At 37.4% G+C, this 57671-nt stretch carries 54 protein-coding genes, 1 tRNA gene, 1 pseudogene and 1 riboswitch (2 of these 57 cut by a window edge); of the genes and pseudogenes, 16 read left to right on the top strand and 40 right to left on the bottom strand.

All coding sequences use genetic code 11. The features are described from left to right. From NML69_RS00575 to NML69_RS00480, 20 genes are all read right to left on the bottom strand, one after another. A protein-coding gene (locus NML69_RS00575) for a flippase (RefSeq protein WP_254724999.1) crosses the window boundary here: on the bottom strand, positions 1–236 show its 5' portion. The gene continues 1180 nt to the left of window position 1, outside the view; the window shows 236 of its 1416 coding nt (coding positions 1–236); its start codon is at positions 234–236; the stop codon falls past the left edge of the window. A gap of 154 nt (positions 237–390) precedes the next feature. Further along, complete coding sequence (locus tag NML69_RS00570; RefSeq protein ID WP_084860284.1) at positions 391–1344, bottom strand: glycosyltransferase family 2 protein; 954 nt, start codon at positions 1342–1344, stop codon at positions 391–393. 322 nt (positions 1345–1666) lie between these two features. Then, positions 1667–2761: a glycosyltransferase family 4 protein gene (locus NML69_RS00565; protein ID WP_254724998.1), complete on the bottom strand. Its 1095-nt coding sequence runs from the start codon at positions 2759–2761 to the stop codon at positions 1667–1669. A 7-nt stretch (positions 2762–2768) separates the two neighbouring features. Beyond that, positions 2769–3605 (bottom strand): phosphorylcholine transferase LicD, encoded by an 837-nt coding sequence (locus tag NML69_RS00560; RefSeq protein WP_254724997.1) that lies wholly within the window; start codon positions 3603–3605, stop codon positions 2769–2771. Between the two features lie 85 nt (positions 3606–3690). Next, positions 3691–4908 carry a polymerase gene (locus NML69_RS00555; protein WP_254724996.1) on the bottom strand — a complete coding sequence of 406 codons (1218 nt, stop codon included), beginning with the start codon at positions 4906–4908 and terminating at the stop codon, positions 3691–3693. Between the two features lie 19 nt (positions 4909–4927). Further along, positions 4928–5722 (bottom strand): DUF4422 domain-containing protein, encoded by a 795-nt coding sequence (locus tag NML69_RS00550; protein WP_254724995.1) that lies wholly within the window; start codon positions 5720–5722, stop codon positions 4928–4930. Between the two features lie 214 nt (positions 5723–5936). Further along, positions 5937–6572: a sugar transferase gene (locus NML69_RS00545; RefSeq protein WP_254724994.1), complete on the bottom strand. Its 636-nt coding sequence runs from the start codon at positions 6570–6572 to the stop codon at positions 5937–5939. A gap of 55 nt (positions 6573–6627) precedes the next feature. After that, on the bottom strand, positions 6628–7311 hold the full coding sequence (locus NML69_RS00540; protein ID WP_254724993.1) for a tyrosine-protein kinase: 684 nt from the start codon (positions 7309–7311) through the stop codon (positions 6628–6630). Positions 7312–7320: 9 nt separating this feature from the next. Continuing rightward, positions 7321–8013 (bottom strand): capsular polysaccharide biosynthesis protein CpsC, encoded by a 693-nt coding sequence (cpsC, locus tag NML69_RS00535; protein WP_254724992.1) that lies wholly within the window; start codon positions 8011–8013, stop codon positions 7321–7323. A gap of 8 nt (positions 8014–8021) precedes the next feature. Beyond that, positions 8022–8753, bottom strand: coding sequence for a capsular polysaccharide biosynthesis protein Cps4B (cps4B, locus tag NML69_RS00530; RefSeq protein ID WP_254724991.1), 732 nt, complete (start codon positions 8751–8753; stop codon positions 8022–8024). A gap of 1 nt (position 8754) precedes the next feature. Further along, on the bottom strand, positions 8755–10200 hold the full coding sequence (locus NML69_RS00525; RefSeq protein ID WP_254724990.1) for an LCP family protein: 1446 nt from the start codon (positions 10198–10200) through the stop codon (positions 8755–8757). 191 nt (positions 10201–10391) lie between these two features. Next, positions 10392–12353, bottom strand: a complete 1962-nt coding sequence (locus tag NML69_RS00520; RefSeq protein WP_000594269.1) for a peptide ABC transporter substrate-binding protein — start codon at positions 12351–12353, stop codon at positions 10392–10394. A 147-nt stretch (positions 12354–12500) separates the two neighbouring features. Beyond that, on the bottom strand, positions 12501–14468 hold the full coding sequence (locus NML69_RS00515) for a peptide ABC transporter substrate-binding protein (protein ID WP_254724989.1): 1968 nt from the start codon (positions 14466–14468) through the stop codon (positions 12501–12503). A gap of 286 nt (positions 14469–14754) precedes the next feature. Then, positions 14755–15267, bottom strand: a complete 513-nt coding sequence (locus NML69_RS00510) for a GNAT family N-acetyltransferase (RefSeq protein WP_198460136.1) — start codon at positions 15265–15267, stop codon at positions 14755–14757. A gap of 51 nt (positions 15268–15318) precedes the next feature. Continuing rightward, the gene (locus tag NML69_RS00505; protein ID WP_193750114.1) at positions 15319–15483 is read right to left on the bottom strand and encodes a hypothetical protein; all 165 of its coding nucleotides are present in this window, start codon (positions 15481–15483) and stop codon (positions 15319–15321) included. A 48-nt stretch (positions 15484–15531) separates the two neighbouring features. Continuing rightward, positions 15532–16497 carry a hypothetical protein gene (locus NML69_RS00500; protein WP_254724988.1) on the bottom strand — a complete coding sequence of 322 codons (966 nt, stop codon included), beginning with the start codon at positions 16495–16497 and terminating at the stop codon, positions 15532–15534. Positions 16498–17304: 807 nt separating this feature from the next. Then, positions 17305–17835, bottom strand: a complete 531-nt coding sequence (locus NML69_RS00495) for a hypothetical protein (protein ID WP_254724987.1) — start codon at positions 17833–17835, stop codon at positions 17305–17307. Then, the gene (locus NML69_RS00490; protein ID WP_254724986.1) at positions 17819–18943 is read right to left on the bottom strand and encodes an AAA family ATPase; all 1125 of its coding nucleotides are present in this window, start codon (positions 18941–18943) and stop codon (positions 17819–17821) included. The genes NML69_RS00495 and NML69_RS00490 overlap by 17 nt, the downstream gene beginning before the upstream one ends. Then, positions 18943–19701, bottom strand: a complete 759-nt coding sequence (locus tag NML69_RS00485) for a DUF6414 family protein (RefSeq protein WP_254724985.1) — start codon at positions 19699–19701, stop codon at positions 18943–18945. The genes NML69_RS00490 and NML69_RS00485 overlap by 1 nt, the downstream gene beginning before the upstream one ends. 566 nt (positions 19702–20267) lie before the next feature. Beyond that, complete coding sequence (locus NML69_RS00480; protein WP_083936654.1) at positions 20268–20441, bottom strand: FanG protein; 174 nt, start codon at positions 20439–20441, stop codon at positions 20268–20270. Positions 20442–20469: 28 nt separating this feature from the next. On the opposite strand from NML69_RS00480, the gene NML69_RS00475 reads away from it, so the two are divergent. From NML69_RS00475 to NML69_RS00465, 3 genes are all read left to right on the top strand, one after another. Then, on the top strand, positions 20470–21084 hold the full coding sequence (locus NML69_RS00475; protein ID WP_302851670.1) for a CadD family cadmium resistance transporter: 615 nt from the start codon (positions 20470–20472) through the stop codon (positions 21082–21084). 11 nt (positions 21085–21095) lie between these two features. Beyond that, positions 21096–21434, top strand: coding sequence for a Cd(II)/Zn(II)-sensing metalloregulatory transcriptional regulator CadX (gene cadX / locus NML69_RS00470; protein ID WP_000711085.1), 339 nt, complete (start codon positions 21096–21098; stop codon positions 21432–21434). Positions 21435–21884: 450 nt separating this feature from the next. Continuing rightward, on the top strand, positions 21885–22703 hold the full coding sequence (locus NML69_RS00465) for a DUF3825 domain-containing protein (protein WP_254724983.1): 819 nt from the start codon (positions 21885–21887) through the stop codon (positions 22701–22703). A gap of 270 nt (positions 22704–22973) precedes the next feature. On the opposite strand, the gene NML69_RS00460 is transcribed toward NML69_RS00465, so the two are convergent. The 3 genes and pseudogenes from NML69_RS00460 to NML69_RS00450 form a co-directional block, all read right to left on the bottom strand. Then, positions 22974–25193: a DEAD/DEAH box helicase gene (locus NML69_RS00460; RefSeq protein WP_254724982.1), complete on the bottom strand. Its 2220-nt coding sequence runs from the start codon at positions 25191–25193 to the stop codon at positions 22974–22976. Continuing rightward, positions 25190–26796, bottom strand: a pseudogene (locus NML69_RS00455) (site-specific DNA-methyltransferase). Before NML69_RS00455 ends, NML69_RS00460 begins: the two are co-directional and overlap by 4 nt. Further along, entirely contained in the window at positions 26796–27992 is a 1197-nt protein-coding gene (locus NML69_RS00450) for a helix-turn-helix transcriptional regulator (RefSeq protein WP_254724981.1), read from the bottom strand. Before NML69_RS00450 ends, NML69_RS00455 begins: the two are co-directional and overlap by 1 nt. A gap of 379 nt (positions 27993–28371) precedes the next feature. On the opposite strand from NML69_RS00450, the gene NML69_RS00445 reads away from it, so the two are divergent. The 7 genes from NML69_RS00445 (at position 28372) to NML69_RS00415 (ending at position 33219) form a co-directional block, all read left to right on the top strand. Beyond that, complete coding sequence (locus NML69_RS00445; protein WP_368406877.1) at positions 28372–28848, top strand: hypothetical protein; 477 nt, start codon at positions 28372–28374, stop codon at positions 28846–28848. 99 nt (positions 28849–28947) lie between these two features. Beyond that, a complete protein-coding gene (locus NML69_RS00440) occupies positions 28948–29262 on the top strand; it encodes a hypothetical protein (protein WP_254724979.1) in 315 nt (104 codons plus the stop codon). After that, positions 29262–30350: an AAA family ATPase gene (locus NML69_RS00435; protein WP_254724978.1), complete on the top strand. Its 1089-nt coding sequence runs from the start codon at positions 29262–29264 to the stop codon at positions 30348–30350. The genes NML69_RS00440 and NML69_RS00435 overlap by 1 nt, the downstream gene beginning before the upstream one ends. Further along, entirely contained in the window at positions 30350–30991 is a 642-nt protein-coding gene (locus NML69_RS00430; protein ID WP_254724977.1) for a hypothetical protein, read from the top strand. Before NML69_RS00435 ends, NML69_RS00430 begins: the two co-directional genes overlap by 1 nt. A 91-nt stretch (positions 30992–31082) precedes the next feature. Further along, the gene (locus tag NML69_RS00425) at positions 31083–31682 is read left to right on the top strand and encodes a replication protein (RefSeq protein ID WP_254724976.1); all 600 of its coding nucleotides are present in this window, start codon (positions 31083–31085) and stop codon (positions 31680–31682) included. Next, on the top strand, positions 31673–31936 hold the full coding sequence (locus NML69_RS00420; protein ID WP_254724975.1) for a helix-turn-helix domain-containing protein: 264 nt from the start codon (positions 31673–31675) through the stop codon (positions 31934–31936). Before NML69_RS00425 ends, NML69_RS00420 begins: the two co-directional genes overlap by 10 nt. A 65-nt stretch (positions 31937–32001) precedes the next feature. Next, entirely contained in the window at positions 32002–33219 is a 1218-nt protein-coding gene (locus tag NML69_RS00415) for a tyrosine recombinase XerC (protein ID WP_254724974.1), read from the top strand. Positions 33220–33325: 106 nt separating this feature from the next. Here the strand turns inward: NML69_RS00415 and rpsI are convergent, their stop codons facing one another. Together rpsI and rplM are read right to left on the bottom strand one after the other, a co-directional pair. Next, the gene (gene rpsI / locus NML69_RS00410; RefSeq protein WP_000075973.1) at positions 33326–33718 is read right to left on the bottom strand and encodes a 30S ribosomal protein S9; all 393 of its coding nucleotides are present in this window, start codon (positions 33716–33718) and stop codon (positions 33326–33328) included. An 18-nt stretch (positions 33719–33736) separates the two neighbouring features. Then, on the bottom strand, positions 33737–34183 hold the full coding sequence (rplM, locus tag NML69_RS00405) for a 50S ribosomal protein L13 (RefSeq protein ID WP_001044624.1): 447 nt from the start codon (positions 34181–34183) through the stop codon (positions 33737–33739). Positions 34184–34578: 395 nt separating this feature from the next. On the opposite strand from rplM, the gene NML69_RS00400 reads away from it, so the two are divergent. Genes NML69_RS00400 through NML69_RS00390 form a run of 3 tightly spaced genes read left to right on the top strand, consistent with a single transcriptional unit; the run spans position 34579 to position 36527 of the window. Beyond that, entirely contained in the window at positions 34579–34905 is a 327-nt protein-coding gene (locus tag NML69_RS00400) for a PadR family transcriptional regulator (RefSeq protein ID WP_000273868.1), read from the top strand. Continuing rightward, on the top strand, positions 34892–35491 hold the full coding sequence (locus tag NML69_RS00395; RefSeq protein ID WP_254724973.1) for a DUF1700 domain-containing protein: 600 nt from the start codon (positions 34892–34894) through the stop codon (positions 35489–35491). The genes NML69_RS00400 and NML69_RS00395 overlap by 14 nt, the downstream gene beginning before the upstream one ends. After that, positions 35484–36527 carry a DUF4097 family beta strand repeat-containing protein gene (locus NML69_RS00390; protein ID WP_254724972.1) on the top strand — a complete coding sequence of 348 codons (1044 nt, stop codon included), beginning with the start codon at positions 35484–35486 and terminating at the stop codon, positions 36525–36527. The genes NML69_RS00395 and NML69_RS00390 overlap by 8 nt, the downstream gene beginning before the upstream one ends. Positions 36528–36698: 171 nt before the next feature. Here NML69_RS00390 and NML69_RS00385 read toward each other — a convergent pair whose 3' ends face one another. The 7 genes from NML69_RS00385 to NML69_RS00355 all read right to left on the bottom strand — a co-directional run bounded on the left by NML69_RS00385 (position 36699) and on the right by NML69_RS00355 (position 45021). Continuing rightward, positions 36699–37898, bottom strand: a complete 1200-nt coding sequence (locus tag NML69_RS00385; protein WP_254724971.1) for an ABC transporter permease — start codon at positions 37896–37898, stop codon at positions 36699–36701. Then, entirely contained in the window at positions 37895–38788 is an 894-nt protein-coding gene (locus tag NML69_RS00380) for an ABC transporter ATP-binding protein (protein WP_235097110.1), read from the bottom strand. Before NML69_RS00380 ends, NML69_RS00385 begins: the two co-directional genes overlap by 4 nt. Before the next feature lie 251 nt (positions 38789–39039). Then, positions 39040–41445 carry a phenylalanine--tRNA ligase subunit beta gene (gene pheT, locus NML69_RS00375; protein WP_254724970.1) on the bottom strand — a complete coding sequence of 802 codons (2406 nt, stop codon included), beginning with the start codon at positions 41443–41445 and terminating at the stop codon, positions 39040–39042. A gap of 119 nt (positions 41446–41564) precedes the next feature. Further along, complete coding sequence (gene pheS, locus NML69_RS00370) at positions 41565–42611, bottom strand: phenylalanine--tRNA ligase subunit alpha (RefSeq protein WP_000103743.1); 1047 nt, start codon at positions 42609–42611, stop codon at positions 41565–41567. A gap of 274 nt (positions 42612–42885) precedes the next feature. Then, a complete protein-coding gene (locus NML69_RS00365) occupies positions 42886–43536 on the bottom strand; it encodes a phosphatase PAP2 family protein (protein ID WP_254724969.1) in 651 nt (216 codons plus the stop codon). Next, positions 43526–44089 (bottom strand): ECF transporter S component, encoded by a 564-nt coding sequence (locus tag NML69_RS00360; protein WP_254724968.1) that lies wholly within the window; start codon positions 44087–44089, stop codon positions 43526–43528. The genes NML69_RS00365 and NML69_RS00360 overlap by 11 nt, the downstream gene beginning before the upstream one ends. Before the next feature lie 153 nt (positions 44090–44242). Further along, a riboswitch (FMN riboswitch) is annotated at positions 44243–44477 on the bottom strand. A 40-nt stretch (positions 44478–44517) separates the two neighbouring features. Further along, a complete protein-coding gene (locus tag NML69_RS00355) occupies positions 44518–45021 on the bottom strand; it encodes a tRNA (cytidine(34)-2'-O)-methyltransferase (protein ID WP_033629317.1) in 504 nt (167 codons plus the stop codon). Between the two features lie 400 nt (positions 45022–45421). On the opposite strand from NML69_RS00355, the gene trkA reads away from it, so the two are divergent. Together trkA and NML69_RS00345 are read left to right on the top strand one after the other, a co-directional pair. Next, positions 45422–46771 carry a Trk system potassium transporter TrkA gene (trkA, locus tag NML69_RS00350; RefSeq protein ID WP_254724967.1) on the top strand — a complete coding sequence of 450 codons (1350 nt, stop codon included), beginning with the start codon at positions 45422–45424 and terminating at the stop codon, positions 46769–46771. A gap of 3 nt (positions 46772–46774) precedes the next feature. Further along, entirely contained in the window at positions 46775–48214 is a 1440-nt protein-coding gene (locus NML69_RS00345; protein ID WP_254724966.1) for a TrkH family potassium uptake protein, read from the top strand. Positions 48215–48302: 88 nt separating this feature from the next. On the opposite strand, the gene NML69_RS00340 is transcribed toward NML69_RS00345, so the two are convergent. The 5 genes from NML69_RS00340 to NML69_RS00320 form a co-directional block, all read right to left on the bottom strand. Beyond that, positions 48303–49232 carry an ATP-binding cassette domain-containing protein gene (locus tag NML69_RS00340; RefSeq protein ID WP_001291308.1) on the bottom strand — a complete coding sequence of 310 codons (930 nt, stop codon included), beginning with the start codon at positions 49230–49232 and terminating at the stop codon, positions 48303–48305. A gap of 10 nt (positions 49233–49242) precedes the next feature. Beyond that, positions 49243–50310: an ABC transporter ATP-binding protein gene (locus NML69_RS00335; RefSeq protein ID WP_084881321.1), complete on the bottom strand. Its 1068-nt coding sequence runs from the start codon at positions 50308–50310 to the stop codon at positions 49243–49245. An 8-nt stretch (positions 50311–50318) separates the two neighbouring features. Further along, complete coding sequence (oppC, locus tag NML69_RS00330) at positions 50319–51245, bottom strand: oligopeptide ABC transporter permease OppC (RefSeq protein ID WP_000103692.1); 927 nt, start codon at positions 51243–51245, stop codon at positions 50319–50321. Further along, positions 51245–52741 carry an ABC transporter permease gene (locus tag NML69_RS00325; RefSeq protein ID WP_049520606.1) on the bottom strand — a complete coding sequence of 499 codons (1497 nt, stop codon included), beginning with the start codon at positions 52739–52741 and terminating at the stop codon, positions 51245–51247. Before NML69_RS00325 ends, oppC begins: the two co-directional genes overlap by 1 nt. A gap of 66 nt (positions 52742–52807) precedes the next feature. After that, on the bottom strand, positions 52808–54787 hold the full coding sequence (locus tag NML69_RS00320) for a peptide ABC transporter substrate-binding protein (protein ID WP_044020208.1): 1980 nt from the start codon (positions 54785–54787) through the stop codon (positions 52808–52810). 298 nt (positions 54788–55085) lie between these two features. Here NML69_RS00320 and NML69_RS00315 point away from each other — a divergent pair. Continuing rightward, a tRNA-Cys gene (locus tag NML69_RS00315) sits at positions 55086–55156 on the top strand. Between the two features lie 147 nt (positions 55157–55303). Here the strand turns inward: NML69_RS00315 and NML69_RS00310 are convergent. The 3 genes from NML69_RS00310 to NML69_RS00300 form a co-directional block, all read right to left on the bottom strand. Then, positions 55304–56635: a hemolysin family protein gene (locus tag NML69_RS00310; protein ID WP_254724965.1), complete on the bottom strand. Its 1332-nt coding sequence runs from the start codon at positions 56633–56635 to the stop codon at positions 55304–55306. A gap of 135 nt (positions 56636–56770) precedes the next feature. Then, entirely contained in the window at positions 56771–57595 is an 825-nt protein-coding gene (locus NML69_RS00305; RefSeq protein ID WP_254724964.1) for a DNA/RNA non-specific endonuclease, read from the bottom strand. Between the two features lie 40 nt (positions 57596–57635). Beyond that, positions 57636–57671, bottom strand: the end of a protein-coding gene (locus tag NML69_RS00300) for a DNA-directed RNA polymerase subunit beta (RefSeq protein ID WP_254724963.1). 159 nt of this gene lie beyond the right edge of the window; the window shows 36 of its 195 coding nt (coding positions 160–195); the start codon falls outside the window, past its right edge; its stop codon occupies positions 57636–57638.

Raw genomic sequence — 57671 nt, 5'->3', positions numbered from 1 at the left:
CCCCAAAAGTTTTTATTAATCTCATTACGATGTCCTGAAATAACCTTGGTCCCATAGTTAGCAACTCCCAGCGTCGCTAAGAGGATGAAGTAGGTGACAATGGAATTAAAGTATCCATATGTCCCTAAATCATCCGAAGAAAAGACCCGTGTTACATAGGGAGTCGTAATAATTGGGAGTATAATGACCAACAATTGATAAGAAAGATTGTAGGCGTAGTTTTTTAATACTTTCATTTCAAGTCATCCAATTTAGAATTAATCAGTGAAAACAAAAAGTTTGACTGGTCATACTTATAATGGTCAATTATTCTAAAAACTTCTTTCATATTTCCTCTTTCCTACATTTTTTTGACACTTGTTGTAAATTAAATTGGATCTATGCACGATACTATCGTAGCAACAAATACAATCTAGGGTTTAACATAAAAATAAGGTATTTTAGTTTTAGTTTCCATGATAACTTATTATTTTTTAACAAGTCACTCATTTCGACTCTCAACAACTCTCTATCTTTTGAAAAATCTTTTAAGCCTGAGTCAGCTTTTGCACCAATTATTACAAAACCACCTAATAATTTTTTAGCTTGTAAAGCTTGCTTTAATTCTGGACTCTGAATGTACTCTCTTTTAATAACTTCCTCATTTTTTGCAACAGCTTCAAAGAAATCATATCTTTTTTCAGTAAATGTTGAACGAACTATACTCCCTTCCCTACGATAGTAATTGTAGGTTTCAAGCGGGCTTATCACGATTCTTTCAGCCAAGGCAAGGTGTTCTCCTACAACATAAAAATCCTCATAGATTTTCCCAACTGGAAAAGGGACTCGTTCCAATATGCTTTTTTTATAAAGCTTAGCACAGGCAGAAACCGTTGCAACTTTGTCATCCAACATTAGTTCCAGAGCCTTTTCTTTTGTAATCGGAGCCAAATCTTTATAGTCTGAGTCTTGTAATCGATAAGAAGTATAAGCATTATATTTTGAAGTAGCTTTTACCTTTGTTGAAATCAAGTCTGCTTGATGTGTTTCCTGAATTTTCACGATTAACTCTAGAGTATATTCTTCAAGATAATCATCCGGATCTAAAAAGAAAATCCAATCTGAGTTGGCTTTTGCCACTCCAAAGTTACGTGCATCAGATAATCCACCATTTTCTTTGTGGAACACATGGATATTTTCATATTGCTTTGCATAATCTTCGCATAATATGGGAGAATTATCTGTGGAACCATCATTTACAAGGATTATCTCAAAGTTTTGATAGGTCTGTTTAATTAAGCTTTCTATCGCAAAATGCAGATAGTCTGCAACATTATAAACAGGAACAACGATGCTGATAAACATCTTAAACGCCCCTCTCTTTTTCTTTCTTTTCAGAGTATTTCTTCAAAATCGGATTAAAAATTATTCCAAAAGCAAAGTTAGTCCTATAATTTAAGTAAGACCATCTGTCAAATTTTTTCGTAGGAACGTATTTATATGAGCTTTGCTCAATTTTACTATATAGCTCCTTTAACGACCTTTCCGAATTACTGACCATCCATGACAACCAGTACTTCAAATTTATTTTTATAATTCGGAAACACTTGTTGAAAAGACTCCAGCCCTTTTGAAATATACTCCTGAATATTATAACTAGGCATTACAATTGTTGATAAACAATCCTTCATCTTATCTCATAAATCGTCTCAATTAGTTCAATCCACTGCTTGAGAATTTTTTCCTTATCGAATTTATCCATATTATCCATGGCATGATTGGAGAAGGAACTTCGCAAGTTCGAATCTTCCATCAATTCAAGTATTCTATCACTCATTTTATCGGTATTATAACAATCAATCAGATAACCATTGACCCCATCTTCAACAATCTCATTTGGTCCTGTTGGACATCTGAAACTAACAATTGGGAGGTTGTATTGTTGAGCTTCCAGTAGAACTAGAGGTAAACCTTCATAACGAGAAGTCATGACATAAATCCCTTTATCTCCATAAATCAAATCCTGATTTTTTTCGAGTCCTTTTATGACTAACTTGTCCTGTAAATCATATTCGTTGATTAAATTTCTGATTTTATCCACTTCATCTTGATTGCCGGAACCGTAGATTTCCCAAGTCCAGTCAGACCTTTTCACTAACACTTTTTTCGCGACTTGAACAAGATAATCATATCCTTTTTGATAATCAAAACGGCCAACAGTCACAATTTTAGTTGATTTTTTATTATAGGACACATCTGAAAGAGAAGCCTCTTTCCAATTATAGATGTAGCAAATCCTTTCTTCAGGAACACTGTATTTTTTTATATAATTTTCACGGTCTTCTTGAGTAAGGGTCACGAGTTTATCAGCAAATTTCGCTCCAATATACCTTTGTATCTTCTTAACTTTAGTATCAATATCTACTATAGAATTTGTATGGTCGCAGGAAACAAATTTTGTTTTCAAACCAATTGTGCTTGCTACACCAACTGTATTCATACTCATTCCGATTCCAAAAACAATATCAATGTTCTCTTCTTTCAGATAGTTTCTCAACAACTTGATCGCTTCGAGAAAATTTTTACTCATAGATATTTTCTTTGATGATAAATTTTGATATTGAACTGATTGTTTCAGCGAGAAGAAATTGTTTTCTGTAGAAATCATCGAGAGAAGATGAACTTCATACATAGTTGATAACTCATTTGCAAGGCTGGTTGCTACTTTCAAGCCTCCATCTGTTCTATCGATACTCCATTTCACTAAAGCGATTTTTTTCATCTTTAAACTACACTTCCCCTTCATTTTCACCCAGTGATATAATCTCGTAGTGGTGAAGAGTTCTTTTGTCTTCTGGTGGCAATTGCATATAATCCGCTCCGTAAATGGCTGTTAGATATTCTTTGTATTTGCAAGGACAACAAAGTTTAAGATCTTCAAACTGTAATAGGACTGGTTCTCCAAAGTAATCACTCGGTACTATCTCTTTTAATTTGTAAGCTCCCGTATAATTTCCTGCATAAGCTTCATCAAACGAATATTTTTTTATCGTTTGTAAATACTTTTTCTGTGCCCAGGTAAAGGAAATAATCTTCTCAATATTAACAGCATTCGCAAAAGCAATAATTATCTTTTCAATGAATGGTCGATTTTCTTTTTTCTGATTCACCAAACTATTGAATTGCGAGAGTTGAACCATCATCCTTGCGTACAAGTATCTCAAAGAATGAATTTTTTTCTTTAAAGCGTTAGAGGGCATACCATCTAGCGGGAAAATGTCTATCCACAAACTTTCTACCAATTCTTTTTTACTATAATTCATGATGATTTTTGTAGAATCATCTCGGATCACAGAGAAAGCTTTTTTATAGTTTAATGTATCTTCGCTTAAAAACTTGTAGTTTTCTGGCAAGACATTTGAAGCTATTTTTTTAAACTTTTCATAATCTTCCCTAGGCATACCAATATCAATGTCATCATCCCAAGGAATAAAACCTTGATGACGTACCGCTCCTAGCAAGGTCCCACCTAGAGCATAGTAGGTTAGGTTATTTTCTTCGCAAATATTAATAAACTCTTTCAAAATAGATAAAATCTTATCTTGAATGATTTTGATATCCGACATACTTTCCTCCTATATAAATCGAAATAAAACCGTCTTTCCAGTCTATGCTCTTTTAAGTTCTTGTTAAATACTTTTTACCATTTCACTATACAATTTTTTCAGACGAACGTCCCCCTAGATCTTCATCGCTTTCATCAGAAAACTGATAATCCGAGTTTATTAAAACACCTACTAATATCCAAAAAATATTGTTATGAAGATAGAAATTCAAATCATCAATCATAGAGTGAAAACTCATTAATATCAAAATCAGAGCAAGAATCCACTGGCGTTTCTTAATGACTTTAAGTAGTGTCAAAGATAGAACTGAGACCATTAATCCCAGGATGAGTAGGCCAAATCTCTGTAAAATTTGGACATACAAATTGTCCACATACAGATAGGTCTGATAGTTTCTAACACCTTCAACAGTCAGACCATTCCCATTCCAGTAAACTGGTCGTCCAAAAAATCCAAAACCATAGAGATTTAAAGATTTATTAGCCAAGTATATCCGACCACCTAACATATGATTCACTTTAAAAAGAAGATCATTGATAAAAGAATGACTTGAATTGAGATAGGTAACGGAGACCCAAAAACTAATAACTGCATTTACGATAAAGGTCAGTTTAAAAGCTTTAAACACATATCCTAACTTTGAAAATAGTTTCGGAAACCATTTTATTAACAAACTGCATGCCAGCAATACACAGGAACTATAAAATGTTAAACGAGAATCCGTTTGATCATATACCCAATAAACTGATAGAGCTAACAGTAGCCATTGCCAGTATTGGATTTTGTTTTGCTTTAAATAAAACACAATAGCAACTATATTCATCAGTAAAACCGAAGGAAATAGAGCATATCTAAAGCCTAGGTAAGCCCGTACTCGAGGACCAGAAATTTCTATATAGTTCGTTATTATTCCTAATCTTGCGCTTATGATAACAAAAAACAACAAGCACATACTAACGACTAATGAAGTTTTCGCCACCTTCTTAAAGGGAATATCTCGTAAAGTATAAATAAATAATATACTTACAGGAAGTTCTGAACTGAGAGATGTCATTTTCCCCACTATAAAATAAATTAAAATCGTTGCAAACAAACCAATGAGAGTTCTATAATCATATTTTCTCTTAAACAACTCTTTTATAACCAAAAGAAAGAGGGAAAAAGCTATCGCTAATTTATAAACTGTTCCAGGCAGATACCGAGCATAAAAAGTTACATTTAATATCGAAACCGTTAAAAATATCCCTAAAGCAACAAGAGCCAAAAGTTCTGGTACAGATTTTATTTTTAGTACTAATTTCATTCTTATTATTCATCCCTATCTAAAAACTCTGTCCATATTTTTTTCCAAAGAATTTTGCTTGTAAAAAGGACTTCCCTTTTTGAATCAAATCAATTTTTTCCATATAAATGAACGGAATCTCTTTTACCCGCAAATCTTGTTTTGCCAACCAAACATTGAACAAACGTTCACTGATACGACCAAATAATCTAGCGTCAAAAGCAGAATAGTCTGTAATGTCCAATCTTCTATAGAGTTCATCGATAATTGGGAACAACCATTCACAATAGGCTGCTACATTTTCTTTGGACATGATAAACATATTGAACATATAGCCTCTGCGTTGTTTCATGACCTGATCAAAAGCTTCGATATAATCCGGTCTCAACTCGCTAACAATCTGGCGTGTCACGTCTAAATGATTGGCATCGTGAGTATGTGCATAGTGAGAGTATAACGTTTCAATATAATATTTCCGTTTTTTAGGAACGACAACATCGTATTTTGACAGAAAGTTTTTTACTTCTGATTTGGAAAGAATAATGTCATCCATACTAATTGCTTCTCTATATGAGTGTCGTTTTGATGTGAAATATCTACGGTAATGTACCAATCCAAGATAATCACATTCTAAATTTTTCCAAGCCCAATATAATCCTGTTAATTCACAATAATAAGGATTAAGGTAAGAAATATGAACTCCTTGATTATCTGGTTGATAACCTAAATCTTCCTTACCCTCACTACCAACTTGGATAGGGATATACAAGTCCTTATCCTCTGGCATTTGAAATCGTTTATGTGTTGCAACTATGATTCTATACGTTTTAGACATTTCTATATCCTAATTCAATTCCCTTCATCCATAACTAGCTCAACTACCTTTTAATCAAAATTGTAATCATTCTCTATTAAAAAATATCCAACCAAAATAGATTATCACTAAAACTATCTTGACCCAAAAAGATAAAATTGAATACCAAAGATATCCTTTTTGTATTCAATTTTATCTTTATATATTTCACTTTATGCCGACTCAGTTTGAATTCTCAATGAGCTCCTTCACGGGATAAAACTCTTCTAATGGTCAAAAAGAAGATTTTGATATCTAACCGTAAAGACTGATTTCTAGGATAATATAATTCCATCTCACATCGTTCAGGATAATATACTCCACTCCTACCAGAAACTTGCCATATCCCTGTAATCCCAGGACGAACAGACAATAAAATTTCCTGTTCATCCTCGGTATATTCGTCTAGTTCATTTTCAAGAATTGGTTTTGGACCAATAAGACTCATATCACCTAGTAGTACATTTATAAACTGTGGAACCTCATCAATACTTGTTTTTCTTATAAAATCTCCAATATTTGTAAGTCGTGGATCCTCATTTGGTGGCAATTTATAGCTATTCTTTTTATATTTTTCATAAAGTTCCTTATTCGAAATCAGAATTTCTTCTGCATTCTCGACCATCGACCTAAACTTAATAATTTTAAATTTTTTCCCTCTGAGACCTGCTCTGCACTGTGTAAAAAATATACTTCCTTTGTAACCTTTCATTTTATAGATTACAAAGATGACCAGAGAACAGGGTAAAACTATAAATACCGTTCCAAACAAGCCGATAAATACATCCATAGACCTTTTGAAGGCAATATAGATGATTTTGTTTTGTTTCACCTAAAACTCCCCCTTGTAATAATCCCCTTAGATAATTTTCCAACTACAAGATTCCCTACTTTTTCCCATAGTTCCCATATGCTCCATAGGAGCCATACTTCTCAACTGAAGTATTGAGTTTATTAAGCACAATTCCTAAGAATGGTTTGCTTGTTTGTTCGAGTTGTTCTTTAGCTTTTTGGACATCACGACGATTTGTTTCACCAGCCGCAGTTACTAAAACAGAAGCGTCACACTGCTGCGTGATAATCGCCGCATCGATAACAACTCCAATCGGAGCAGTATCTACAACGATGTAGTCAAAGTACTTGCGTAAGGTGTCAATCATGGTCGCAAAATTTTCACTTTGTAACAAAGCTGTTGGGTTTGGTGATACAGAACCCGCTTGAATGACAAACAAATTTTCAACATTGGTTTCACATAAACCTTGCGATAGGTCTGTTGTGCCTGACAAGAACTCTGTTAGACCTGTAATCTTTTCCCGTGATTTAAAGACACCTGACATGACTGAATTACGGATATCCGCATCGATCAACAGTGTCTTATAGCCTGCACGCGCGAAAGCCCAAGCAATATTGGTAGATGTTGTTGATTTTCCTTCTCCTGGTTTGACAGACGTAATAGAAATCACTTTCAAGTTATTCCCACTCAGTTGTATGTTGGTTCGAAGTGCATTGTAATACTCTTCAGCTTTTCTTGCCAAATCTAATTTTTTTTGTGCAATCTCTAACGTTGGCATTTTTCTCTCCTATTTCAATTTATCCAAATTTGGAACTACTCCCAATAGTGCAATTTGCATCACGTCCTCAATATCTTCTGGACGTTTCACTCGTGTATCCAAGAGCTCAACTAGGAGAACTGTGACAATCATTACAACCGCCCCCGCAAGGAATCCAACCATGGTATTGCGACGAATATTTGGTGAAGATGGCGATGTTGCAGGACGTGCTTCTTCAAGCGTTGTCACATCCGAAACGCGAGTGACGCTGATAATCTTTTGAGCCGCAACCTCTCTCAAAGAGTTGGCGATACGGCTAGCTTCCTCAGGTGCACGGTCTGTAACAGAAATCGATACAATACGCGTATCCACAGGAACTGTTACCTTGATTTTACTAGCTAAACCTTTTGGAGGGAGTTCTAATTTCAAATCAGTCGCAACCTTCTCTAAAACGTCTTGCGAGAGGATGATTTCACGATAGTCTTTTACCAAGTAAGATCCTGCTTGCAAGTCTTGGTTAGTCAAGCCAGGCTTATCTCCCTGATTACGATTGACCACATAAATTCGGGTCGTACTCGTAAACTCCGGCTTCACAATAAAACTACTATAGGCAAATGCTACTGTCCCTGTCACGAATGCTACCAAAGCAATTAACAATTTTCGCTTCCAAAGGATTTTAAGCAAGTGAAATACATCGATTTCCATCATATTTTGTTCTTTCATTTTTTCTCCTAAATTAATTGATCCATTATTATTTTTCGGGGATTATCCTTAAAAAGTTCCTTAGCCTTATCTTCACTGTATTTTTTAGCAATGATATCATAGGCTTCCTCCATATGAGGAGGTCTGTGATCCAAGTTGTGCATATCACTTGCTATCACGTGAACCAGATCTCGTTCCAAGAAATACTGGGCTCTCTTTTTCATAAATTTATAGGTTTCTACGAAGAGTTTTGGTTTCAAAACATGAGAACTATTAACCTGAGTATAACATCCCATATCAATCAGCTCTCGCACGCGCTTTTCATTGTTTTCTAAAGCATCGTACCGTTCAATGTGGGCAATGATGGGTGTAAGGCCTAGCATTAGAATATTACTCAGCCCCTTATGCATGTCCCGATAGGGTGTATTCATACTAAACTCAATCAAAGCATAGCGGCTATCGTTGAGGGTTGGGATTAATTTCTTTTCTAACTTCTCAACAACATCCGGAGTATAGTAGATTTCCGCTCCATAGGCAATGATTAAGTCATCCGCAACTTCCTTAGCCATTTCTCGCACCTTTAGGAAGTTGGTTGCGATTTTTTCCTCAGGAGTTTCAAACATCCCTTTTCGTCTATGCGAAGTTGAAACGATTGTTCGCACTCCTTGACTATAGGCCTCTCTTAGAAGGTTTTTACTTTCCTCTATCGACTTTGGACCATCGTCCACATCAAAAACGATGTGCGAATGGATATCTATCATGCTACTTGCCCTCCATCACATCATTGATAGCAGCTTTCGCAGCGGCCAAGCTACTTTCATCAATTTCCATCATGTAGAGGTTACTATCTGGCATAGCGTATGAAGGAAGATCCGTGCGTCCAGTTCCCTTCAAGTCTTGAGAGTTGACTTTGTAGTTCCCGCCACTCTCCAATTGAGTATTAACCAGATCCATCATAGTTTCCAAAGGCATATTGGTCTGAAGAGAATCTTGCAATCCCTTGATGATGTTATCGTAGTTTTTTAAAGCCTCAGTTGACGTCAACTTCTGAATAATAGCTACAATAACCTTTTGTTGGTTTCGACCACGGTCACGATCTCCATCTGCTAGAGAGTAGCGCTCACGGACAAAACCAAGAGCCTGCTCAGAGTCTAAATGAACATTCCCAACAGGATAATACTTCCCGTTAGTATGTGCTGTAAACTCCTGATCATTATAGACATCAATTCCACCTAAAAGGTCAATTAACTTCAAGAAAGAGGTAAAGTTTAAGCGCACATAGTAGTTAATATCCACTCCATAGAGATTTTCCAAAGTATGAATCGACGAGTCCACTCCATAAATCCCCGCATGAGTCAATTTATCCTTTTGATTATTTCCCCCATCCGCAATCGGAACATAGGAATCTCGAGGCGTTGTAGTCAGAAGGATTTTCTTGGTATCTCGGTTCACAGTCATCAAAATGTTCACATCTGAACGCGAAACGGAACTAATTGGTCCATAGGTATCAATACCACTCACATAAATATTGAAAGCTTCATTCTTCGATACCTTTGGAGCCGCAACATCCTTAGTTAATTGTTTTGTATAGATTTTTTTGATTTTTGAAGCATAATCTGGATACTCTGCTTCAATGATATTTTCAAAGACACTATTTAAGATAATTGCTTTTGTTTCGCCAGAAAGCAGACTCTTATAAGCTGCTAGATAAGAAGCACTCTGTTCAACTGTCAAGTCTTTACTCTGTGTCGTCTTAATATCCGCCACCAACTTTTGGATATTATCATTATCTGTTTCAGTTGGACCTGTTACACTCTCTAACTGAGTCACATTATTGATTTCACTGTCTTTCAAAACGACCACACTCATCGAATACTCTGAGTAGTTTGAGGTCGCATTGATATGATTGGTAAAACCGACAAACTGTTGCAAAGCATAGAGAGAAACCGAGCTAACTACGATAGCAAGTGTCAAAAAGAAAACCGTAAACTTCTCGGCTTTTTTATACACTATCAGGAGGATTGCAATTACAGCAGAAACGAGAATAAGAACCGCCGTAAGGATATTGAGGTATCGAAAAGCTAGGATATTATGTTTGAAAATCAAGAACAACAAAAAACCACTCAATAACAAATAAATGGTTGCTAAAACTATATTAATATTTCGTTTTACATTCCCTAAACGAGCTCTCTTTGAACGTCTACTCATGATAATCCCCTATACACGTTAATAGTTATAAATATTATATCACAATCATGATGGAAATTCCATCCATCCTTGCTATTTTCAGCGTTTTCATTCGCTTTTGTTCTCTTAAATTGCTCTAAAATATGGGCAAAGTTCCGAATGCCATTCTACACAAAAAGACAAGGCGCTCAGGGGCAACCTTGTCCGCAATCTTATTTTACGTGGTTTTCAAACTCTTTTTGGCTCTTTTCAATAGCCTTTTTACTCTCTTCTTCCCACTTAGCCTTGGCCTCGTCAAATTGTTTCTTGGTAACAGGGTCTTTTTGCAATCTCATGTACTTATAATTATTTCCGTCACCCTTGATCCCTACTAGGGAGTAGGCACGTGTAAAGGGAGTTACTTTGGTTACAGAGGCTGTACCACCATTTGACATAGCAGACATGACTAGAGAATTGTCAATCATCCAAGCTTGAGCTTCAGCGTATTTTTCATAACGCTTAGCGACATCTTTGTTCTCAGCATCTGCTTCTTTCAGGAGTTGCGTATAGGTATCGAGCCCCAAACTCTTAATGAGCTCTTGGTCTTCCTTGGCATCAAGACCAAAAATCTTGAGATAGAAGCCAGTTTCAGCATTGAAGGGATCTAGATAAGTTGATGGATCCTGGTAATCACCAACCCAACCATCAAAGTTTAGGTCGTAGTCACGAGCTGCTGGATTTGGTGCTAGGAAGGCAACATTTCCAAAGTCATCTGTAGAAAGCTGTTGAACATCAATGACGATATTGTCAGAACCTAGTACTGTTTCAAGGGTTTGTTTGACCGAGTTCATACCAGAGACCGCATTTTTATTCGTCTGATCAACAGGGACATCCAAATGGATTGGGAAAGTCACGCCTTGGGCTTCCAATTCCTTTTTAGCTTCCGCAAATTTTGCTTGGGCCTTTTCCTTGTTAAAGTAGGCATCTTGAGCGTCTGCCAAATTAATGCCTGACCACTCAGTCCCGTAGTTCACAAGCTTAGAAGCTGTTACTTCTCCAAAGGTCTTATCTCCCACCTGGACAAATGTTGGGGGAACCAGAGTATTACGAAGGGTTTTGCTCGCTGCTTCTTCACCGTTAGATTGAGCAGAGTAGGCTGTTCGATCAATACCAAAGTTGATAGCCTGACGGAAATTTTTATTTAAGATAGCTGTTTGAGCTGATTTCTTTTGTTCGTCCGTTGTTTTAGCGGTATGATTATAGGTTTTGCGGTTGACGTTAAAGTTAAAGTACCAAGATGTCTTGTCTTGTAAGCTATAGACGATATTGTCTTGGTATTTTTCTTTTGTCTTAGCATAGTTCGAACTATTTGGATAGACTCCTGCAATCGAGTAAGCACCACTTTCAAAGTTTCGAATGGTCATCTCCTGATCTGAACCATCAAAGTAGGCCAACTTAACTTTTTCAATGGTTACTTTATCATGGTCATAATAGTGTGGATTCTTCACATATTCGATCGAAGATTTTGATGTAAAATCTTTTAACAGATAGGGACCGTTATAAAGGATACTGTCTGGTGTCAATGTACCAAAATCTTTATCCTTTGATTTCAAGAACTCTTCGTTGACTGGGAAAAGGATACTATTGGTTGTCTTTGAATTCCAGTACGGTTCTGGTCGTGTCAAAGTGTACTCGACTGTGTAATCATCCAAGGCTTTGACACCGACAGTTGAAAAGTCATTGGTCACACCCGTCACATAGTCATTCAATCCCTTGATTGAATTTTGGATCAGATCCATGGCTTGCCCCTTGTTGTCCGCGGCATATTTGATTCCAGTGACAAAATCCTGAGCTTTGACTGAAGCATATTCCTCACCATCAGCCGTATACCACTTGGCATCTTTTCTAAGCTTGTAGGTATAGGTCAAACCATCTGCTGAAACAGACCAATCCTCCGCAAGAGCAGGCACGAGGTTCCCATAGCTGTCATTTTCTAGCAAACCATCTACGAGATTGGTAATAACGGCAGTGTTATCTGCATAATAATCTAGAAGATAGTTAAAAGTTGTCGGATTCGCACTAAATGTTGATGAATAAGTGCTAGTATCTGTGTTGGACTGTCCACATGCAGAGAGCAAAATCCCTGTCGCTAAGACAAGACCTGTCCCGATTAGTCTTTTTTTCATTTTGATCATCATTCACTCCTTTATGTCACTTTTTATAACATAACCATATTTTATCAAATTTATTCAAAAATGTAAAGTTACTGCTTTTATGACAACTGGTGTCTCAAAACAAAAAAGGAGGCACAGTTACCTGCAACTTCCTTTTCTGTTTATAGATTACTTGACGTGTTTTTCAAGTTCTTTTTGGTATTTGGCATTTGTTTCGATTTTTTCTTGTTGCCATTTCTTGAAGGCTTCTTCGTATTCTTTTGCAGTCACAACGTCATTTTGCAACTCCAATCCTTTGAACACAAATGGGTCTCCCTTGATTCCGACTTGAGAGTATGCTTTTGTGAATGGTACAGTTCGGCTAACAGTTGGAGAACCACCTGAAGAAGCAACTGGGATTAAGAGCGAGCTATCAGACACCCAAGCTTGTGCTTTGGCGTATTTTTCATAACGCTTATTAAGGTCACTGGTTTCAGCTGCAGCATCATCCAAGAGTTTCTTGTATTCGTCCAGTCCAACTTGAGCCATCACTTCTGGATCTTTTCCGCGAGTGATTCCCAAGTGTTTAAGGGCAGAACCCTTCTTAGCATCAAGAATGTTGAGGTAGGTAGCTGGGTCTTGATAGTCTGGTCCCCAACCTGTTCCGTTCAAGTCATAGTCTTTTTGGGATGGAACCTTGGCTTGAGACGTAATGCTCATTTTCTCATTATCGGTCATTTGAAGGACATCGACAATGACATTTTCAGTACCAAGTGATGATTCGATAGACTGCTTGAGTGAGTTGGTTTGTTGAACCGCGATTACATCTGTTTGTTCAACTGGGATATCCAAATGGATTGGGAAGGTAACACCCTTGCCCTGCAATTCTTCCTTGGCTTTAGCAAAGGCTGCCTTAGCTTTTTCAGGACTGTAAATCGTATCCTTGCCATCTGTAAGGGCTACATCTTTCCACTGGTCTCCATATGAAACGAGCTCTGCCTGTGCCAACTCTCCAAAGGTTTTTTCACCAACTTGAACGTAGTCATGAGGCACTAGGCTGTTACGGATAATCTTGTCCGCACCTTCTTCACCATTCAACTGAGCAGTGTAAGAGTGACGGTCAAGGGCAAAGTTTAGCGCCTGACGGAAGTTCTTATTAAGAAGAGCTTCTTTCGTTGAAGTTTTTTGAGCCTCGTCTGTCTTAGCTGTTTTATTATAAGACTGGCGATTTACGTTAACAGTGAGGTAGTAACTTGTCGCTTCTTGTGGACTGTAAACAATCTTATCGCCGTACTCTTGTTTAGTTGACTCAAAGTTTGAGCTTGTTGGGAAGAGACGAGCTGTTGTATAAGCTCCTTGTGTAAAGCTGCGAATCAAAGATTCTTGGTCTGATCCATCGTAGAAAGTTAGTTTAATATTGTCAATCTTAACATTGTCCTTATCCCAATAATTTGGATTCTTTTCATATTCAATGACTGATTTTGAAGTCAATGATTTCAAGAAATAAGGACCATTATATAGGATACCCGATGGGGTTGGTGCACCATAGTCGCTCCCTTTAGAATTCAAAAATTCTTCATTAACTGGGAGCATGGTTGCAGTTGTGACCTTAGAGTTCCAGAAACTTTCTGGTTTGTTGAGCGTGTATTCTACCGTGTAATCATCAACAGCCTTAACTCCTACGGTAGAGAAATCATTGCTCTCACCATTAACATACTCTGCCAAACCTTTGATAGAATCCTGAATCAAAGAAAGACCATCCGATTTTCCGTCAGCAGCATGTTTAAGCCCAGTAACAAAGTCTTTGGCCTTAACTTCAGCATATTCTTCTCCATCAGAAGTATACCATTTTACACCCTTACGAAGTTTGTAGGTATAAGTCAAACCATCCTTTGAAACAGACCAGTCTTCTGCAAGTGATGGAATTAAGTTCCCATACTTGTCATTTTCCAAAAGACCATCAACAACGTTTGCTATAACGTCAGAGGTTGAGCTCTTGCTCGTCACACTATAGTCCAAAGAAGATGGATCCATAGCGTAGACATAAGAGAATGTCTTGGGAGCATCCGCCTTCTTTTCACTTTGCCCACAAGCAGTTAACAGTAGGGCTACGCTCAAAACAGCACCTGCTCCTAAGAGCCACTTTTTCGATTTCATAAGTAATCTCCTTAAAGATAGTGTTTTCACCATTATACCCTATTTTTTCATAAAAGCAAGGGCTTTCGACAGATTTTTTAGAAAATTCTAACAAATATTTTTCAAAGGCTTTTCTATATAATTTTTACCAAAAAGCAAAAAAAGTGAACAATTGTCCACTGGGAAAATCAAATTTTAACAGATATACCCGGAGATTCTGAACAAAAAACATCCAAGAAAACATTCTTGAATGTCTGGGAAGATTGATGACTCCATTTGGCCTATCAGCAAACTGGAAATGTTGATACTATGGCCTCATTATCTCAAATACTGCTGTATGAATCCACTCATTATGAAGGTATAAGTCATTTTCTATCATTCTACTAAGGGTGAAGCCATTTTTTATAAGCACCCTCTGAGAGGCCAGATTATCCGTTGCCGTTCCTGCAATGATTCTATTGAGACCATAAGTCGTGAAGGCCTTGTCTAAAACGAGTTTAACCGCTTCGCTAGCATAACCTAAGTTAGTAACATTTTCCCCAATCCTATACCCAAGCTCTGCTGTTTTTCGATCATTCTCTAAAACACTTAAATTGACTCTTCCGACCATAACACCTTGCGAATCTCTGATAAGATGCATGTAGACAGCCCGATTCGTTTGTTCCGCTAACAATTCCCTCGTGATTTCTTTAAAACCTTCTAAATCAAAATAGTTAGCTGGTCTAGGAGGTAAATTTCGTTCAAAATACTCTCGATTTTCTTTTTCAAAAGAATAAACGTCTAGACTATTTTCTTCGGACAACAGCTCTAAACTAATCATTACAAAACATCCCTTCTCTTCTTAGTTAAAATATTGCTAGATAGAGTTTGACTACCTTTGATTAGGATCCCCTTTTTCCTTATTACGATAGTATGTAATAAACTCTTCCTGACTGTTGACAATATGCTCCTGCCCATCTACTGAGTTTTCCGCAGGATTTTTCACATCGTCAAATAAATTCGTTCCTTCCTTATACAAGAGCTGATAAATTGGCACTCCATAAAATGCCTCATTCACAAAAAACTGGACTAGACCTAGCAACTCCTACTCTAATTTTTGCAACAGCTTTACAACTTGCTGATTATCAATCCTCACATAGTATACACCACTATCATTGACAAGTTTATCCTCTTTATACTTAGCAATTTTGACAGCATACAGACCTCTTGGTAGGGGTTGGTTGGCAAAAAATTCCTTCATGAGCGCTTCAAGCTCTTTAAGATAGTCATCATACAAGAGATCTCTTTTTTCTTTTGGAACGAAATATTGAAATTCAAATATTGGGATAAAAATCTCTTTTTGGAAAAGATATTGAGCATCCATTGGGTACATTCCTTGCAGAGCTTGACCCTTGCTTTGATTTTCCTCCAATATTTCATTATAAAGATAAATATTATCAGATTGGTTATTAAATTCAAAACCAATACCTTGATACTTCAAATCAGGAAGTTTAGGATCTTTGATTGAACTGTCCAGTGTTTTTAAAAATTCGCTGGTGCCTGGACTAATCTCAATTCCTAAATAGGCTAATTCTGGGAAAACATCATAAATTTTTTTATAATTCTTGTAATCAACCTCTGCATCTGTTTTTCTATATGTTTCCGCTTTCGAAAAGCGAGTATAGTATTTAAATCGAGTTTTAACCTGATAGGTTTTTCCGGCTATATTTTCACTGTAGGTACCATGGATTATAAATCCTCCCACGCTTGTATAGTTTTTCTCGTAATTTTCTAACTCAAACTGTCCTGTAAGACCGTAGTTTTGATAAGAACGATGTACAGCTTGCTCAAGCTCAGTTCGACTTGCATGGGCAAACAGCCCCCACATATCCATTAGAGCAAAAATTGGACTGAACACTGTGAAGATTACGATTGGGATCACTATGGATAAGCAACCTATTAATAGCCAATTTCTTTTCTTGGCATTTCCTTCAGATTTTTTAGCAGTTTTCTGTCTCCTTTTTAAGATTAGGATGAGCAAAATCAAAATCCCTAATACCAATAAAACCAATCTACAATCTCCTTTTTATTTTGGACAGCTGTTAACAGATGTATAAGAGACTGGCAGAAATACTCATCTCACCTGCTAACTTATCCTGAATTCCATAAACTCGTCTAAAACGAGGAGCAATCCTTGTCTCATTATACCACATGAGAGATACCGTGAGAAGATGAGAGAAGCAAAAAGCACCCCATGGTGTGAACCATGAAGTGTTGTAAATGCTGTATTGTAGCAGGTTCTTAAGGTTTTGAGGCAACTGACTTTGTCAGATTGCACCAATTTAGTATGAAAATATAAAAAGAACACCTCGAAAGGTGCTCTCTGTAAGTATAGTAATTCTCTCGAATTAACGTTTTGAGAATTGTGACGCTTTACGAGCTTTCTTAAGACCTGGTTGGGGCATCACTTATTTTATCCAATTTCAAAATGCTTTAAAATCAACTTTTTCACGAATTTCAAAAAGATAAAATTTCAACTAATTTTAATCAATTTCATCAAAATAAGGTAAACTTTCAATCAAAATAAGCTAAAATCGAACCAGAATATCAAAAGTTTACCTTATTTGGTTTTTACAGATATTAACTAGGGATTTACTACACGGCAATCGACAGTAGAAGCCTTCATTTTATTTGATTTTTGAAATTGAAAAATTTCACTACTTCGTGGTACAAAGCAATCGAATCTCTACATTTTTCTCTACACTTTTTAGATAATAAAAGTAAGACAGGAGTTTTACGTCCCAACGCCAATCCGTGGCGCTACCTAAATAACGATGTCTTACGTATTTATTTTATTACATCCAAAAATAAAAGTCAATTATAAATTTTGCTTTTTTCTCTTCATTCCTGCTGCAATTCTAGATAATTCCACTGCAACTTCTTTCCCTAACATCGCTAAATCAATATAAGAATCAAAATCTATCAATTTAGGATGACTGCTATCATAAGTTGCTAAATCATGAACAATCTCATTCCTAAGTTGCTTAAATTGATATATTTTATTTTCACTAGTTGATTTATCTTTACTAAATTTCCAATCATCATAAGTTTTTGATGAATCCACAAGCATTATCTGCGAACCTATTAGTCGATAATTTAGATAACTAACAAGCTTCTTCAATTTTTTATCAATTATGCTATCCTTTATCATAATTTGTTCATAAATATATCCTATTTTGTTATCGAGCGACATTTTTTTTGCTGACTTTCCTAAATGTTCAACAATTCTCTTTGTTCTATTCTCGATAATAGCATAAGAACATGAAATTGATTCGATATAAAATCCTTCTTCAATTGCAATATTCATACGCTCTCTCAGGTGATTAACATAATCAGTTTGATTTACCATTTATTATGACCTCCAATAATTCATCCGCAACAACATCTTCAGCGTACTTCCTTATTGCTCTAACATTAGGGAGGGTATTTAGATGCGATTCAATACAAGCTAATATCTTGTCCTCATCTAGATATTCCTGATACCTTTCAGCTATATATTCAGAGCTAATAATTTTTGAATACGTCAATTTTAAAATCTGCTTTTTCTCATCAATAGATAGTGGAGAAAATTTAACAAAACCATCAAATCGGCTCAATAGTGCTATATCAATATTTTTTTCCATTTCTAAACGACTTTTAAAATTAGAGGTGCAAATAATAATTGAGTTTCTTAAATCTACTTTATAATTTTGATCTTCATAAATACCTTCATCAAACATTTGAAAGAAGGTGCTATGAAAAAATGCAGGAGCTAAAGCGAACTCATCAAGCAAAATAACATTAGATTCTCTGTTTAATAATGTTTTAGAAAATGAGTCTTCGCTATGGTTTGTTGATTTAAAATATTTTACACTTGATTCACCACCAACCATCGACATTTGTTCTCTAATAATATTGTTATTTCCATACAGTGTAAATGATAGTTGTTTTGCTGTTTCAGTTTTTCCTATTCCTGGCTCACCGTAAAACATTAGAACTAATGGTTTTGAACTCGGACGTATTAGCTGAGCAACCAGTTTTCTCAATAAACTTTGCTTAGCTTTTCTTTGACCAATTATATGTTCATTTAAGTCTTGTGTTACATCTTGGAGTTGATTTTCGTTAATCTTTTCAAAAGAACTTTGCTCAACAAATATACTTTCCGAAGAAATTCGTTGTCTAATTAAGTGGAAAAACTTTTTTGGAGGATTATGAAGGTAGACTTCTAAAACATTAGCAGTTTCAAAAATTTTGACCAATAAATCAATATTCTCAAAAACTAAACTTGTTGATAATGAATATGAGTCCATTCTAAAAATACAAATATCTTTTTCCCTAAGAGGTTCTGCTATGTCCTGAATTCCCTCTCCATTTGGCCAATTTATAAGTACTTCATTAAACGAAACATGATTATCTAATTTAATAACCCGCTCATTAAACTTTTGAACTGGTTCAAAAAAAATCTTAAATACTACCATTAAACACCTGCCACTAGAATATCATATATCGGAATTTTCTCATTATCCTTTTCTTCATCAAAGTCAGCTCCTAGTTGCGATTGACCTTGATTTGATAATCTATCTATCATCGTATTAAAACTTAAATCAATTGAATCCACTTCTCCAACCTTAATTCCATAAAGTTTGACATCCATCTTAGTTAAGTCACTCAAAGTATAATTATTACGCAAACCCGATATATTGAATCTGAAAATCATTTCTTTACTCTCTGAACTAACACACTTAATTTCATAATATCCAGAGAGCCTGTCCAAAGTCCGTTCAATATTTTTTATTTCAATGCCTTTAAAATTATTTTTATCATCATCTGTAATACTATTCATTTTAGTAATATCACTAATCATATCGAGAACAGGAGTGATGTTACGGTAAAAAGCGGGGGAGTCTTTTTCAATAAAAAGCTTAACATTATCTAAACGTTCCACTTTTGAAGAACCTTTTTTATTGGTCACAAACTTTTTAAAGTTACTTAGCAATGTAGAGGTAATCTGTGATTCTACTACACCGCTTCGTTGATATGAAGCATTGCCAGAGAGTCCTATTTTAAATCGAGTAAAGAAATTCATACCAACCTTTCCCTCGGCATCTACCTCAACCATATTTTCGGACACACGTTTTATGATATCAGATTGTATCCCATTTTGATGTAATTCTAAAAAATCAAAAACAGCTTGCTCATCAAGATAAACAATTTTCCCAGCAAAAAAATCAGCCATTACTTCCTCCTTGTTACTATATATTCAGACTATTTGAATAATCATATTATACCAAAATATCAAGTATTACTAAAAAAATACTACTATATATCCGTCAATTTAGTTTCACTACTAGCTTTAGCAGGGATAACAATTGCAGTTCTCATTATCATATTTATCTACCATAATGTCATATCTACCATTTTAGTGGTTTCCTATAAGCATATTGGACATAATTATTCATCAAATTTTATTATTTCTCGAGCTAAATCGCTATCAGGATGTTTTTTCATAAAATAACGTTCTCTTGCCCGTCGATGGGACACCACTTATTTCATCTAATTTCAAAGTGCTTTAAAATCAACGTTTTCATAAGTTTTCAAAAAGTAAAATTTCAACTAATTTAAATCAGTTTCATTAAAATAAGGTAAACTTTCATAAAAAAATAAGCTAAAATCGAACCAGAATATCAAAAATTTACCTTATTTAGTTTTTACAGAAGTGAAGTAAGCATTCAATACGAATCAATACATAAGAAAAACGCTGATTTCAAGCGTTTTTTCTTTTTTCAATTTCAATACATTTCACTATATCTCAGTCCAAACTCTACCTTTTTTAGATAAATATATCATCTGGATATTGAAGTTGAGCCCTGCTATCATTTCGATGGCAGGGCTTTTTAATGTTTGGTACACTACCTTCTTATCTATATTTTGATGGAGCTGAAGTTGACATCTACAAAGTTTAATGTTAAAATACATTCAAAAATATATTTGAATGAGGTGTTTTATGGTTCAAAATGTTGTTACTTCAATAATCCTGTATTCTGGGACAGCCGTAGACTTACTTATTATCCTAATGTTATTTTTTGCCAAAAGAAAAAGCAGAAAAGACATCATTAACATCTATTTAGGACAATTTCTAGGCTCTGTTAGTCTAATATTGCTAAGTTTACTTTTTGCATTTGTCTTAAATTATATTCCTAGTAAAGAGATTTTAGGTTTGCTCGGTTTTATTCCAATTTTCCTAGGACTCAAAGTTTTGCTTTTAGGAGATTCTGATGGAGAAGCTATTGCAAAAGATGGTTTGCGCAAAGATGATAAAAACCTGATTTTTCTAGTAGCTATGATTACTTTTGCTAGTTGTGGTGCTGACAATATTGGTGTTTTTGTCCCATATTTTATTACCTTAAATTTAGCGAATTTGATAGTGGCTTTACTTACTTTTCTAGTCATGATTTATCTCTTGGTTTTTTCTGCCCAAAAATTGGCACAAGTCCCTTCTGTTGGAGAAACTTTGGAAAAATATAGCAGATGGTTTATTGCCGTTGTTTATTTAGGATTGGGGATGTATATCCTGATTGAAAACAACAGCTTTAACATACTAAGGACTGTGTTCGGCTAGGAGAAAAAATTATGAAAAAAGATAGTATATGCCAAGTGAATATTATAAATCAACAAAATGTTACAACCGCAACGAACTACCTTGAAAAGGAAAAAGTCCAAAAATCACTTCGTATTTTATCAAAGTTTACCGATAATAAACAGATAAATATCATCTTTTATCTCCTTGCTGTTGAAGAACTCTGTGTCTGTGATATAGCCTGTTTACTAAATCTCAGTATGGCATCTGCCTCCCACCATCTTCGTAAACTAGCCAATCAAAACATCTTGGATACTAGAAGAGAGGGGAAAATTATATATTATTTTATAAAAGATGAGGAAATCAGAGATTTTTTTAATCAACTAGGATAACAACTATTTTTACTACTCTACCATTCACTCTACCTTTTATTATGTAGCATTCTAAAAACATTGATGTACCAACGTTTCTAACAGCTAAAATAGAAATTATTTAATCTTTTTATAGAGGTTAAATAGTGGGTCATTACGTTTCAGTAGAAATGAAAAAAACTTGATTTGACGCGATTCTTGAATTTTCAAAATTCAATGTATTGCAATAAAAATCAACCGAATGACCACATTTTTGACTACATTTTTTGTGAAATAAATTAGATGTTCGGATATATAGAAAACGCTCTAGTCATATTGCCTAGAGCTTTTTTGTATTGTTAGAGAAAATGAGAAGGTTTTCATGATAAGAATGTTAAGAAAATATTAGACAGGATTGAAGAGTAGATTTCTATGTTATTAGAATATTTTTTAGATGTATGATATAATAACAATAATAAAATAGAAGGGTAAATGCTTGGAATGAAAAATCTTAGTGATTATTTAATAGATAAAGATACCGATGAAATAATTTGGAAATTTGCTTTTTTAGGTAAACAAGAGAATTTAAATTCAAAACTTCAAGAACTAGCTGACCTAGCTGAAGAGGAAAATTGGACATCAGCTAATTCAGATAAGCATAATAATATTTTGTATAGTTATTTAATCCATACTTTTAATAGAGCTTTTGAACTGGGAACTGAATACGTTGTTGTTAATGAAACAGAAAAATATGCTTGTTTCAATACAGGTTTATTAACAGATAATGGTGAGGATATCATTTGTCTGTTTAATACTTTTGACAGTAGTGCTGAGTATCATTGGCATCTATATGGATTCCGTAAAGTATCTGATTGGGATTTTTTAGCTGAGTTTTCAGTCACTCCCAAAGTTCCACATTATTTTAGTAACCCTGCTGATTTATATTTTGATCCAAATAAAGAATTAGTCAAGAATTTAGATCATATTTTAGATGATAATTTCTCAAGATTTAGTGAAGATTTGCAAACTAAAGGTAAATCTTATATTCATGCTCTTCTAAATAATGCACTCGACCTTACAATCACCAAATGTAAAAGAAATTATCGTATTGTTGTTCCTCAATATTATCGAGGAAGAGTAACATATCTTTTACCGGTGACTATTGATAACGAATTAATGTCTTTAGCAGTTGAAAGTATTAATGGAAGATACCGTGTAAATACAATTTTTACTTTGGACATGGCATATAAAAATGCTAGACTTCTAATGAAACCAGAAGTAGATTGGATAACATCAGTTACTAAAAAATAAAAAAATCAACATCTATCTAGATGTTGATTTTTTGAAGTTAAAAACTTCACTCCTGCCCATTATATGACAATGGGCCACACATAAAACATTCTTAAAAAAATCGTAATTATAAACAAAACCTTCTATAAAGAGATATCGTTCACCATTATTCTATCATCACCTTGATTACTTGTCAATAGTTAAGTATGTGAAAACAAAAAAAGAAATTATTTTTAATCTACAACAAAGTAGGACTATAATTTCGTTGATTTGAAAGATATTTTTCACTATTTATAAAAATAATGTCTCAATATCCTTCCAAAGGGAATTCCCCATTTCATCGCACCATTCCCCATCATTGAGATACCAAAGTTTCTCATCATAGTCACGAATAAATGCCCATTTCACACCATGCCGTTTTGCATAGTTTTTTAGCGCTTCGTACTTAGCTGGTGCGTAGGGGTCAATATTTTTATCCTGACCGGAGTGTGTTTCACCACCCTTGGTTTCAATAATATAAATATCCTCATTTTTCATTTTAACGATAAAGTCTGGATAAAAATGACTTCGTCCACCATTGGTACCGTATGCTAGAGAGAAATACTGAGGTCCTTTATCACCATTTTTATAAACAAAATCAACATCGTCACGATTTTCTAAATATCGTTCTAAAAGACGTTCTACTAGACTAGGTCGAACAGCGATGGATGCTGTAGAGTAGCCCTCGTAAGCACTACTATAAACAGGCTCAGCTTCTATCTTAGGATTATAGGCGTATCGCTCCTCCAACGGAAGTGAAAAATCATTTTGTTGAATGTTTTCTAGTTCTAGAACCATTGCTTTTTCGACATCAATTTTTCTAAATTCCTCTCGAAGAGTTCTCCAATGATTAAGTATAAACGCTGTCCATTCTTGTGCATCTAATTGTAGAAGGGTTTCTTTCTTTGGTCTTCCATCTTTTAGGAAAAAACGTTTTAAAATTGCTTCGACTTTTGAAATTGGGAGATGGATTACACGATCAAGTTCGTGGAAGGCGTGAAGTAGATCAAGACGGTTTCCTCTATAGTCAACTTCTACTTGGCGATTAAGGTCTTGTAACCGATCAGTATGTTTTAGTGTATCAAAACGGCCTTGTTTATAGGTTGTTTTTATTGTACGTCCAATGTTTAATCCAATGTTTTCGACAGTATTTCGGTTTGCCTCGAAATTATCAGTGAGTCCCCAATCTCTTTTCAATCCTTCATAGAGGTTTTGAAGAATGACTTTTTCGCTCTTCTCTTCTGATTCATTAATAATACGCTCACTTACTAGTTTTAAACTTCTCGCTTTATCCTTTAATCGCAGAAGTGGGGTAGGAACAACAGCTCCACCTTGGGCAAAAGCACCATTCAAGAAATCACTATCAAACGTGTATAGATAAGCGTTATCTAAAACATCGACCTCGTAGTGGCCTTGTTGAGGCTGTGGCATACGACGAATACGTCCGATAGTTTGTATAGTGAAGGCTTCACCCATTTTTTCACGAATCTTAATAAGGATTTTTGCTCTGGGGGCATCCCATCCTGTGGCGATAGCTTGCTTAATAATAACATATTCGACTTCATTATTAAGATTAGTCACATCAAGATGGTTTCGTTTCTTATCAGCTAACCAAATTCCGAGTGTTCCGTCCTCATAGTTTTTTCTGAGTTTTTTATTGAGATAGTCTTCAACTCGTGTTACAAGTTCGGCTTCTGAATCGGATTTATCAGGGAGTTGAACGATAACAAGAGGATTCACTCCTTGCACATTATTATCAGAGTATGCTTGGACAATCTCTCTCCGTTTCTGTTCTGCTGCTTCAAAGAGAATTTCAAACTCATCTTTAACTTCAAGATTGATATTTATCCCTTCATTCACGACAACTGATTTTGTGATGAGCCCAGATGATATAACAGACTCTTCTGACACCTCATAAAATTCAGATAAATCGGGTGTTTTAGGGTCATCAATTGTAGCCGATACTCTAACTGTTTTTGAAGCTTTAAATCGTGAGATAATATCCCGAGCTTTCTTTGTATCATTTCTATGCGCTTCGTCGATTACAAGAATAAAATGTCTGTCTTGTTGAAATGCTTTTTCAATCTTATCATCGAGATTATCTCGTTCACTATCCGTTAGCATTGCCTTAGATTTTTTCCCGACAACACGCTCATAGTTAATAAAAGTTACTGTTCCATTATCAAATCCATGAAGCAGAGCATCGTCGACAGATTGAGGTTTGATACTTGAAAAATTTTTAGCTTTATCTTGACTTTGTTCTTCTAGTTCACCGGCTCCGGGAGTGAACCAGACAAAAGCAACGTTATCATGTGTAGTTGAAATATAATCGTTAATCCAGGATAAAAGACAGATTGTTTTTCCGGAACCCGTAGGGGCCTTAATAACGAGCTCATTGACTCGGTATTCAGGAGCAATAAAACTGAGTAATTTATCGACTATATCTTTTTGAAATTCTTTTAAAGTAATCATGACCAAAGTTCCTTTCCAAAGAAGTAATCAGGAATTTCTTGTAGAGTGATATTTAGCTGATTGAGTTTTTCCTCTTCAGTGCTATCAAGAAAAACATCAGGATGAATAAAGAGAGTTGCCCTTGAACAAGTTTTTCATTTTTCAAAAGGTCTTCCAAATGTTCCTCGGTTAGAATAATTTGAACAGAAGGGTCAGAGATGTCAACACCAAATTCCAGTTCAACAAGGGGAGTTATATATTTAAGTAATTCTTCTTCAAGTGTAATATCAGGGAATTGGCTTTTATCAACAAAGTCTGTTTTAAAATATTTTAAGTTAAAATTTTGAGGAACATAAAAATCTGTTCCCTCAGACAATTTTAATAATCTAGCGTGAGTTATTTCACTTGCAATGTTATTTTCATTGTTGGTAGCTAGAATAAATTTTCTATTGCCTCCAGCTTCAATGACAGCTTGGGCAGTTGTTCCTGAACCAGCAAAAAAATCCAAAATAATAGAATTCTCCGGGACTGTGACTTCAATCAAATATTTCATCAATTCTAATGGTTTAGGATTATTAAATTGAACAGATGGTAGTAATTTTTTTAAAAACATTGTTGTTTTTTGATTATCAAAAACTCCCCAATTTGATTTTAATGCTTTTGTTGGATTTCTCATATTGTTCAAAAATTCTTTCTGTTTAGGAAGATTTTCTTTCCAAATGATTCTATCCTCTGCTATCATTCTTTCTAATGACTCTTTTGAGAACGCCCATGTATTCGTATATTCTTTTCCTGTGTTAGGATCTTTTATTGTAAAGGCATCTTCAATAGGCTTAGTCGTGCTTTTTATATTGGATTCTCTCCAAGGTCCTCTTGGATCATTATCTGGATTCTTAAATCCTGATTCATCTCTTTTTTCTCCCAAGAATCTGAATTTATCCGATATTTGATAAGCTAAAATATACTCATGTACACCGACCATCATATTCCTTGGCGGCACACCCTTTGCAGATGATTTTTTATCCCAAACAATAGACTCTACAAAATTATTTTCACCAAAAATTTCGTCCATTAACAATTTGGGCTGACAGTGTTCGTTTTCGTCCATACTAACTAAAATGACTCCGGTATCAGACAATAAATTTTTAGCTATTCTCAATCTCTTGCTCATAAATGATAACCATTTAGAGTGTTTAAAAGAATCCTCTTTTTCAACAAAGTTGTCATTATATTTGAAATCTTTGTTTCCGGTATTATATGGCGGATCAATATAGATAACATCTATCCTACCAGTGTGTGTTTTTTCAAGTAAATGAAGGCTGTGTAGGTTATCTCCCTCTAGCAAAAAATTATAGTCAGTTGAGTTAGGATTACCTGTAATTTTTTTATTTCGGTCCTCTACAAAGACTGGAATTTTTGTTTTCATCTCTTCTTCAACAAATTCAGCATGTTCTTCCCAAACTAAACCATATTTTTTGGTGTGTAGTAATCGAATTAATTCTTCTAATTTTTCTATATCTTCGTTTCGATTATCTTCACGAGCTTTTGCAAGCAGACTTCTAACATAATGGATTGCTTCATCCTTTTCATTTTTTCGTGGACGTTCATTAAATTGTTCGACCATTATAAATAATCCTCCTTTTTTCTTGTCAATTGTACCGGTAGATCCTCTAGAAAGCTTAACAATGTTATTGAATAGTCTGTTATATTTTTTTGCAAATACGATACGCAGGCTAATCGAACATCATCTTTTACTAGTGGAGCAAAATCATCAATTATTTCTTCAATATTAAAACTATGACTAGAAAGGAAATCAACTTTGTCTTGTATCAGTTTTTCCAAAGAGTCAAGTATAGTTTTAGCAAATTTGTCATCATCACTCTTGTATATCTTCCAATTCAAATATATCACAAATTCTTTGCTAGGAACTGGCAAATTTATAAAATTCTGATCTAAAATGCTTTGCTCGTATAGAAATAAATAATATGCAGAAAAATAACTGAATCGCTCTAGTTCGTGAATAAAGATATCTTTCATTAACCTTATATTTGAAGAAAAGATATTTACAATAATGCCCATGTGAGAATCTATCTCGTGTTTTGAAGAAAGAGTAGCTTTATCTTTAAGTAACTCATCCGAATAATTTAAAATAGTTCTTTCTCCTAACATTCTTAATAGAGTTGGCGAGGATTTTAAAATTCTGTCTATTGTCGTTATGCTTTCAAGGCAAGTAGAGCGGTAAAGTTCATATTTATCAAGATTGCTATATTCTTTACGTATACTAGATTTTGCTATCTCATAGATCATATTCTTTGAAATCTCTTTCATTTCCTCCAAGGGGAAATCATTTTTCTGAACATACTCTTTTATCTCACTAATAATGCTATCTAGAGAGCGGTCTAATGATGTCTTGTTTTTGTATATTTCTTTATTAAATCTATATCTAATAGAATCGCTATGTATTGAATTTAATTTATTTAGTTTTTCTAAATTTTTATTTAACTGATAACCTTCATTATTTCGAGTATAGTATGCAAATAACGGTAGGTAGTATTCAAAAAGAAAATCTAGTGTTTCTGTTATCACTTCGTACTCTTTATTTCTTATTGATACACCTGTCTTTGAAATACTCTCTTCAGAAATATGTAGAACTTCAATTATTTTTTTTAAGGTACTTTTATGTGGTGTACTGGTTCCATTTAACCATGGACGAACTGCTCTGGTCGTTTTTCCTGTCATTTTGGCAAGTTGATCAACTGAGATATTCTTATTTTGTAAAATGGTATTTAACTTCTTATAATCAAAATTTTTACTTTCCATAATTTAATTATATCATTTTTTAGGAAGTTTCCTTTTTTAAAAAGCTACAAAACTTCCTGATCATTGATTTAATAATCTTATTGGTAGAAAAATAAATTATTTTTTTCAGATAAAATAGAATTATCAAGAAAAATCTTGATAAATAATTAAATAGTTCTTTTTGATGGCCATCAAATTGACGGATTGAAACTCAAAATATAGACAGTCATATTAGTTATCTGTATTTTGTGAAGTTTTGCCGTTTATTTGGTGTGCTTTTTTGTACCATTCGGTTAAACTCTATTAAGTTTCTTTCTGTCTTAGGACGGCAAGGAAGAAAATGACTTATAAAAAGATTATGACAAAATTGTATTGTAAGCTACTCGGAGAATCAGTACACATGCGTCTTAAAGAATTACAAATCTTGCAAAATCAAATTGGTTTTGAAACACCTGATGGAGAATTTGAACTTATATCAGAAACAACTGTCGGGCAAATTATTAAAGGGAAAAGGAATCTTAGTTTTAATGCTTCACTAGCTTTTCAAACTAGCCTCAATTACCCAACACCAAGAAAACTATTCTTTCCAAACAAAGAGTTTATGCTCCAACTTTTTCAAAACTTGATAATTGCAATTTTAACAGACCCCATTTTTGATAATAGTTTACTCAAAAAAATTTTAAAACAAAAACTTAGAAATTATTCCATTTCGTCAAACGAGCAAGTATCCGACTTTACTGACTATTATCAAGAAACTCTTATTACTTCTCTATTAAATTTTATCTCTGAGTTTCCAGAAGAAGAAACATCCTATCAAATTGCTGAAAAATTAACTGATTGGTTATCTGAATTTGCCTACCTCATATCACAATTTTAAAAATAGACTGTCATAAAAACTGACAGTCTGCTTCATGAAATTACGTTAAACTAAGATTGTTCTTAGCTAAGACAAATAATCAAACACGAGGTAAATCTAATGAAAACACGCAATCGCAAAGGTGGCTACTCAGTTAATACTGCTAATGAATATATTGACAACAAGCAGGGAATTTTCTGCTTAAGCACCGAACTAGAAACACAAATTAAATTTGAAGACGGTCAACCAACAGGGGAAATTGTCGCTTATAAAGCTTGGTTCTCACAAAAAGGGCTTCCGCCTTTCCGAGTCAAATTTGAATCTGAAGTAGTTCTACCATCATATATGTCATTAGTACAATTTGATAATCTTCAAGCTTGTGAAGTTGGCTTTAACGTCTACTTCAAAGCTGACAATGTCAAGGAGGTCAAATAATGGTATCTAGAACAACAGATACCGTCTTGCAATCATACTTGCTCCAGAGCCTTAATATGGCTCTTGGAGCCTTGATGCAAGGCGAAACAAGTTATACAAACAGTTTTAACATTGTCATTCAAGAAAACGGTTTCATCTTCATCCCACGACTTCCCTGCGCCTATATTTTAGACGATGAGCTCTATAATAAAATCTTCTTGATTGCTAACGCATCCCTATACCCACATTATACTTTATTGAAGCAAAATGCAACATACTTTGTCCCGCTAAAAACGGATGATATTCATGTTCAGCGAGGACTCTTCTTTCCGTGGAAGATGGGAATTTCAAAACGATTGGTCATTCCTGACCTTGATAGATATACAACAAGTTTGCCCAAAAACCAAATTCCAATTATGGAAAATTTTACGCTTAATTTTGATAAGGTCAATCACATTGCAATCTGTGGAAATAGTGGTTCGGGTAAATCTTATGCTCTTACTTATCTACTAAGTGTACTCAAAAATCAATCTGATTTAATTATCGTAGACCCAAAATTTGACACGCCTAGTCGTTGGGCACGTGAACATCAAATTGCCGTGATTCATCCTCTTGAAAATCGTTCTAAGTCCGATTTTGTATCAGAAATCAATGAGAAATTAAGTCAATGTCTAGAACTGATTCAAAAACGTCAAGCAATCCTATACGAGAATCCACGTCATGAGTTCACTCATATGACAATTGTGATTGATGAGGTTCTTGCATTATCCGAAGGAGTCAATAAGACGATTAAAGAATCGTTTTTCTCACTCTTGTCTTCTATCGCACTTCTTGGCCGTGCTACAAGGATTCATTTACTATTGGTTAGCCAAAGATTCGACCATACTACCATTCCCATTTCTGTTCGTGAACAACTTAATGTCCTCATCCAGATTGGCAACATTAACAAGAAGACGACACAATTTCTATTTCCCGACCTCGACCCAGAAGGTATTGTTATCCCTATTGGACATGGAACAGGTCTGATTCAAGTAATTGATAACGAACATCCTTATCAGGTACTTCCGCTACTATGTCCAACCTATTACACAAAGAAAGGAATTCTTTAATGGTGAAAAAATCTTACTTCATGAGGACATTCAACCTCAATATCAATCTAATTCTAGTTTCATTTCTAGCAGGATTTATAGGATGGTCTCTGGATTTTCTATCAAATCAGTTTAACCTAAATCCTCTGAGTTTTTTTGACCTCTCCCAGTTCAATGGCTATTTAGATTTAGGAAGTAAATATTCTTATACAGCAATGTCCTTCCTTCTACTTACACTATTTATTTCTGTAATGTTTGAAATTCTGAATCGATTTCGATTTGATAGTCTATTCAACTATTTTAAGTCCGTATACTTTACATTCAAACTTCGTCAGTTTCTAACGCAACGTGAAAAATCAGAAAAAATAACCACGATTGACAATCAGAATATAACTACCTTTAATCCCATAAATAGTAGTTTTAATCACTGTGCACATAAAAGCATCGTAGACATACGAAAAGATGATGTGACGGTTTTTGTCAAAGTTCCTCGAGACCAGCAGGGGCAAAAAATCTTGGGTGACATGACTTCTCAACTGAAAGAAGAAGTTGCAAGTCAGCATCCTGATTATTACTTTTCAGCACCTAATCGGATTCGTAATAAACTATGGTTAGTTGGTAAAAAACGACAAAAAGGGGCTATGGCTTGCGTTAAGCAGTAGCCAGATAGCCCCTTCTAGCATTTTCCAAGATAATTGGGGTTACTACGACCCCCAATTATCCTGTAATCAGTAATCAGAAAGGTATATCAAAATGGTAAAAGAACAACGCTCCAGCAAGTGGACATTCCTTTTTTACAAAGAAAGCGCCCCTGCTGACTATCTTGAAGTTCTTGAAGAACTACACATCCCCTTCATCCTGAGTCCTTGGCACGATAAAGACATTAACCGACAAACTGGGGAACTGAAAAAATCTCACAAACACGGGGCTTTCTTCTTTGATTCTCTCAAAAGTTATAAACAAGTTTCTGAGCTAATCAAGGATAAGTTGAATGGCCCTGCTCATGTAGAAATCGTACAATCACCCAAAGGACTTTTCGACTATTTCATTCATGCTGAAAATAAGGAGAAAACTCAATATGATATAGATGATATTGAAGTTGGATGTGGTTTTAATCTCGATAAATTTCTTGTAGAAAATAACTCAGATGATTTCATGCATGAAGTTGTGGATATTATTGAGCAGAATGACTTCACAGAGTTTGAAGAACTCGTCTGGTATGCACGAGCTAATCACACACCACTTCTTGGACTTATCATTGAGCGTACCTACTTTTTTGCTAAGTATTTGGATTCACGTCGATGCAATCCAATGAGGAACCAAGATAAGAAGGAGGAGAATAAATGCAAGTAATCCTACCAGATGAGCAAATTCACCAAATTCAACTATTATTATCCAATCTTATTCAAAAAGAAATTAAACAACAATTAGAAAAAAATCCTTTAAGTTGTCCCTATTTTAACAAACAACAGACTTGCGACTATTTAGGAATTTCCAACAATACTCTTGATTCATGGATTCAAAGGGGGCTTCCATCAATCAAAATTGGAAAAACAATTCGATTCCACAAAGATGCTATTGACCGCTGGCTAAACAGTAACAACTAGAAAAATCAAGATTTTTATTTTATAATGGTCATGATATTTTCTGGTTCGATATAAAGGAGAATATCATGACTATCAGTAAGACAAAAAACGGAACTTACCGCTTAAAAGTCTATATACCATTAGAAGCACGAATGCCTCTTGGTATCGTTAACAATAACTATTATGATAAGAGATTTAAAACAAGAAAGGAGGCACGACAAGCAGAGATAGACCTACTTACGAAGCTAAACCAAATTGAAGATAACGTCTTTTCGGGACTAGGAAAAGAAGATATTCTTTTCTCGGACTTCTATAATAATATTTGGTGGGAATCTTACAAAGCAGGACAAACTACATCTACTTCGAAGCCACCAAGCAGGTCAACAATTGCTAACACCAAAACATGTTTTAAAAAGCATATATTACCACTTCTTAGCAACTATACGATTCAATTTTTAAACCAAAATAAACAGGTTATTCTAAATTTGATGACGGCAAAAGCCAACGAATATGCCAACTTCAAAACTTTACGAAGTTACGTTATTTCTATTTTTGATTGGGCAGAAGAACTTGAGTATATTGAAGCAAATAGAGTTGCAAAAACTTTAAGACGAATTAAGGCTGTCAAAAAAATTCAACTTGCAGAATCAAAACGTGATGAAGATTTATATTTAACTCATGAGCAACTCCAAGAATGGTTCTCAGCCTTTAAAGAAGATTTAGAGAACGATAAATTATCACTCAAAGATTACGTCCTTTTCTATCTCACTTTTTTCCTTGGAGATAGAAAATCAGAAACATATGCTCTCCAGTGGAAACATATCGACTTTTCAAAATCTCAGATTCAGTTAATTCAGGCTCTAGATAGATATGGACAAGTAAAATCTACCAAAGGAAATAAAAAAACTATCTTTTCTATTTCTAGCGACTTACTTCAACTTCTAACCTTATGGAAAAAACAACAAAAATATGAACTAACAAAGTTTGGTATCATCACTAATCCAGAACAATTCATCTTCACTTACATAGATACCAGAGGAAATGTCAATAAACCTTTACACTCTGACTATCTCAATAATAAGATGAAAACTATCAGAAAGCGACACCCAGAGCTTACACACGCTACACCACATAAACTACGTCATACGGGAGCAACACTCGCTAAACAGGCAGGAATGAGCTTAGAAGCTATTTCCGAAGCTCTAACACATAGCGACACAGGTACAACACAGATTTATGTCAATACTTCTAATGTAGTCCCTATGGCAGTCGGTGAATTTGCCTTAAAGTCTCTAAAACAATAAGGTTAAAATAAGGTAAACTTTGAGGTGAACTTTTTCAAAAAACATAAAAAAAGCACCCATGAGGTGAACTCTTGAGTGCTTTGAAACGTTGATATAATCGTGTCGATTAACGTTTTGAGAATTGTGATGCTTTACGAGCTTTCTTAAGACCTGGCTTCTTACGCTCAACTTTACGTGAGTCACGTGTAAGAAGTCCTGCGCGTTTCAATGAATCGCGGAAGTCTGGGTCTACTTGAAGAAGGGCACGAGCGATACCGTGACGGATAGCTCCTGATTGACCAGCGTATCCACCACCTACAACGTTAACGAAAACGTCGTATGAACCTACAGTTGAAGTAACTGCGAATGGTTGGTTGATAACAAGACGAAGGTCAGCGTGTGGGATGTACTCTTCAACATCTTTTTTGTTAACAGTGATTTTACCAGTTCCTGGAACAAGGCGAACGCGTGCAACAGCGTTTTTACGACGTCCAGTACCTGCATATTGTGCTTGTGACATACTTTATTGTTCCTTTCCTTAGATAAGTCCTGAAATATCAAGAACTTCTGGTTGTTGTGCAGCGTGAGTGTGCTCAGCTCCAACGAATACTTTCAATTTCATACCTTGAGCGCGGCCAAGAGTATTGTGTGGAAGCATACCTTTAACTGATTTTTCGATCAAACGTACTGCATTTTTAGAACGAAGTTCACCAGCAGAGATTTGTTTCAATCCACCTGGGTGGTTTGAGTGAGTGTAGTAGATCTTATCAGTTGCTTTTTTACCAGTCAATTTAACTTTTTCAGCATTGATAACGATTACGAAGTCACCTGTATCAGTGTGTGGTGTGAATGTTGGTTTGTTTTTTCCGCGAAGTACGCTAGCAACAACTGCTGAAAGGCGTCCAAGAGGTACATCAGTTGCGTCAACAACGTACCATTTGCGTTCTACTTGGCCTGGTTTAGCCATGAATGTAGTTTTGTTCATGATTTCTCCTATATGAATATCGTTTTTGTTTACAGGGCGGATGTTCCGGTCCGCGGGGTATTTGAAAGGTTCCGGGGCCTTACAAATGGGGTAAACAATACCGTCTACTATCATACCAAATTTTACTACTAAAAGTCAATAGATATGAAAATATTTTTCCCTTTAATCATCAAAGAAGCTTTCATATTAATCGTTCCCAATAAGCTTTCTTTCCCATTTTTAATTAATATACTACTTCTTATTTTATAATAGAGATGTTTTTGCGTAACATTATTACAAACTATTTTGTTAAATTATATATTTTTTTTATATATCATGCTTGACAATTATTCTAAAAGAAGGTAAGCTATATATAAATTAATTATATATATATTTTTTACACAAGGAGGTGGTATATGTATTTCCCTACATCCTCAGCTTTAATAAAATTTCTTATCCTTGCCATTCTTGAAAAAGATGATTCCTACGGTTATGAGATTAGTCAGACCATTAAGCTAATTGCTAACATCAAAGAGTCTATTCTTTATCCCATACTAAAAAAGCTGGAACAAAATGATTATCTCGCAACTTATTCGAAGGAAAAACAGGGACGTAAACGAAAATACTATACACTTACTTCCTACGGATATGAATACCTACTTACTCTGAAAGAAGAGTGGAAACTTTATACTACAACAATCAACGGCATCGTAGAAGGGAGCATTCGACATGACAAAAACTGAATATCTAGCTGAGCTAGAAAAGTATCTAAAAAAACTACCACGTAAGGACTACGAAGAAACTATAGAACATTTCACTGAGTATTTTGACGAAGTAGGACCTGAAGGTGAAGCAACCGCTATTGCTGATTTAGGTAATCCAAAGGAGGCAGCTCATGAAATTATGATACACCTTTTGGACAAAAAGATAGAAGAAGATGAGCAAAAGAATAATTCAGCAAATAGTACAAAGAATATCGTTCAAATTTCTATTTTGTCAATTTTGGCAGCTCCCTTAGCTATCCCCCTTTTTATAGTAGCTATAGTCTTAACTTTTGTTTTCTTTTTATTCATTTTTACTCTGGCTTTCCTAATGGCTATTGTTAGTTTAGCTCTCTTTATATTCGGTGCAAGCTTAATCTGGGAAGCTCTCACACTAGGGCTATCTACCTCCATCCCAGCATTCCTATTTATTCTTGGATTCAGTATTATTGCCTTAGGACTCTCTGGCTTCTTCTTCTCAAATATCTCTCCGATTGTTCAGTTTGGTAAAGCTGGCTTTGTCAAGCTAGCACAAGTATTTGCAAAGAAAGGAGCACATTATGGCTAATATGAACTCAAAGAAAAAATTTTTATCTATAGCTATCTTAGCTTGTATCTTAGGCGGTGCTTTGACGGCCATCGGATCTGCAACAGGTGGATTCAATGATTTAATCAACTCTACTAAAAATAAATCAAAGGCAACAAAAACCGAAGAAAGTTTCTCTAAAATTTCTTCTTTAACTGTAAATCTAGCAATGAGAAACCTCGTTGTCGAAGAATCCTCTGATGATAATATCCATTTAAGCTATTACCAACACGACCACAACTATCAGATTAACAATGATACGTTTGGAAAACTCACGGTAAACTCTGAAAATGGAAAATTAAATATCAGGGAAGAAAATTCAGGAGGCTTTCGTATAAGCTCTGGAATCCAATCTCTCCTCAATTTATTTAGTAACGAGTATCAAGAAAAAAACATTGTTTACCTCACTCTACCAAAGGGAACCAAACTTGAGACGTTTAATAGTAGCTCTTCACTTGGAGATATTACACTATCTAATTTATCAGCAAATAACACTGAAATTACTTTATCCAAGGGAAATCTAACAATCAACAATAGTCAATTCTTGTCTAGCAAAATCCGTAACGCTCTTGGAGATATTACTCTAAACAATAGTCAAATTAGCTCTGGAGAAATCAAAGATTCTTCGGGTAATATCGGACTAAATAATAGTCATTTTGAAACTGGTGAAATCACTACTGCTCTGGGCGATATCAATCTAAATTCAAGTAAAATTTCCGACACTAGTTTAAAAATATCTAGTGGCTCATTAAGTTCCAAGCAATTAGACTTAGTTGGAAACATCTCCATCACTAATCAGCTAGGAGATGTCAACCTGCAACTGCTTCCCAATAGTTTGAATAAACTATCCTTCGATCTAAAAACAACTCTTGGTGATATTGATATCCCTAACGGTATCAATGTAGAATACACTAAAGACAGCAAGCATACTGGTAGTACTCTCGTTCACAAAATTGAAACCCCTACTGCCACTCTCACTATTACTGCAAAAAGTGGAAATATTAAGCTAAACGAATAAATCATTTTTTGCATGTATAGGTGAAAAAGGATCTATGCCTCCTTCCCTAGCACTATGTATTTTTAGTTATTGTTTCTAAAGAAAGTATTAGGATAAAAACACTCAAAAAGGATAAGATTTCACTTGAATCTTATCCTTTTGTTATTTTATATTTTCTTTTAATCCGCAAACCTATTTATAAGCCAAGGCACGTTTAAAGGTTTTCCAGATTCCCAAATCATCTGTTTGAAGGACTAGACTAGCATACATGCGTCCGATAAAGGCTGTCGCAGTAACCGCAAAAACAACCGTTATGGCAAGCGAAATCCAAGCTTCTAGATCACTTGCATACCCATTTATAGCTCTAAATGGCATAAAGAAGGTCGAAATGAAGGGAATGTAGGAACCAATTTTCAGAACTAAATTGTCCCCAGCAGCGCCTAGAGCAGTCACTCCGACGAATCCTGCCATAATCAAGATCATCAAAGGCGACAAGGCTTTTCCTGAATCCTCAGGGCGAGAAACCATAGATCCTAGGAAGGCTGCTAAAACAACGTACATAAAGAGGCTAACTAAGACAAACAATAAGGTATTGAGCGAGAAGGCCTCTCCTATATGGTTTAAAATACCAGATTGTGCCAAAATTGGTAGGTCTTTAAAGAGCAGAATGGCAGCCAGCCCACCCACGACGTAAATGCCAATATGGGTCAAAATCACAAGAAGCAAGGCAATCATGCGAGCGTAGAAATAATGACTAGCTCGGATACTAGAGAAGACCACTTCCATGATTTTGGTTCCTTTCTCGCTAGCCACTTCCTGAGCAGTGACACTAGCATAAGTAATCAAGATCATATAAAGGAAGAAACCAAGCCCCGCAGCCGCAATGGTTTGGACCATCTTTTTATTTTCTTTGGATTCATCAATCTTCTCAGTAAAGTCAACAGTTTGAGCCAAGCGTTTTTCCTGTTCTTGAGACAAATTGGCTGCCGAACGATTGAGTTGGTATTGCAGTTCATTTAGCTTATTGGTTACTGCTAGTTTGATGCCTGTTTCAAGAGAAGTTTCACCGTGATAGACGGCCTTGAGGACGCTGTCCTCTTGGTCAATGGTTAGGTAACCCTTAATTTTCTCATCCTTGATAGCAGCTTGGGCACTGGCTTCATCCTTATAATCAAAGTTGATACCATTGGTACCCTTGAGCCCTTCTTCCACAGATGGCACAGTTGTTACTACTGCTATCTTGCTATTCTTGGCCATAGAAGACCCTTGGAGATAGCCGATTCCTACAGATAAGGCTAAAAAGAGGAACGGCGAAATCACCATAAAGAAGAAACTCCACGACTTGACATGTCGAAGATAGGTTTCCTTCATTACAACCCACATATTTCTCATACTTCCACCCCTGATTCTAGTTTAAAGATTTCATCGATTGTTGGAGCTTGTTGGTCAAAGGTCGCGATGTATTGACCTTGAGTCAGGATTGGGAAGAGTTCCCTTCCAGCGCTCTCATCATCTAGGATTAATTTCCAACTACCTTGTTTGGTCAAGCTCACCTGTTTGACATGAGGAAGATTTTCCAATTCTTCCTTGCTTCGTTCACTTGAAACAAAAAGACGTGTTTTCCCGTATTGATTACGGACATCCTGAACTGGTCCGTGCAAGACCACACGCCCATCACGAATCATCAGGATATCATCGCAAAGTTCCTCGACATTTGTCATGACATGGTCAGAAAAAATAATGATTGCACCGCGCTCTTTCTCTTTCAAGATGACTTGTTTAAGTAACTCGGTATTGACTGGATCCAAGCCACTAAAAGGCTCATCCAGGATAATCAAGTCAGGCTCATGGATCAGTGTGATAATGAGCTGAATTTTCTGTTGATTCCCTTTGGAGAGGCTCTTGATTTTATCAGTCAATTTGCCCTTCACTTCCAATTTCTCCATCCATTGAGGAAGTTTCTCCTTGACCTCCTTAGCATCCATGCCCTTTAGAGTCGCCAAATAGCGAACTTGCTCAAGGACTGTCAGCTTGGGCATAAGACTGCGTTCCTCAGGCAGATAGCCAATCCGAGCGTAGGTTTCCTGACGAATCTCCTGTCCATCCAGACTGATTTCTCCTTGGTACTCTAAAAATTTCAACATACTGTGGAAAATCGTTGTTTTCCCAGCACCATTCTTCCCGACCAAGCCCAGAATCCTTCCCGGACTTGCCTGAAAATCGACACCAAACAAGACTTGCTTGGAACCGAAACTTTTCTCTAGATTTCTTACTTCTAACATTTTCCACCTCCGAGATATGTTGCACCTATTATACTCCTTTTTGATAGCCTTTACAAGGATTTATGTCCATTTTATCGGATTATAAGTAGCAAAAGTATCCTTTCTCTAATAAATTTTAAGTATTTCAGCGATAGCTTTAGTATAACTCATTAAAGACTTTCTGAGATGGCTTCCTCCTCAACTATCACTTTTCTCTTCTGAACTGTCCTTTTGAAACTAAAAATCCACCCCGAGGGATGGATTTTAGACTATTAACGCACTTCTGCATTCACTTTTTCTTCGAGTGATGCTTGGATTTTTTCCATATAGCGTGCGACTTCTTCGTCTGTCAAGCTATCTTCTAGATTTTGGAAGGTCAAGCTATAAGCCATTGACTTCATGCCAAGTCCCAATTTTTCGCCTGAGAAGACGTCAAAGAGTTTGATATCTGTCAAACGTTTCACGCCTGCAGCTTGGATAGCATCTACAACTTCTTGATGAGTCACTTCTGCCTTGAGGAGAAGGGCAACGTCACGACTAACTGCTGGGAACTTCGTGATTTCCACAAATGGAGCAGCTGGTTGAAGAGCAGCTTCGATGGCTGAAAGGTTGAGCTCCGCTACATATGTTTCTGGAATATCGTAAGCCTTGGCAGTTACTGGATGCACTTGGCCAAGGAAACCAAGAACTTGGTCACCAAGTGAAATCACAGCTGTACGACCTGGGTGGAGACTTGCAATTTCAGCTGTAGCTGTATAAGTTACTTGGAGTCCCAAACGAGCAAAGAGGGCTTCAAGGATTCCCTTAGCATAGAAGAAATCAACTGGAACTGCTGCTGTTTGGAAGTCTTTTTCTGCAACCAAGCCTGTCAAGGCAAGAGCAAAGCTATTGATCTCATTTGGTAGGTCTTCTTTTGGATTGCCTGTTTGTTCAAAGACTTTTCCAATCTCGTAAAGAGCCAAGTTTTTGTTCTTACGAGCTACGTTGTAGGCAACTGTATCAAGGATACCTGAAATCATATTTTGACGGAGGACAGAACGATCCACAGTCATTGGCCACATGAGCTCAGTAAGGTTACTCGGTTTAGCTGTGAACTCAACTGCTTTTTCAGGCGTTGTCAGAGCGTAGGTAATGATTTCTGTCAAACCTGCTCCTTCAGCGATTGTACGAACTTGGCGACGCAATTTTTGTGTCGCAGTCAATTCCCCTGCTGTACCGTCATCTTTTGGAAGACTAGTTGGCAAACGGTCGTAACCGTAGATACGAGCGATTTCTTCAAAGAGGTCTGCCTCGATAGTGATATCCCAACGACGACGGGGTACGCTGACTGTAAAGCTGTCTGCATTTCCAGAAAGACTAAAGCCAAGACGACGGAAGACATCTTCCACATCAGCGTATGAAAGCTCCGTACCAAGGACACGATTGACGTCAGCCAGAGTTGAAGAAACTTCCACATCAGAAGTGTCAAGTTCACCCGCTGAAACGATGCCCTTACGCACCGTTGCACCTGCAAGCTCAGCAATCATGCTAGCCGCAGCATCCAAGGCTTCATTGACTGTTGCCACATTGATGCCTTTTTCAAATCGAGAAGATGATTCCGAACGAAGATTCAAACGACCGCTAGTCTTACGAATCGATTTGCCATTGAAAACAGCAGCCTCAAGGACGACACGACTAGATTTTTCAGAGATTTCTGTTGCTTGTCCCCCCATGACACCTGCAAGGGCTACTGGTTTGTCAGCAACAGTGATGACTAGGTCAGTTTCTGCAAGTTCACGTTCTTCACCGTCCAAGGTCACCAATTTTTCACCAGCACGCGCTTCACGCACACGGATGTCAGCCCCTTCAAAGGTATCCAAGTCAAATGCATGCATGGGTTGACCAAAGTAGAGCAGGATATAGTTGGTCACGTCTACAACGTTGTTGATAGGACGGATGCCTTCGTTCATAAGAAGGTTTTGCAACCATTGTGGACTTGGTGCGATGGTCACATTGTCCAAGATACGGGCTGCATAGTAAGGCGCCTTATCTGTTTCAATGCCTACAGAAAGGGCATCTGCTGCAGCTTGGTCTGTTTCTATTAAGGTAAATTCTTTGAAGTTGACTGCCTTGTCATAGATAGCTGCCACTTCGTGCGCTACCCCACGCATAGAAAGGGCGTCTGCTCGGTTGGGTGTAATCGAAAGTTCGATGATTTCGTCATCCAAGTCTAGATATGAGAAGACTTCCTCACCTGGTACTGCATCTTGAGGCAAGATTTGGATGCCATCTGCGAATTCCTTTGGCACAACGGAGTCAGAAATCCCCAATTCACCAAGTGAACAGATCATTCCAAGTGACTCAAGTCCACGAATTTTCCCTTTTTTAATCTTGTAGTTGTCAGCGATACGGGCACCTGGAAGAGCCACCATGACCTTGATACCAGCACGCACATTCGGAGCACCACAAACGATTTGACGGGCTTCTTCTTCGCCAACGTTAACCAGACAGACATGCAAGTGAGTTTCTGGCACATCTTCGCAAGACAAAACCTCACCGACGACAATTTTTGAGAGACCAGCAGCCGGTGATTCGACACCTTCGACCTCAATCCCTGTAGTTGACATTTTCTCAGCCAACTCTTGTGATGGCACATCAATGTCCACCAATTCTTTTAACCATTTATAAGATACAAGCATAATTCTGATTGTAAGATCTCACCGAGTAAGACCTTTTCAATTCCTTTCTTTTTCTTCGAGTCAGTCCTCACCATTCTCATCGAGAGAAAATGACTAGGACTGTATTTCAGGTTTCAATCTTATTTAAACTGTTCCGAGAAGCGGACATCTCCTTGGTAGAATCCACGGATATCGTTAATTCCGTAACGAAGCATAGCGACGCGCTCTTGTCCAAGACCAAAGGCAAAGCCAGAGTAAACAGTTGCATCGATACCACTCATCTCAAGGACACGTGGGTGAACCATACCGGCACCCATAATTTCGATCCAACCTGTTTTCTTACATACGTTACAGCCTTCTCCTCCACACTTGAAGCAGGAAACATCCACCTCAACAGATGGCTCTGTGAATGGAAAATAGGATGGACGCAGACGGATCTGACGCTCTTCTCCAAACATTTTTTGGACGATCAACTGAAGGGTTCCCTGAAGGTCTGCCATAGAGATATTTTTCCCAACAACCAAGCCTTCGATTTGGTGGAACTGGTGACTGTGGGTCGCATCATCCGTATCACGACGGAACACACGCCCTGGTGAGATCATCTTCAAAGGACCTTTTGAAAAATCATGGGCATCCATGGCACGCGCCTGAACAGGAGACGTGTGAGTACGGAGCAAGATCTCTTCTGTGATATAGAAGGTGTCCTGCATATCGCGAGCTGGGTGGTCTTTTGGAAGGTTCATACGTTCAAAGTTGTAGTAGTCTTGCTCCACTTCAAAACCATCCACGACTTGGTAACCCATCCCGATGAAAATATCTTCGATTTCTTCACTGGTTTGTGTCAGAACGTGACGGTGACCAGTCGCTACTGGGCGACCTGGAAGTGTCACATCGATGCTCTCACTAGCTAATTGTGCAGCGACTTTCTTTTCTTCCAAGAGCTTAGCTGTTTCTTCAAAGGCTGCTGTCAAGACATCACGCGCTTCATTGACGTGTTTCCCTATGATTGGACGCATCTCAGCAGAGACATCTTTCATCCCTTTGAGGATTTCAGTAAGCGACCCTTTTTTACCAAGGACAGAGACACGCAAGTCTTGCATCTCTTTTTCATTTTCAGCAGTAATCTGCTTCAAGCTAGCCAGCGTTTCTTCACGAAGCGCTTTTAATTGTTCTTCAATAGTTGACATAATTCCTCCATCAGTCTCTTGTAGATAAAAAGAAAACCACATGCCAAAAACTCCACTCGGAGCGTTGACACGCGGTACCATCCGTTTTCATCTGACAAGTCAGACCTTCATTTCTCTAAATCCATGCGCAAGTGAATTCACCCAGCTTTCATATAGAGAGCTTGCAGTCACGGCTCTCCTCCCTGATATACTTCCCTTGAGTTACTAGTCTTGCGGATTTCTATTCAATTACTACTTAGTTTATCAGATTTTTACCATTCTTGCAAGACCTATCTCACTTCTGCTTGCCTTTAAATCGCCATTGGAAGCGAAGCTTGTCATAGAAAGGAAATTCGATAAACAAGACTCCCAAACCCACACAGAAACTGGCAAGAACATCTGATGGGTAGTGAACTCCCAGATAGACCCGAGATAGTAGCACACTGACTAGGTAGAAGCCAAGGACGATTTGAACGACTTTTCTCCAAACTGGATCTTTAATCCGTTGACTGAGAATGACAATCAGAGTCCCTACCATCAGAGTCACTGCCAGAGAATGCCCACTTGGAAAAGAAAAACCCTTCTCCTCTACCAAGTGTAAAATAGCTGGCCGTGGGCGCTGGTAGATGTTTTTAAAGGTCACGATTAAAAGACCGGCTAAGGTTAGATTACCCGCCATGAAGTAGCTTTCTATCTTCCACTGCTTACGATAAAAGATAAAGGCTGCGATGGCAACCCAGGTGATAATCACCGGGATATCAATCAAATGCGTAAGGGTACGGAACAGAACTGTCAAGTAATCTGGCAAGTCCCCACGAAGGGCAGTCTGAAGCGGTTGATCAAAACCGACCAGCGTTTCAGGATAGAACTTAACCATATAGCCAAGAAGGACGAAAAGTAAAAGGGCAAAACTGCCCTTCATTAAAAATGTTTGTTTATCTCTCATAATGTTTTAAGGTTGGTTTCAAGAGGACATATAACAACCAGAATGAAACGGCAAAGATGATACCTTCAATCAGGTTAAAAGGTAAAACCATGGTCATCAAGTAGTTAGAAAGTCCTATAATTTCTCTAATATCAAAGTTGGCAAACTGCGCGTATAAAGGAACCGCATAGACATAGTTGAGAAGCAACATAGCCACAGTCAAGCCGACAGTTCCCACTAGAGATGCCAGTAGGAAGCGAAGGGTGCTGCGTTCCTTTTTCCAAATCAAACCAAAAGCGATAACAAAAACTCCCAAGGCTACGATATTCATTGGCAAGCCAATGTAAGTATTCACTCCCTGGCTATTGAGAAGCAACTTCAAGAGTGATCGCAACAAGAGAATGCCTAGAGCAGCAGGCAAATCCATCACCACCAAGCCCACAAGGACTGGCAAGATACTAAACTCGATCTTGAGGAAGGTCGCCGCTGGCAAGAGCGGAAAGTCAAAGTACATCAGCACAAATGAAATGGCTGATAAAATCGCAATGGTCGAAAGTCGACGTGTATTTGTCATAACAGGTTCCTCCAATTTTCTATAAAATCAGAAGAAGTTGGAAAGGATCCCTCTATCTATTCTCACTTTTTATATCCCAAAAGTTCCCTCTCACTCTTTTGAGCAAGCGGTTGCAATTCATCTATAAACTCATCCGAACAGACAAAGCCATTCTTTCGTCTTCTCCCATCCAGACTATACTGTCGGTTGTGGAATTGCACCACATCAGCTTGCGCTCGCGGACTTCTTTAAAGAGAAGGAAATAGAGATTTTTCTTTTAGACTAGGCGACAAGCTGTAGGCATAACTTCTGGTTAGGCAAAGCTTGTCAACAAAGTATAAAAGGAAAAGATCATTTCCTAGTTAAAGTCACCGCCGGTCGGGAATCTCACCCTGCCCTGAAGACCCTTTAATCATAACAAAAAACGCTTGCAAGTGCAAGCATTTTGTTTATTTCAATTTATCTGCTTCATAGGTGTGAACAAGCTCAAGACCTGCAAAGTTCTGCTGGCGGAGGGCTTCATAAACAATCATGCAGACGGTATTGGAAACATTGAGACTACGAACATGTTCATCATTCATAGGAATACGGAGAGCCTTTTCGGGATGCTCCCGCATAAAGTCCTCAGGCAAGCCCTTGTCTTCACGTCCAAAGAGAAAATAATGGTCTTCGTCCGTCGATAAATCTGCCTCAGAATAGACCTTTTCCGCAAATTTCGAAATCAGATAGAGTTTACCCTTCATCTGAGACATGAAATCTTCCAAACTGTCATAAAAATAAATCTCAAGCTTATCCCAGTAGTCCAAACCAGCCCGCTTCATCTTGCGGTCATCAATCGGAAATCCCATCGGTTTAATGATATGGAGGGGAGAATTGGTCGCAGCGCAAGTACGCGCAATGTTACCTGTGTTTTGTGGAATCTGAGGTTCAAATAATACAATGTGATTTGTCATGACGGGCTTCCTTTTATCATTGCAAAAAAATAGCCACACTGCCCGGAGTCAAGCTCAGCAAACAGCGTGGTTAAGGCATCGTTAACTTACCTCACAACAGGTTTGAAGTAAATCAGCGAAACTACTTTTTTAGTATAACACTTTCAGAATCATTGTCAATAGAAACGACTTGATTTTTTTACTTTTTTTGATGATATTTTCATGTTTGCTCATTCCCTTTCTGAAAAGGTGTAGTAAAAGAGCCAAATCACTTCAAATCGGAGACATTGTCATAGAAGTTAAACAAATGCATCTTCGAAACTTGAAAAAGGCCTTTCTTCCCCTAAAAATCGCCTTAGCAAGTGCATTTTTTGCTAAAAAAGGGTATGATAGTTACATCATGAAAAAGTAGGTTTTTTATATGAAAATTGTCCTTGTTGGTGGAGGGAAAGTTGGTTTCGCCCTCTGTCGTTCACTGGTTGCAGAAAACCATGACGTTGTCCTCATCGAACAAGATGAGGCTGTTCTCAATCACATTGTCAGTCGCTTTGATATCATAGGTCTCCTTGGAAATGGTGCTGACTTTGCCATCTTGGAGCAAGCCGGTGTTCAAGAATGCGATATCTTTATCGCCCTAACCGAACACGATGAAGTGAATATGATTTCAGCGGTACTTGCTAAAAAAATGGGGGCTAAAGAAACCATCGTTCGGGTACGAAATCCTGAATACTCCAATGCCTATTTTAAAGAGAAAAATATTCTTGGATTTTCACTTATTGTTAATCCAGAGCTCCTGGCAGCGCGTGCGATCTCAAATATCATTGATTTCCCTAATGCCCTCTCTGTCGAACGATTTGCTGGAGGTCGGGTCAGTCTCATGGAATTTGTTGTCAAGGACTCTAGCGGTCTTTGTCAAATGCCAATCTCAGACTTTCGTAAAAAATTTGGTAACATCATTGTCTGTGCTATGGAGAGGGATCATCAACTGATGATTCCAAGCGGTAATGTTATTATCCAAGACAAGGATAGGATTTTTGTTACGGGAAATCGTGTAGATATGATGCTTTTCCATAACTATTTTAAATCTCGTGCAGTGAAAAGCTTACTTATCGTTGGAGCTGGAAAGATCGCTTATTATCTGCTTGGCATTTTAAAAGACAGTCGCATTGATACCAAGGTCATCGAGATTAATCCTGAAAGAGCTCGTTTCTTCAGTGAAAAGTTCCCCAATCTCTATATTGTCCAAGGAGATGGAACTGCAAAAGACATTTTGCTGGAAGAAAGTGCTCCCCACTATGATGCAGTCGCAACCTTGACTGGAGTTGATGAGGAAAATATCATCACTTCTATGTTTCTTGACCGTGTTGGTGTCCGTAAGAATATCACCAAGGTCAACCGAACAAGCCTTCTAGAGATTATCCACGCACCTGATTTTTCAAGTATCATCACACCAAAAAGCATCGCAGTGGATACCATTATGCACTTTATCCGCGGTCGAGTAAACGCTCAGTACTCAGACCTTCAAGCCATGCACCATCTAGCAAACGGTCAAATTGAAACTCTCCAATTCCAAATCAAGGAAGCTAATAAAATGACTGCCAAACCTCTATCACAGTTGAAATTGAAAAAAGGGGTTCTCATCGCAGCCATTATCCGAAAAGGAAAAACAATCTTCCCTACTGGAGAGGATATGCTTGAGGTGGGAGACAAGTTGCTCGTGACGACCTTATTGCCGAACATCACCAAAATTTATGATTTGATTGAGAGGTAAAAAATGAATAAAAGTATGATTCGTTACCTCCTCTCAAAACTTCTCTTGATTGAAGCTGTTCTTCTCCTAGTCCCTGTTAGTGTAGCAATCTATTACCAAGAATCCAGTCAAGTATTTATCGCTCTCTTTTCTACGATTGGAATTTTAGTCCTTCTTGGTGGTCTAGGTGTTTTACGGAAACCGAAAAATCAACGGATTTATGCCAAGGAAGGAGTCTTAATTGTTGCCCTCTGTTGGATTCTATGGTCTTTCTTTGGTGGCCTCCCCTTTGTCTTTTCAGGACAAATCCCCAGCATCATCGATGCCTTCTTTGAAATAAGTTCTGGATTTACGACGACTGGTGCTACTATCCTAACAGATGTTTCCGTTCTTACTCGTTCCCTCCTCTTCTGGAGAAGTTTCACCCACTTGATCGGAGGGATGGGAGTACTCGTCTTTGCACTTGCAATTATGGACAATGCCAAGAATAGCCACTTGGAAGTGATGAAGGCTGAGGTCCCTGGACCTGTCTTTGGCAAGGTCGTATCTAAGCTAAAAAACACTGCCCAGATTCTCTATCTGCTTTATCTGGCTCTCTTCTCCCTTTTTGTGGTTATCTACTATCTAGCAGGCATGCCTCTCTATGATAGTTTTGTCATCGCTATGGGAACAGCAGGAACTGGGGGCTTTACCGTCTATAACGACGGAATTGCCCACTACGGTAGCTCACTCATCACCTATCTCGTTAGTATCGGAGTTCTGGTTTTTGGGGTCAACTTCAATCTCTACTACTACCTCATGCTCCGCCGAGTTAAGACTTTCTTTGGAGATGAAGAACTACGAGCATATATAATCATTGTCCTAGTTTCTACCGGCTTGATTACTCTTAATACGCTCCACCTCTACCAAGGGGTTTCTAAAAGTGTTGAAATGGCCTTCTTCCAGGTTTCCAATATCATCACGACAACAGGTTTTGGTTACGGAGACATTACCAACTGGCCCCTCTTTTCCCAATTTATCCTCCTCTTCCTCATGGGAATCGGTGGATCAGCTGGCTCAACTGCAGGTGGTCTTAAGGTGATCAGAGGACTTATCCTCTCTAAAATCGCAAAAAATCAGATTTTGTCCACCTTATCTCCTCACCGTGTTTTGACTCTACACGTCAATAAAACTGTAATTGATAAGGATACCCAGCACAAGATTCTTAAATATTTTGCCATCTATATGATGATCATTCTCTCTCTCATCTTTATCGTCAGTCTTGATAGTAATGATTTTCTAGTCGTGACCAGTGCGGTCTTCAGCTGTTTTAACAATATTGGACCTATTCTAGGTACAACCTCAAGTTTTGCCATCTTTAGTCCCCTCTCTAAAATCCTCCTCTCCTTTGCAATGATTGCAGGTCGCTTAGAGATATACCCAATTTTGCTACTCTTTATGAAACGCACCTGGTCTAAACGCTAATGATAATACAATCCCCCTTTTACAAGCAAGTAAAAGGGGATTTTTTCTATTAAAAATGAGAAGACCTTTCGGTCCTCTCCTAATTTGTTTATTCTTTAAGAGCTTTCTTGTAACGAGCAAGTTCTGCTTGATTGGCCCAAACATAGTGACCTGGACGAATTTCTACCATAGATGGCTTATCTGTCTCATAGTCATGTTGGTCAGGATCGTAAACTTTCAAGACCTTCTTGCGTTCCAAGATTGGATCTGGAATCGGTACAGCAGATAGAAGCGCTTGAGTGTATGGGTGGACAGGATTGTTAAACAACTCCTCTGTCTCAGCCACTTCGACGATAACTCCCTTATAGATAACCGCGATACGATCTGAGATAAAGCGAACAACTGACAAGTCATGCGCGATAAAAAGATAGGTCAAGCCCAACTCTTTTTGGAACTTCTTGAGCAAGTTCAAGACTTGCGCACGCACTGATACGTCCAAGGCTGAAATTGGCTCATCCGCAATAACGAAATCAGGTTCCATCACAAGAGCACGGGCAATCCCGATACGCTGGCGTTGGCCACCAGAAAACTCGTGTGGGTAACGGGTCAAGTGTTCTTTCAAAAGCCCAACTTCATGAATCATCTTTTGAACTTTTTCTTTTCGGTCTTCTTCATCTTTAAACAAGTGATAGTTGTAAAGACCTTCAGAGATGATATAGTCAACTGTCGCACGCTCATTCAAGCTCGCTGCAGGGTCCTGGAAAATCATCTGGATACGACGGATCAAATCTGATGATTCCTTATGAGATTTTTTCCCATTAATTTTATGACCATCAAAGATGATTTCACCTTTACTAGTATTATTTAGACCAATAATGGCACGACCAATGGTTGTTTTCCCACTACCAGACTCACCAACAAGAGAGAAAGTTTCTCCCTTGTTGATAAAGAAGTTGGCGTTTTTAACCGCAACAAACTTCTTACTTCCTTCACCGAAGGAAATTTCTAAATCTTTAATTTCTACTAATTTTTCAGACATTTCCTTCCTCCTAGTCTTCTAGATGAGCAAAGCCCATTTTATCACGAATCTTGTCATGCAAATCTGCAATGACTCCAGGTTTTTCAACTTTAGGAGCATTCTCATGAAGCAACCAAGTCTTAGCCCAGTGGGTATCAGTGACTGAAAACTTAGGTGCCTTCTCTTCAAAATCAATTTGCATCGCATAATCTGAACGAAGGGCAAAGGCATCACCTTTCAACTCAGTATAAAGAGACGGTGGTGTTCCTGGGATAGAGTACAATTCCCCTTTATCATCAGCAAGCTGAGGCAAGCTAGACAAGAGACTCCAAGTATATGGATGACGTGGATCATAGAAGACTTCCTCAACAGTACCGTATTCTACAATTTCACCAGCATACATAACCGCTACCTTATCGGCAATACTTGCTACCACACCAAGGTCATGGGTGATAAAGATAATAGTAAAGTGGTACTCATTTTGCAAGGTTTTAAGCAAATCAATGATTTGCGCTTGAATGGTTACGTCAAGGGCCGTTGTTGGTTCGTCACAGATCAAGATATCTGGACGACAGGCAAGGGCAATCGCAATAACGATACGTTGGCGCATCCCTCCAGAATATTGGAAAGGATACTCTTCAAAACGTTTTTCAGCATCTGGGATTCCGACCTTGTTCATATAGTCGATTGCCATCTCTTTGGCTTCCTTAGCTGTTTTCCCTTGGTGTTTAACGATAACTTCAGTGATTTGGCTACCGATTGTATTGATTGGGTCCAAACTTGTCATGGGGTCTTGGAAGATGGTCGCAATTTTAGCACCACGAATCTTCTCCCATTCCTTGTTAGAAGTAAGGGCGGTCAAGTCTTGTCCACGATAGTCGATGCTTCCTTGGGCAATACGTCCATTGTCTTCTAACATTCCTGTAAAGGTTTTTGTCAAAACAGATTTACCAGAACCGGACTCACCTACCAAGGCAAGAACTTCTCCTTCAACCAGGTCTAGAGAAACTCCTCGGATAGCCGTCAGAACTTTGTCACGAACGTCAAATTCCACGACAATATCACGAGCAGTCAAAATTACATTACTTTCTTTTGTCATGTCTACTCCTATCTATGTGTACGTGGATCACTAGCATCCGCTAGGTTTTGACCAACAACGAAAAGAGATAGGGATACCAAGATCAAGGTTGTCAACGGAATCCAGAACAAGTAAGCGTTGGTCGTAACGTTTTGTGAGTAATCTGAGATCAAACGTCCCAAACTTGGCACTGTTACAGGTAATCCCAATCCAAAGAAGGAAAGGAAGGCTTCATAAGAGATGAAGCTTGGCAACATCAAGGTCATCGTAGAAACAATAACAGATACCAATTGCGGCATGATGTTTTTAACGATGATTTTAAAAGTTGGTGTTCCAAGTGTTTGAGAAGCAAGGTTGTATTCCAAGTCACGGTAACGCATGATTTGAATACGAATCATATAAGCAATCCCAATCCAAGTTGTCACACTCATGGCAAAAATCAAATTCCAGAAACCAGCACCGATTGAGTAAGTCAAGACAATAACAATCAAGAGAGATGGAATGTTTGAAATAATGTTATAAACTTCCATCATGACGCGGTCAACGGATTTTGAAATCCCCCAAATCCCACCAACAATAACCCCAATTACAAGGTTGATAAAAGTGGCAATTACAGAGATAAGGATAGAGTTACGCGCACCAAACCAAACCCCATCAAACAAGGATTTACCATTGCTATCTGTACCAAACCAATGTTCAGCATTGGGTTTGATAAAACGAGCAGAGAAGTCATTAACCTTACTTACATCGTTGAAGTCAAAATCTGAGAACATTGGGTAAATAAAGCTCATCAAGATAATGGCAACCAAAATTCCTAACATAAAGACGGTTGATTTTTTCTTTAGAAATTGTCTAAATACAGAACCCCAGTATGAATAGGCAGGAGCATCAATTGTTTCAGAGGCAAAATCGTCACGTTTTACGAACTGAAATTTTTCTTTATCGATTGTTGACATTATTTGCCTCCTTTCTCTGTCAATTTAATACGTGGGTCAAGCATGGTCATCCAGATATCTCCTACAAAGAGTGAGAAGATAGAAATACATGTAAAGATAAAGACGAGACCAACTACCATTGAGTTGTTTGATGCCTTAACAGAGTCAATCAACATTTTACCCATACCTGGGAAAGCAAAGACCGTTTCTGTCAATGTTGCACCACCAATAACTCCGATTACGGCACCAGGAATACCTGAAACCAAAGGAACCATGGCATTTTTAAAGATGTGTTTATTTGAAATTTCTTTTTCAGACAAACCTTTGGCACGCGCAAAACGAACGAAGTCCTGAGATTGCAAGTCGATCATGTAACGACGAATCCAGATAGCTGTACTTGGCGCACCCAACAAACCTAGAATAACTGCTGGTAAGACATAAGAACGCCAATCTCCAGCCCCCAAGATAGGGAATGAGTCAGGCAGACCAATAGATGATCCAATCAAGCGAACGATATAAACCAAGGCAATCGTTGGAAGGGCAAGCAAGAAGGTTAGAGCACCTGTCGAGAAGCTGTCAATCCAAGTATTCTTGTGGCGAGCCATAGCAGATCCAAGTGGAATAGCAATCGCATACGAAATAATTAAACCAATCAAACCAGCAACAGCTGAACTTGCAATCATTGATGGGTATTGGTAATTGCTTTCTGTAGCTGTATATGGATCGTCCTTACCATAGTTGGCTACCTCACGCGCATCTGCTTGACTTGGAGATTTGTAGGTACGAGAGTAGATATCTACAGATGAAGTCTTTTTACCTGTAGGGAATTGAACTTCTGATGTCTTAGTTTGTCCCTGACCTTGTGTAATAACTTGAAGCACTGGTGTATTTGCATAAGTTGGGTAAGAATCACCCAAGTTAATGTTCACAAAGTTTTGGTGTACAAATGGGAATTGATTGTTGAAATACAAAAGATACTTATGTTTTGTACCTGAGCCAACCAATGACCAACCGATAGCAGGGTCATTTTCAAAACGAAGATAGCGTTCCAAGTTTGGATTTTCAGGGTCCTGGATCTTGTTTGGATGATCAATATCAATCAAGTTGGCATAGAATTTGAAAACACGTTCAAAAATCGGAATTTCACGCGTAGCATAGAATTGACCACTTTCTGAGAACACACCGAGTGTCCAACCATTTCCTAGTTGGTTGATGTATTTTTCGTAGATTGCCTTATTGGTATCATTGGCATCCACTGTTACAGATGAGTCCATTGTGCTCGCTCTTTCTTGCAACTCTTTGGTATCGTAGTACTCGATATAGCCCATCCGTTCATAAACGGTATTTTCATAATTATCCCGCTTGTCCGGCGTCGTTGCAATCTTGTTATAGTTGGTATCCTGCTTGAAAATCAATTTTCGAGGAACCATCGTATAGATAATTGTGTAGGTCAAGGTTGTCACCAAGAAAATGGACAACAATGAACGTAATACACGCATAAAAATATATTTCTTCATATCGTTTCCTTTTAAAATCCCAAAAGAACCTTCTCCTCATGGAGAGAAAGTTCTCTTGAGAGTTATTTATTTAACGTGATTAGCCAATTCTTTTTGAACTTTTTCGTTTGATTCTTTTTTCTCTTTGAGCCATTTTTCACGAGCTTGTTCATAGTCAGCTTTTGTTACAACCTTGTCTTGTAACTGAATATACTTGAAGTATACGTCTGAGCCCTTATCTCCAGATTGGCTGTATGATGCTGTGAATGGTACAACACGAGAAATGAATGGTGCAGCACCAGTTGATGACATAGCTGGCAAGATGAGTGAGCTATCTGTCAACCAAGCTTGAGCAGCCGCGTATTTTTCATAACGAACATTCAAGTCGTTGGTTTCTTTAGCAGCTTCATCAACTAGCTTATCGTATTCTTTCAAACCAACTTGAGCTGCTGCAGCATTATCTGCACCTTCGTAACCCATGTATGTTTTTGTTTGTTCAGCATTCGTTGTCTTCAAGATATCAAGGTAAGTTGATGGATCTTCATAGTCAGGGTTCCATCCAACGGCACCTGAGAGATCCCAGTCTTCTGCTGCTGCATTCGCCGCATAGTAGGTAATATTATTAAACTCATCTTTAGAAACTTGTTGGATATCGATGACTACATTGCCCTCTCCAAGCACTGTTTCAACGGATTGTTTGAAGGATTGAATACGTGCGATATAGTTTTTAGCTGTTTGGTCTACTGGAACATCCAAATGGATAGGGAATTTTACACCTTCTGCTTCCAATGCTGTTTTGGCTTTGGCAAATTCAGCTTTAGCTTTATCGGCGTTGAAGAGTCCATCTTGACCATCCGCAAAGTTTACATTCTTCCACTCATCACCGTAAGCAGCCATCTTTTCAGTTACCAAGTCACCAAAAGTTTTTTCACCTGCAGAGACAAAGTCAGGTTTTACAAAGAGGTTACGAACGGCACGAGGAGCACCTTCTTTACCATTTACTTGAGCTGAATAAGACGTACGGTCAAAGGCAAAGTTCAAGGCTTGACGGAAGTCCTTGTTAAGAAGGGCTTTCTTAGTAGAAGTCTTCTCTTCGTCAGTTGTCTTAGAAGTGTATTTGTAACCTTGGCGGTCAATATTCACACCCAAACCACCAATACCAGGTCCTGATGGGGTGTAGAAGATATTTTCCTTGTAGGTTTCTTCTACTTTAGAGTAGTTTGAACTTGTTGGATAAAGACGGGCATAGCTATAAGCTCCACTTGTAAAGTTACGTTCAATTGACTCTTGGTCTGAACCATCATAGTAAGCAAGGGTTACTTTATCAATGTGAACATTATCTTTGTCCCAGTAATTTTCATTCTTAGCGAACTCAATAGAAGACTTAGCAGTCAAACCTTTCAGTAAGAACGGACCATTGTAAAGCAATGATGTAGGGTCAGTCGCTTTAGCAAAGTCAGATCCTTTTGATTTTTCAAATTCTTCGTTCAATGGCCAGAAGATTGCGTAGGCCATCTTAGAGTTCCAGTATGGTTCTGGTTGGTTCAAAGTATACTCAAGAGTATAATCATCAACTGCTTTCACACCTACTGAAGAAAAGTCTTTTGTATTACCTGCTAAATAATCAGACAATCCTTTAACAGAATTTTCTGCTAGGTAAATTGCTTCTGATTTTTTATCAGCTGCGTGTTTCAAGCCATTTACAAAGTCTTTGGCTGTTACTTCAGCATACTCTTCACCATCTGATGTCATCCATTTAACACCTTTACGAATCTTGTAGGTATAAGTCAAACCGTCTTTTGAAACGGACCAGTCTTCTGCAACTGCAGGGACTAGATTCCCATACTTGTCGTTTGTGAAGAGACCATCGATACCATTTGAAGTGGCAATCTTAGTACTTTGTTTCCCTGAAATGAGGTAATCCAAAGTTTCTGGGTCAGCTGAATAAACATAGCCATAATTTTTTGGCGCTGTTGAATCAGATGATTTTGAAGAACCGCAAGCAGCTAGTACTCCTGCTGCTAATAAAGCAACTCCTGCTGCAACAAATACTCTACTTTTTTTCATGTTTTTAACTCCTCTTGAAAAATTTAGGCTTATTGGAAATTATAACATATATTTTTTAAAAAGTAAACGAATTTTCAGAATATTTAGGCGCATTTCCTCAAAAAACTTCTATTTGTCAAAATTTCTGCATTCTTTATTTGCATCTGCAAGAAATACTTTCTAGTCCGACCCTCTTTAGAACGGGATTTTTACAAGCTTTTTCTTACTTCTTCGATCATCATCTGTTTTCCTAAATTGGATTTTAGAATAAGAAACTATTGACGGGAAATGATTTTCAAGGTATAATAATAAACGTTGAGGCGGTATAGCCAAGTGGTAAGGCACGGCTCTGCAAAAGCTTGATCGTCGGTTCAAATCCGTCTACCGCCTTTCAATACCTGAATGAACAGGAATTAACCAAATGAAAAGCCCAAAAAATCGGGCTTTTTTATTTTTTCTTCAGATAAATACGGGTAACTTAGAAAAACTTTTGGGGCGAATTTGGGGAAATATAAAGCAGTGACTCAAGTCACTGCTTTATTCTGTTTCTTCTTCAGGTTCTAGTTCTGTGATTTGAACTTTTACCTTGGTAACACGTCCATTTTTCACCTTATCATTGGTCAGGACGATTTGCTTGTTTTGACTGATCAGTTCATAACTGATTTTTTCAGTTGTTGGAATCGTACCAACACCCGTCAAATAGTAACCAGCGATGGTATCCACATCATCGCTTTCTAGTTCGACACCAAAGTAGTCATTGAAGTCGTTAAGATTCATGGTTCCCTGTGCAATATAGGTGTCCTCACCGATTTGATGGACTTCGATTTCTGCCCTATCTGTCTCATCATCGATCTCACCGACAATTTCTTCTAAGAGGTCTTCCAGAGTTACCAAACCAGCCATACCACCGTATTCGTCTAGTAAGATGGCCATTTGTCTTTGGGTATTTCGCAATTCTTTTAGCAAGTCATCCACAAAAATAGTTTCAGGAACAAAGAGTGGATCTTGTAAGATCTTCTTCCAGACAATGTTTTCAAAGCCATCTGCATAGGCAGCGTTTAGCAAACGCTTGGTATGAATCAAACCAATCACATTGTCCTTATCCCCATCATAAACAGGGATACGTGAGAAATTTTGCTTTAGAATACTTTGGATAATGGTTTGACTATCATCCTGAATATCCACCATAAAGGCATCCGTCCGAGGAACCATGACTTCTCTCGCCATCAGCTCATCTAGAGAGAAAATCCCTTGTAACATCTCGATTTCGTCTGCATCCAAAGTTTCCTCACTTTTGGTCAACATGTACTCAATTTCATCTCGAGTCATTTTTTCATCCGCATCATCAAAGGTCATTGGCGTTAAACGACTCAAGAGATTGGTTGAAGCAGATAACAACCAGACAAAGGGACTGACAATCTTCCCAAGCCCAATGATAATCGGAACAGAGCGAATGGCTAAGGCATCTTTTAGATTAAGGGCAATCCGTTTAGGATAGAGTTCACCAAAAACAATAGAGATGTAGGTCAAGAATGCCAAAGAGAGGAAACTTGCAATGGCATAAGTTGTTTCTCCATTCCCCATCCAAGAGGCAATTACTTGTCCAAGTGTATCTGCCAATTTTGCCCCTGACAAGATCGTGATCAAGGTGATACCGACTTGAATGGTTGATAAAAAGTGGTTAGGATTTTCAAGTACCTTTAACAAACGAATGTAACGTTTGTCTCCCTCTTCTGCCTTTTGCTCCACTCGGGAACGGTTTAGTGACACCATCGCCATTTCAGTGGCTGAGAAAAAAGCATTTAACAGGGTCAAGATAAATAACAATACAAACTGTAGCAACAAATTCTGACTGCTCGGGTCTTCCATAGTCCTTCTCCTAAAATAGTATCTTGTGTTCCATTATATCATAAAATCCATCAGGATTCACATTATTTTTCATTTAAAGAACAACTCCCCTGCCTCTAGAAGACAAAGGAGCTATTTTTATTGTATCTATTGTTTCTAATCCGTCACTGTTACTTGACCCGTTTGGTAATCAAGCTGGATTCCCTTTTGAACATTGGGGATTAGGACATTGAATTCCAATTCGCCATCTGAAGACTTGGCTTCGATTTGTGAAGCGGATGGAACTAGGTCCTCATTTGTCGCATAGTGGAGCGTCACGCGATAACGGACCCTCTTATTTTGGTCCAAGGCTTTTCTGACCAAACTCTCATAGTAGTTCTGACCTGTCGAATCCTCAGCCTGTGCTTGGTTGGCCCAAGCTGTCTGGACTGCAATGTTCTTGGGGTTGCTGGTAGAGGCATCAAAACCGTCCAAACCACCTATCAAGGCATAGCCCAGCAGGTGTCCTCTATCAACTGCATGTGTATAGACTCCCTTTAGATTCTTGACCTGATGCCATCCTGGTGGCGTCCAGGAGGTTGAGCCGTTGCCTGTTTCTTCACGATTTTTATACTGCCGAGTCGCTTTGGATAAGATGGCATTGGCAACAGTTGGGACTGTTTCTTTTCCAACTATCTTTGTTTTATTATCCGCATAGGGTTTGCTGGAAACCTTGGCATCTAGATTGGTTTTATTGCCATTTACGACAAAGGCACCTGCCCCATTCCACTCAAGATCACCCTTGATTTGGTTTTTGATTGACTCAGTTAAGACACTTTCAGCTAGCTCCTGACTGGGAGCTTCTGAAGCTTGTTTTTTCTGACTAATCTTTGTTCTAGGGGTGTTTGGCGCTGTCTGCATCTGCTTGATATAGTAGCTTCCAGCAGCCAAGAGTAAGAATATAAGTAACCCTATCAGAGCTTGTCTTGTTTTTTTATCCATTTTTCTCCTTATTTCTTTAGAAAAAGACTGGTCTCCCAGCCTAATTTCCTGTAAATTTGCTAATCAATTCCTGCCA

The organism is Streptococcus sp. CF8-6 (assembly GCF_024295845.1).
Lineage (GTDB): Bacteria > Bacillota > Bacilli > Lactobacillales > Streptococcaceae > Streptococcus > Streptococcus oralis_BO.
This window is presented reverse-complemented; position numbering and strand designations above follow the sequence as displayed.

Bases quoted from the DNA above. Each gene is read 5' to 3' on its own strand.
- NML69_RS00570 (WP_084860284.1), bottom strand. From the start codon at position 1,344: ATGTTTATCAGCATCGTTGTTCCTGTTTATAATGTTGCAGACTATCTG.
- NML69_RS00565 (WP_254724998.1), bottom strand. From the start codon at position 2,761: ATGAAAAAAATCGCTTTAGTGAAATGGAGTATCGATAGAACAGATGGA.
- NML69_RS00560 (WP_254724997.1), bottom strand. From the start codon at position 3,605: ATGTCGGATATCAAAATCATTCAAGATAAGATTTTATCTATTTTGAAA.
- NML69_RS00555 (WP_254724996.1), bottom strand. From the start codon at position 4,908: ATGAAATTAGTACTAAAAATAAAATCTGTACCAGAACTTTTGGCTCTT.
- NML69_RS00550 (WP_254724995.1), bottom strand. From the start codon at position 5,722: ATGTCTAAAACGTATAGAATCATAGTTGCAACACATAAACGATTTCAA.
- NML69_RS00540 (WP_254724993.1), bottom strand. From the start codon at position 7,311: ATGCCAACGTTAGAGATTGCACAAAAAAAATTAGATTTGGCAAGAAAA.
- cpsC (WP_254724992.1), bottom strand. From the start codon at position 8,013: ATGAAAGAACAAAATATGATGGAAATCGATGTATTTCACTTGCTTAAA.
- cps4B (WP_254724991.1), bottom strand. From the start codon at position 8,753: ATGATAGATATCCATTCGCACATCGTTTTTGATGTGGACGATGGTCCA.
- NML69_RS00525 (WP_254724990.1), bottom strand. From the start codon at position 10,200: ATGAGTAGACGTTCAAAGAGAGCTCGTTTAGGGAATGTAAAACGAAAT.
- NML69_RS00520 (WP_000594269.1), bottom strand. From the start codon at position 12,353: ATGATCAAAATGAAAAAAAGACTAATCGGGACAGGTCTTGTCTTAGCG.
- NML69_RS00515 (WP_254724989.1), bottom strand. From the start codon at position 14,468: ATGAAATCGAAAAAGTGGCTCTTAGGAGCAGGTGCTGTTTTGAGCGTA.
- NML69_RS00510 (WP_198460136.1), bottom strand. From the start codon at position 15,267: ATGATTAGTTTAGAGCTGTTGTCCGAAGAAAATAGTCTAGACGTTTAT.
- NML69_RS00495 (WP_254724987.1), bottom strand. From the start codon at position 17,835: ATGGTAAATCAAACTGATTATGTTAATCACCTGAGAGAGCGTATGAAT.
- NML69_RS00490 (WP_254724986.1), bottom strand. From the start codon at position 18,943: ATGGTAGTATTTAAGATTTTTTTTGAACCAGTTCAAAAGTTTAATGAG.
- NML69_RS00485 (WP_254724985.1), bottom strand. From the start codon at position 19,701: ATGGCTGATTTTTTTGCTGGGAAAATTGTTTATCTTGATGAGCAAGCT.
- NML69_RS00480 (WP_083936654.1), bottom strand. From the start codon at position 20,441: ATGTATTTTAACATTAAACTTTGTAGATGTCAACTTCAGCTCCATCAA.
- NML69_RS00475 (WP_302851670.1), top strand. From the start codon at position 20,470: ATGGTTCAAAATGTTGTTACTTCAATAATCCTGTATTCTGGGACAGCC.
- cadX (WP_000711085.1), top strand. From the start codon at position 21,096: ATGAAAAAAGATAGTATATGCCAAGTGAATATTATAAATCAACAAAAT.
- NML69_RS00465 (WP_254724983.1), top strand. From the start codon at position 21,885: ATGCTTGGAATGAAAAATCTTAGTGATTATTTAATAGATAAAGATACC.
- NML69_RS00460 (WP_254724982.1), bottom strand. From the start codon at position 25,193: ATGATTACTTTAAAAGAATTTCAAAAAGATATAGTCGATAAATTACTC.
- NML69_RS00450 (WP_254724981.1), bottom strand. From the start codon at position 27,992: ATGGAAAGTAAAAATTTTGATTATAAGAAGTTAAATACCATTTTACAA.
- NML69_RS00445 (WP_368406877.1), top strand. From the start codon at position 28,372: ATGCGTCTTAAAGAATTACAAATCTTGCAAAATCAAATTGGTTTTGAA.
- NML69_RS00440 (WP_254724979.1), top strand. From the start codon at position 28,948: ATGAAAACACGCAATCGCAAAGGTGGCTACTCAGTTAATACTGCTAAT.
- NML69_RS00435 (WP_254724978.1), top strand. From the start codon at position 29,262: ATGGTATCTAGAACAACAGATACCGTCTTGCAATCATACTTGCTCCAG.
- NML69_RS00430 (WP_254724977.1), top strand. From the start codon at position 30,350: ATGGTGAAAAAATCTTACTTCATGAGGACATTCAACCTCAATATCAAT.
- NML69_RS00425 (WP_254724976.1), top strand. From the start codon at position 31,083: ATGGTAAAAGAACAACGCTCCAGCAAGTGGACATTCCTTTTTTACAAA.
- NML69_RS00420 (WP_254724975.1), top strand. From the start codon at position 31,673: ATGCAAGTAATCCTACCAGATGAGCAAATTCACCAAATTCAACTATTA.
- NML69_RS00415 (WP_254724974.1), top strand. From the start codon at position 32,002: ATGACTATCAGTAAGACAAAAAACGGAACTTACCGCTTAAAAGTCTAT.
- rpsI (WP_000075973.1), bottom strand. From the start codon at position 33,718: ATGTCACAAGCACAATATGCAGGTACTGGACGTCGTAAAAACGCTGTT.
- rplM (WP_001044624.1), bottom strand. From the start codon at position 34,183: ATGAACAAAACTACATTCATGGCTAAACCAGGCCAAGTAGAACGCAAA.
- NML69_RS00400 (WP_000273868.1), top strand. From the start codon at position 34,579: ATGTATTTCCCTACATCCTCAGCTTTAATAAAATTTCTTATCCTTGCC.
- NML69_RS00395 (WP_254724973.1), top strand. From the start codon at position 34,892: ATGACAAAAACTGAATATCTAGCTGAGCTAGAAAAGTATCTAAAAAAA.
- NML69_RS00390 (WP_254724972.1), top strand. From the start codon at position 35,484: ATGGCTAATATGAACTCAAAGAAAAAATTTTTATCTATAGCTATCTTA.
- NML69_RS00385 (WP_254724971.1), bottom strand. From the start codon at position 37,898: ATGAGAAATATGTGGGTTGTAATGAAGGAAACCTATCTTCGACATGTC.
- NML69_RS00380 (WP_235097110.1), bottom strand. From the start codon at position 38,788: ATGTTAGAAGTAAGAAATCTAGAGAAAAGTTTCGGTTCCAAGCAAGTC.
- pheT (WP_254724970.1), bottom strand. From the start codon at position 41,445: ATGCTTGTATCTTATAAATGGTTAAAAGAATTGGTGGACATTGATGTG.
- pheS (WP_000103743.1), bottom strand. From the start codon at position 42,611: ATGTCAACTATTGAAGAACAATTAAAAGCGCTTCGTGAAGAAACGCTG.
- NML69_RS00365 (WP_254724969.1), bottom strand. From the start codon at position 43,536: ATGAGAGATAAACAAACATTTTTAATGAAGGGCAGTTTTGCCCTTTTA.
- NML69_RS00360 (WP_254724968.1), bottom strand. From the start codon at position 44,089: ATGACAAATACACGTCGACTTTCGACCATTGCGATTTTATCAGCCATT.
- NML69_RS00355 (WP_033629317.1), bottom strand. From the start codon at position 45,021: ATGACAAATCACATTGTATTATTTGAACCTCAGATTCCACAAAACACA.
- trkA (WP_254724967.1), top strand. From the start codon at position 45,422: ATGAAAATTGTCCTTGTTGGTGGAGGGAAAGTTGGTTTCGCCCTCTGT.
- NML69_RS00345 (WP_254724966.1), top strand. From the start codon at position 46,775: ATGAATAAAAGTATGATTCGTTACCTCCTCTCAAAACTTCTCTTGATT.
- NML69_RS00340 (WP_001291308.1), bottom strand. From the start codon at position 49,232: ATGTCTGAAAAATTAGTAGAAATTAAAGATTTAGAAATTTCCTTCGGT.
- NML69_RS00335 (WP_084881321.1), bottom strand. From the start codon at position 50,310: ATGACAAAAGAAAGTAATGTAATTTTGACTGCTCGTGATATTGTCGTG.
- oppC (WP_000103692.1), bottom strand. From the start codon at position 51,245: ATGTCAACAATCGATAAAGAAAAATTTCAGTTCGTAAAACGTGACGAT.
- NML69_RS00325 (WP_049520606.1), bottom strand. From the start codon at position 52,741: ATGAAGAAATATATTTTTATGCGTGTATTACGTTCATTGTTGTCCATT.
- NML69_RS00320 (WP_044020208.1), bottom strand. From the start codon at position 54,787: ATGAAAAAAAGTAGAGTATTTGTTGCAGCAGGAGTTGCTTTATTAGCA.
- NML69_RS00310 (WP_254724965.1), bottom strand. From the start codon at position 56,635: ATGGAAGACCCGAGCAGTCAGAATTTGTTGCTACAGTTTGTATTGTTA.
- NML69_RS00305 (WP_254724964.1), bottom strand. From the start codon at position 57,595: ATGGATAAAAAAACAAGACAAGCTCTGATAGGGTTACTTATATTCTTA.